Genomic DNA, 44,823 nt, shown 5'->3' with positions numbered 1-44,823 from the left:
TCGTAGCGGGGACAGGATTTGAACCTGTGACCTCTGGGTTATGAGCCCAGCGAGCTACCGAGCTGCTCCACCCCGCGTCGGTGGGACCAGTTTACAGACCGGCGACCGGAGAGCCAAATCGGGTCCCTTCGAGACTCGTAGCACACTCCTCGCACCTCAGCGAACGCGCTACTGCGCCTGCGCTTCCTGGGCCGAGGCGATCGCCTCGCCCATGAGTTCAACCTGACGCTGATACTCGGCGAGATCGCCCGAAGTGAGCGCATCCTGAGCGGCGTTGTAGGCCACCGCCGCTTCGGCGAGCCACTCTGCGGTCGTCTTCGCCCCGTCGGACCCGCCGGAGTCCTCCTCGGCCGCCGCTCCCCCGTCATCGGCCGGAATCTGCCCCGGTTGCAGACCCAGAGCAACCGCGAGCGCCTCGTCCAAAGTCTGTCCGAAGCCCACGTCACCGCCGAACGACGCCGCCACGAACTGCAACACCGGGAAAGTTCCCTCGCTGGCCGTCCTCTGGATATAGATCGGCTGCACGTACAACAACCCGCCGCCGACCGGAAGCGTCAGCAGGTTCCCGCGCAAGATCTTGGCCTGTTTCGACTGTTCGTATTGCAGCAGCGCCTGAGTCACGCCCCGGTCGGTCTGGAAGTCGTTGGCGATCTGCGACGGGCCAGACACTTGCGTATCGCTCGGCAACTGCAAGATCTGCATCGTGCCGTAGTCCTCACTGGTCGCCTCGGAATTGACCGACACGAACGACGCGAGATTCTGTCTGCTGTTGGGCAGGAAAACACTCGTCAGCGAGAAGTTCCCCTGCTCCTGGCCCGGCCGGCTCATCGTCAAGTAATACGGCGGCTGCAGCACACTCGAATCACTGCCCTGCGTCGGATCGCTCGGCACCCGCCACCGCTCGCCGTCCTCGTAGAACGTCTGCGCATCGGTCACGTGATAGCGCGCCAGCACATCGCGCTGCACCTTGAACAGATCAACCGGATAGCGCAGGTGGCTCATCAGGTCGTCACTGATCTCCGACTTCTTCTCCACCGTGCCGGGGAACACCTTCATCCATGCCTCGAGGATCGGATCCTCGGTGTCCCACTGATACAGCGTCACGGTGCCGTCATAGGCATCGACGACCGCCTTGACCGAATTGCGCATGTAGTTGATCTCGTCGGTCGGCAACGCCGCCTGCGCACTCGTCTGCGTCAGGGTGTCGGCCGTCGCCTCGCGCAGCGACCGATGCTCGGAATACGGATAGGCGTTGCTCGTCGTGTAGCCGTCGACGATCCAGACCATGCGCCCGTCGACCACCGCCGGGTACACATCGCCGTCGACCGTCAGCCACGGCGCGACCTTCTCGACCCGCTGGCGCGGCTCGCGGTCGTACAGGATCTTGGAGTTCTCGTTGACCCGGTCCGACAAGACGATATTCGGCTCACTGAACTTCACCGCATACAGCACCTTGTGGAACAGACTGCCGACCGGCACACCGCCGGAGCCGTCGTAGATGTTCTTCGTGGCATTCTCCGCATCGGCCTCACCACCACCCTGGGGAATATCACTCTCCACTGCGGCAGCGCCCTCGGGACGCCCGACGATGGAATAGTCCGGGGAGTTCTCGCCGAAGTAGATTCGCGGCGGCACCTCGGTCTCGATCTGACCAACCGGCGGGATGTCCTGCACGACCCACACCGGCTCACCGTTGGGGCCACGCTGATTGCCGAACGCGGAAATCACACCGTAGCCGTGGGTGTACACCGTGTGATCGTTCGACCACGTCCGCTGACTCTGCTGTAAGCCGGCGAGATCCACCTCGCGTGCGGCGATGATGACATCCTGCGGCGTCTCACTGCCCTCCAGCACGTAGCGGTCGACATCGAGCGTCTGCGGAACCGTGTAGTAGCCGCGCACCTGCTGCAGCTGCTGGAAGGCGTCGGAGATCAACGTCGGATCGAGCAGCCGGCTGCTCACCCGCGAAGCCGCCGACTGGCCGAGTTCCTCGGGCGTCAACTCGGTCTTAGCTGTGTAATCCTCGACCGTAGCGTCGGCGACATCGTAGGCCTCGCGCGTCGCCTCGATATTGTGCGCGATATACGGCCCCTCCTTGTCCGGCTCCGAAGGGCGCACCTGGAAGGACTGCATCGCATACGGCCAGATGCCGCCGATGACGATAGAGGCCAGCAGCATCCCCGCCACACCGAGTCCGGGCAGCGTCCACGAACGCCAGAACACCGACGCGAAGAACAACAGAGCCACGATGACCGCCACGACCGTCAGCACATCGCGGGCCGGGATGCGCGCCGTCGCGTCGGTGTAGCCGATCCCGTCGAACAGCGCCGAGTTGCCGATGGCGTAACCGAACCTGTCCAGGTGATAGGCGAACGCCCGCACCAGCAGGCCGAGGCCGGCCACGACGGCCAGATGCGACCGCGCGGCCCGCGTGAACCGTACCCCGCCGGAGACACGCACCCCACCGAACACATACATCGTGAACAGCGTGACAAGGAAGGCCACCACGATCATCGTGAAGCCGAAGGTCGACAGGAAACGCAGCCACGGATAGTCGAAGACGTAGAAACCGACATCACGCTTGAAGTGCGGATCCTTCACGCCGAACGAACCACCGGCGCGCCACAGCTGGTAGGTCTGCCACTGTCCCGAGGCGACCGAGCCGGCGAAAGCCGCGAACAGCAGCGTGGCGACGATGGTCACCGGGCGCAGGATCGGCGACAGCGCCATGCGATAGCGCACCGCAGGCTCGTCGCGGCGCATCGGCAGGTTCTCCGGCCGCAGCCGCCAGGCCAGGAAGGCGCTGCCCATGACGACCAGGGCGAAGATCAGCCCGAACACCACGAACAGACCGATCCTGGTCACCAGGACCTTGGTGAACACGTCGGTGTAGCCGACGGACTTGTACCAGAGCCGGTCGGTGTAGACGTTGGTGAACACCGACCCGAGCACGATCAGCACCGCCACCGTCGCCAGCGTCGGTACGAGCACCCTCCGCCGGCGCTCCGGCTCGGGGGGAAGAGGCTGATCGGCGATGCCGAAAATGTCGCTCACGGGGTCACTTCCGTCTCAGAAAAAACGCCACCATACGGAAGCAACCCCGCGAAAACCCCGCAGATCACTCGCTCACGCTCGCTCACGGGGTCACTTCCATCTCAGAAAAAACGTCGCCATGTGGACTCTCGACTCTACGTGGCGGCTCGGACAGCAGGGTGTGGTTGAGCAGGGCAACCAACCCTGGGACCAGGCCCGGTCCTTCGAGTAAGTCCGAGTCAGCGCCGTCGCCGCGACGGCGCACCGCGCTGTGCGCCGATCCGCCTCGCAACACCGCCGCCACGAGGCGCACCTCCTGACGGTCCGGATGCGCCGCCATGACGGCGGCCGCCTCCTCAGGATCCTCCGGCAACTCGGTCTCGACGCCGGCCGGCAGCATGAACCGCTCGATGACCGCAGCGCAGCCGTCGACGTCACCGGGCCACGACATCTGCGCGAGCGCCTGCTCGAATCCTTCGACCGGCACCCCGTCCTGCTCGATGGGCGTGAAGGAGCCGTCGGACCCATCGCCGACCTGCGCCGCGAGTTCGGGGGCACGGGCGACGAGATCGGCGGTGCGCACCAGCGCGAACAGGCGCGGCGGCTGGTCCCACCCCGCCTCGGCCGCATGCCGCTCGACCTCCAAGGCCGCCTGACGCAGGGGCGAGTCCGGGTGCAGTTCGAGCACCGGAACGTCCGGGTTCGTGGGATCGCTCATGGGCAACTCGGCACCGTCGCGTCGGGGTCCTGCGCCAGCGTCTCCACCGAGGCGACGGCATCGGTGAGCGTCGTGATCTTGACCAGTGTCATCCCGAAGTCCGTGCCGTCGGTGGCCTCGTCACAGTTGTCCGCCGGGACGAGAAACACCTCGACGTCATCGGCGTGCGCGCCGGCCATCTTCTGCCGGATTCCGCCGATGGCACCGACCGTCCCGTCGGCGGCCATCTCCCCGGTGCCCGCGACCCTCAGGTCGCCGGTCAACGGCCCGGGCGTGAGCAGGTCGTAGATCGCCAGCGCGAACATCGTGCCGGCACTCGGACCGCCGACGGAGTCGCCGACATTGTTGACCACGGTGATCGGCGGGTCGAAGTCCTCGCCGAGCGAGACCCCGATCCGCGGCACATCGGCGTCGTCCTCCGCCGCCTGCGTCGTGAGGGTGACGTCGGCGGTGGCGTCATCACGTTCGTAGGTGAGCGTGACCGAATCGCCCGGACGGCGCTGCGAGACCAGATCGACGACCTGCTGCGCCGAGGTGACCGGCTGGCCGTCGACCGCCCGGATCGTGTCCTCGGCTTTCAACTGCCCGGCTGCGGCACCATCCTTCGAGACCTCCGCGACGACGACCCGCTGCGGCACCTCATAGCCCAGCACCCGCAGGGCCGCGACGGTCGAGGAGTCCTGGGACGAGGCCATCTGCGCGGCCGACTCCGCATCGGCTTCCTCGGCCGACTCGTCATCGGGATACAAGACGTCCTTGGGGATCAGTTCGGCCTCGTCGTCGAAATAGGCCCGCACGGCCTCGGCGAAGGTCACCTCGCCGTCGGGCGAGGTGACCGAGACGGTCGTGAAGTCGAGCGTCCCCTCGGACGGGTAGGAGGCGACATCGCCCTCGATGCTCAGCATCGGCTCCCCGTCGAAGTCGCCGAGCGTGTTGAACACCGGCCCCGGCTCCAGCAGCGCATAGGGCACCGGCAGCAGGAAGGCGACCCCGGCAAGGACGATCGTGGTCACCGCCGCGATGACGACGGTGACGTACCGAGGACTGACCTGCGGCTCGAAGCCAATCCACGGGTCGTCGTCTGGCGAAGGCTCGGGCGTCGAGGACACGCGCACCACGATAGAGGCCCGGCTCAACGCCGTTGCGGCGGGCACCAGCCGCGAGCCGCCGGAATCTAGGGCGAGACGGCTATCGTGGCTCCATGTCCGACCACCCCGCGCACGGCCCCGACGACGCCGGAGACGACCGGCCGCCCCACCCCTTCGCAGGCACGCCATTCGAGGCGCTGTTCGCACAGTTCGGCGCGGCAGGCCAGGCACCCGGGGCGGGCCAGATGCCCGACCTGAACGCGCTCATGGGTCAGATGCAGCGCCTGTTCACCCCGCACGAGGGCACCATCAACGCCGAGGTCACCCGCGATGTGGCTCGCCAGACGTGTGCCGCAGCCGGGGCCGACCTTTCGGTCACCGCCGCACAGCAGGCCGCCGTCGCCGACGCGGCACAGTTGGCCGAGATGTGGCTCGACCACGCCACCGACCTCACCCGCAGTGCGACCACAGCCGCCGCGTGGAGCCGGGCCGAGTGGATCGAGCACACCGCCTCGACCTGGCGCTCCCTGGCCGAGCCGGTGGCCGAGCACGTCGTCGCGGCGATGGGCGAGGCGATGCCCCCGGAGGTCAAGGCGATGGCCGGCCCGTTGCTCGGCATGCTCTCGTCGGCCGGCGGCGCGATGTTCTCCCAACAGCTCGGCCGGGGGTTGGGCGAGCTGGCCGGGGAAGTCCTCTGCTCGACCGACATCGGCCTGCCGCTCGGCCCGGCCGGCGTCGCCGCCGTGCTCCCGGAGAACCTCACCGCATTCGGCGAGGGCCTGGAACGGACGCCGACCGACATGCTGCTGTACGTGGTGTTGCGCGAGTGCGCCCATCACCGGCTGTTCGCCGCCGCACCGTGGCTGCGGCCCGCGCTCGTCGGTGCCGTCGAGGAATACGGACGCGGAACCCGCATCGACATGCAGGCCGTCGAGAGCCGGCTGTCCGGCTTTGATCCGTCCGATCCTCAACAGATCGCCACCGCACTGCAGAACGGCCTGTTCGACCCCGAACCGACCGAGCAGCAGCGTCAGGCGCTGGCCCGACTGGAGCATCTGCTGGCACTGGTCGAGGGCTGGGTCGACGAGGTGGTCACGCAGGCGGCCCACGAACGGATGCCGGCGGCCGCAGCGCTCGCCGAGGCCATGCGCCGCCGCCGTGCGACCGGCGGGCCGGCCGAGCAGACCTTCGCCAGCCTGGTCGGACTGCAACTGCGTCCCCGGCGGCTGCGCGACGCCGCGAACCTGTGGGCAGCGGTGCGCGACCGCTGCGGGGCGGCGGCCCGCGACGACCTGTGGCTTCATCCGGACGTACTGCCCACGCCCACCGACCTGGACGATCCCCTGGGCTTCGCCGACCGATCCGAATCCGGCGCGGACGAGGGCAGCGACGATGCCTTCGATGCCGAACTGCGCCGCCTGCTCGACGAGCAGTGAGCACATCGCCGCTGCATGAGGACGCGGTGCGCTGCCTGGAGGCCTGGACCACGCCGGACGACCGGCAAGAAAGCCTGCGTCGGGACTGCCTGGCGCTGCTGGCCGCCGAGCCGCTGGCGACCCGGCGCGAGTGCCGGCCCGATCATCTCACGGCGAGCCTGCTGATCTTCTCCACCGACCTGGCCTCGGTGCTGCTGACCCTGCATGCCAAGGCAGGACTCTGGCTGCAGACCGGCGGCCACTGCGAGCCGGGCGACCGAAGTCTCACTGGGGCCGCGCTGCGCGAGGGTGCCGAGGAGTCGGGGCTGACCGGCCTGGAGATCGACCCGGTTCCGGTCGCGCTGTCGCGCCACGCGGTGCCGTTCTGCGGCCCTCCGGTGAGCGGAGGCGCGACCCGGCACTGGGACGTGCAGTTCGCCGCGGTCGCCGGTGCCGGCACCGACGCGGTGATCTCGGCCGAATCGACCGATCTGCGCTGGTTCGCCGTCGACGGCCTCCCGGCCGGATCCGACGACGCGGTGCGGCACCTCGTCGCCGCCGGGTCGAGCCGCCTGCACGGCTGCCGGTAGGACCGCTGGCTGAGGTGCGCCTGCGGTGGCGGGTCCCTTCGAGGCTCGCAAGCTCGCACCTCAGGGACCGAGGTTCGCATCTCCAGGCAGGTCGGCTCGTCCACGGGGCTGTCCACATGCTCCCCGGCGATTCCCCCAGGATCGTCCCCACCCTTGTCCACAGGACGTGGAAACCCACGCCCCTCCATGCACCCCTCATCCCTGTGGACAACTCAGGTGACGAACCGCCGCCGAAGGTCGACAGTGACCTCCATGGTGTTCCGACCCGCCCTCGCCCCCGGTGCCCACTTGACCCGCCATGACACCACTCACCTGCGCATCGGCGACGGTGACCGCGTCGTCCTGCCCGACTCCGAAGCGCTCCAGGCGCTCGTCACGGCCATCGACGGGGTGCGCGACCGCGACGTCGTCTGCCGCGAGGCCGCCGAGCACAGCGGCGCGCCGCCCGGCGAGGTCGCGGGCCTGCTGGACCTGCTCATCGCCCGCGGTGCTGTCGTCGACGCCGAGCCGTGGCTGCGCCTCCTGGCTCCCCGCAACGAGATCGCCTCGGCCATCCGCAGGGGTGTCGATCCGGAGACGCTGGCCGACCGCGCCCACACCGTGCTGGCCCTTCACGCCGCGCCCAGCTGCGCGGACCTGGCCGACCTCATCGGCGCCGCGGCGCGCATGGGCGGCCTCTCGCAGCGCGCCGACCAGCCGCCGGATCTCCACGTGCTCGCCACCACCGGCGAACCGCCCCGCGACCTGATCGAGTCCCTGGCCGCCACCGGGGCGCATGTGCTGCCGGTGGCGCTGAGCGAGGGCCGCTGCATCGTCGGCCCGTGGACCGACCTCGGCCGCACCCCGTGCCCCCGGTGTGCCGACTTCGCCCAGGCCCTCTGGGGCTGCGGCCCGTGCGGCCTGTGGCCGTCGCTCGACCGCCCCGACCGGCTGCACGGTGTGGGCGTCGAGACCGCCCAGGCCGCAGCCTCGCTCATCGTCGCCGATCTGCTGGCCGCCGCTGACGGACGACGGCCCGCCACCGTCGGCACCCGGTTCGCCATCGGCCCGGACGCCCACCACGCCACCCGCCTCGCGGTCGACTTCGCCGAGGACTGCACCTGCCATCTACTCTCCTCCGTCGGACCAGGCTCCCCCGTACGCTGAACCCGTGAGCGATGACCGCAAGGGCGGGCTGCCGGGCAGCGCCTTCGGGCGCACCGCACGCCTGGCCGCGCTGCCGGTCGGCTACGCGGGGCGCGCCACACTCGGCGTCGGCAGGCGGATCGCCGGGCGGCCCGCCGACGCGGTCCTGGCCGAGGTGCAGCGGCGCACCGCCGACCAGATCTTCTCGGTGCTCGGCCAACTCAAGGGCGGCGCGATGAAGTTCGGCCAGGCCATGAGCATCTTCGAGGCCGCCCTGCCCGAAGAACTCATCGGCCCCTACCGGGAATCCCTGACCAAGCTCCAGGACGCCGCCCCGGCGATGCCCGTGGCCCTGGTCGATCAGGTCATGCGGGGCGAGTTCGGCGACTTCTGGCGCGAGGAGTTCGCCGAGTTCGAGCAGACGCCGGTCGCGGCGGCCTCCATCGGCCAGGTACACCGGGCAGTGTGGAAGGACGGCCGCCCCGTCGCGGTCAAGATCCAGTACCCGGGTGCGGCCAAGGCGCTGCGTGCCGACCTGCGCCAGATCGGACGGCTGTCGCGCCTGTTCGGCGTGCTCGCCCCCGGCCTCGACGTCAAGCCGCTGATCGCCGAGCTGCAGGCGCGCGTCGAAGAAGAACTCGACTACTCCCTCGAAGCGGCCGCGCAGGCGGCCTTCGCCGAGGCCTATGCCGGCGACCCGGACTACGTCGTGCCGCAGGTGGTCGCCCACAGCGAGCGAGCACTCGTGACCGAGTGGATCGACAGCGACGGCTCGCTCGCCGGGGTCATCGCCGACGGCAGCCAAGCCGAGCGCGACCGCCTCGGCAACCTCTACGCACGCTTCCTGCTGGGCAGCCCGCGCCGCGCCGGACTGCTACACGCCGACCCGCACCCGGGCAACTTCCGGCCGCTGGCCGACGGCCGCCTCGGCATCGTCGACTTCGGTGCCGTGGCACGCCTCGACGGAGGCTTCCCGCCGGTGATCGGCGTGCTGCTGCGCCAGGCCGTCGCCGGCGACGCAGAGGCGGTCAGCGCCGGGCTGCGCGCCGAAGGCTTCATCCGGCCCAAGGTGCGGGTCGAGGCCGAGGCCATCTCCGCCTACATCGCTCCGTTCTTCGAGCCGGCGACGCTCGAGTCGTTCACCTTCAGCCGCGCCTGGCTGCGCGACCAGTTGTCGCGGGTCACCTCGCCGGGCGTCGAAGGCATGGGGACGGCGATGAAGGTCAACCTGCCGCCGGAGTACCTGCTGATCCACCGGGTCTGGATGGGTGCCATCGGAGTGCTGAGCCAGTTGGAGGCGACCGCGCCGTTCCGGCGCATCCTCGTCGAGGAGTTACCCGGATTCGCCGACGAGGGCCAGGACTGACTCGCCGAACTCCTCCAGCTTGCGCTGCCCGATACCGCTGATGCGCAGCAGGGCACGGCTGTCGCGCGGCTTGGCCTCGGCGATGAGTTTGAGCGTGTTGTCGTTGAACACCACATAGGCCGGGACCTTGCGCTCGACGGCGACCTCGGTGCGCCACGCGCGCAGGCGCTCGAACAGCTCCTCGTCGTAGGTGACCGGGCAGTCGGCGCACCGGCCGCGCTTGCGGTCGGCGGCCGTGGCGAGCGGCTGCCCGCACACCGGGCACGCGCGAACGCGCCGGTCGCTACTACGGCTCGCGCGGGAGGTGTGGTCGGCGGGCAGCAGCGCGTCGAGGAAGCGGGTGGGATTGCGCTTGGTCCGGGCGGTGGCGGTGCGCGCGGTGGCCCAGGCGAGGTACAGGTGGCGGCGCGCTCGCGTGAGACCCACGTAGAACAGCCGCCGCTCCTCCTCGACGGCCTCCGGAGTCTGCGCGTGGACGATCGGCATCATGCCCTCGTGCAGGCCGGCGCAGAAGACCGCGTCCCACTCCAGGCCCTTGGCCGAGTGGAAGGTCGCCAGCGTGACGCCGTCGGCAGTGGGCGCGTGGGCGGACTCGGCGCGTCGTTCGAGATCGGCGACGAGTGTGGCGAGCGTGGCACCTGGATCGGCCTCGATGAGGTCGGCGGCCATCGAGGTGAGGGCGTGCAGCGACTCCCAGCGGTCGCGGGCGGCCCCGGATCCCTTCGGCGGATCGTCGGGGTGGCCCATGCCCGAGAGCACTGCGCGCACGTCGGCCAGGACGTCTCCGGACTCGCCGGCCGCCGCAGCCCCGCGCAGCAGCGTGACCGCCTGGCGGACCTCGGCGCGCTGGAAGAAGCCCTCGACGCCGCGCAGCACGAACGGGACGGAGCGTGACCCGAGGGCCTCTTCGAAGGCCTCCGACTGGGCGTTGATGCGGAACAGCACCGCGATCTCGCGGTAGGGCACGCCGCGACGATGCAGGGCGACGATCTCCTCGGCGATGGCCTCGGCCATCGCCGGCTCGTCGGCATAGCCGGTGTAGTCCACCGGATCGCCGGGCGGGTTCTGGGCCTGCAGGGTGACGCCGGTGCGCTGGCCGCCGGTGAACACCGCATTGGCCGCCGCCACGATCTGCGGCGTCGAGCGGTAGTTGCGCACGAGTTCGATGCGGGTGGCGTCGTCGAAGCGCTGCGCGAAGCTGCGCAGTGCGGCCGGCGAGGCCCCCGCGAAGGTGTAGATCGTCTGGTAGGGGTCGCCCACGACGCAGACGTCGGACCGGCCCCCGAGCCACAGGTCGAGCACCGTGGACTGCAGGGGGTTGACGTCCTGGAACTCGTCGACCACGAACCAGCGGTACTGACGGCGCACCTGCGCGGCGATGCGCTCGTCGGCGTCGAGCATCGAGGCGGTGAACAGCAGGATGTCCTCGAAGTCGAGCACCCGGCGCTCGCGCTTGAGTTCTTCGTAGCCGGCGTAGACCGCCCCGACGTCGGCGGCGTCGAGGTCGCCGACAGACCGCCCCGCCGCGTGCGCGGTGTAGCGGTCCGGCACGACGTTACTGACCTTGGACCATTCGATCTCCGAGGCCAGGTCGCGGATCAGGGCCTGATCGGTGCGCACCCCGGCCCGGCGGGCGGCCCCGGCGACGAGCGCGAACTTCGAGCCGGTGATCTCGGGGAAGTCGCCGCCGTAGAACTGCGGCCAGAAATAGCGCAGCTGCCGCAAGGCTGCGGAATGGAAGGTACGCGCCTGCACGCCGGGGGCACCGAGCTGGCCGAGCCTGCCGCGCATCTCCCCGGCGGCGCGCGTGGTGAAGGTGACTGCGAGGACCTCCTGCGGCTTGTACAGGCCCGTCTCGACCCCGTAGGCGATGCGGTGAGTGAGGGCGCGGGTCTTGCCGGTCCCGGCACCGGCGATGACCACCACCGGCCCCTTCAGCGCGACCGCAACCTCGCGCTGCTCAGGGTCGAGCGCATCGAGCAGAGGGTGCGACACGGGCTTCCTCAAGATCGTCGAGAAGGGACTGGCCCAGTCTAGAGACGACGGCGCGCTCAGTCAGAGTCCCGCCAGTACCACTCGTGGCACCTGACGCCTTTCTCGCGCAACCAGTCCTTCGTGTCCAAGGATCTACCCCAATGGCTGAAGGTTTCCGCGTGCGCTTTGACCAACTCGACCGGATCGTCGCCAGGACCACCGCCGAGAGCAGCCACGAGCGCGGCCACGTCGGCGCTCCTGATCGTGATGATGTGCTCGCCATGCCACCCCGGACCCGGCAAATAGTCGAGAACGAGGTCTCCATTCGACTTGCGATAGGGCTTCACCGACAACCTCCTTCTACGAGAAATGCAAAAGCCTACTCAACCACCACAGCCAACGCGCTCCACGACGGAAGAACCGGGCCTCGGTCGTGGTTGACTCCTCCTGAAGAAACCGTCACAGGAGACGACATGAGCGACACCTTCACGATGTACACGACCACGTGGTGCGGCTACTGCCACCGCCTGAAGAAGCAGTTGGAGCGCGAGGGCATCGCCTTTGCCGAGGTCGACATCGAGGAGCAGCCGGAGGCCGCGAAAATCGTCGAGGAAGCCAACGGCGGCAATCAGACCGTGCCGACCCTCGTCTTCGCCGACGGCACGGCCCTCACCAACCCCTCCGTCGCCCAGGTCAAGGCCCAACTCGCCTCCTGAGCAAGAGTCCCCAGGCGGCTTCGCGGCACCGAGATCGGCGAGCGCGGCACCGACGGGCCGATGACACAATGGCCTCATGCCCACCTGTCGTCACGAGACGCACGAACTCGCCTGGGCGAGTGAGGGAACCGCGACGCTGAGAATCGACGGCATACCCTGGGTCGTCTCCCCCGAGTCGGCCGTGTGGATTCCCCTGGGCGTACCTCACAAGGTGCCGGTGCTGCGCAAAGCCATCGTCTTCCCGCTGTGGTTCACCGATGACGCCCCCGTGCCCGACTGGACGACCACGACTGCCGTATGGGTCAGCGCCGATTTGCGCTCCCAACTCATGCGCTATATCCAGTCGACCTTCGGGCAGGGCACTTCGGCGTCGATTGAGCGCGACCGGCTGCTGGCGATGTTGCCTGCTCATGCCCAACACGAACCCCAGTTGCCGATGCCGGGCGATCCGCGTGCCAGTTTCGTCGCCGAACGACTGCTGGCCGATCCGGCCGACGGGCGAAGCATCGAGGATTGGGCCCGCGAGATCGGCACGAGCAGCAAGACGCTGCAGCGGGCCTTCGTGTCCACGACCGGCCTGAACTTCGTCGAATGGCGCGTGCGCGCCCGTTTGAATGCGGCACTGCCGATGCTGGCGCAGGGCGTGGCGGTCTCCCGGATCGCCGAGCAGGTCGGCTACTCCAGTGCGACCGGATTCATCGCGGCCTTCCGGCGCCAGTTCGGTCATCCGCCCACCGCGCATGGACACGTGGCGACCGGCAGCGACGCCGTCCCCACCCGGCCGTGACCCGGTGTAGGACGCGCCACAGGAGCCTCAGCTAGAAGTCAGGCGAGGTTACCCTTATCATCAGAATCGGACATGGTGATTCTGATGGAAAGTCAGACGCCAGGTCACCGCAGCCGACGATCCTCGGAGGTCGCGGCCCCACGACAGGAAGACCGCCGATGAGAAACCCGCGCCCGCTCCGCCTCACGCTGGCCGCGACCCTCCTGGGCGCGGCCGTCACCCTGGCCTCGCCGGCCGTCGCCGAAACCGAGACTGAAACTGAAAGTCAGGACCGCGAAGTCGTCGGCACCTTCGACTATGTGTGCGATCTCAACGCTCCGGCTCAGAAGACCTGGACCATCCCGGTCCAGGTGACCTCGACGCTGCCCGAGAGCGTGACGCCCGGATCGAGCGTCAACCTGCCCTTCTTGTTGTCGATGACGATGCCCGGCGAGATGGCGACCATCGCCCGTTCGAACGGCTACGAGTACCTCGTCGCCTACAGCGACAACCTGCAGATCAACGTCGCGCACGACGCCAGCACCGACGCGCTCACCCTGCCCCGAGTGGCAGCCGCCCAGCCGCTGCCCGCCGAGAGCGGGGATTTCGTGGTGCAAGCCAAGGAGGTCAACACCCTGCTGGACATCGGCGAGGACTCCGAGGGCACCTACACGATCAGCCTCCCGACGAGCGACCAGATCGCGCACCCTCGCTCCGATATCGGCGGGCGCATCTCGTTCACCTTCGCTATCCAGATGTACGAGGACGAGGCCGCCTACACCTCCGGCGCACAGCCGGAGCGCGCCATGTTGATCTGCAGCGCCGCGACCACGACCGATCTGACCCTCGGCAGTTTCGAGGTCAGCGAGACCGGCGAGGAACGCGACGACGAGCAGGGCACGAACGAGGAAGTCGTGGTCACCGAAACACCGGAAGTGGTCATCACCGAATCGGAAGTGTTCGCCGATGAGACGCCATTCGCGGACGGCGTCTCCTCGATCGGCTCCGGCGAAGGCGTCGTCACCTCCTCGTTGCTCGGTTCCGGCGAAGGCGTCGCGACCGTTCCGGTCGCCGAGGTGTCGGCCCCCGCAGCAGCTCCGGAGGCGACGGCCGACGCCTCCCGCACCGTGTCCTTCGGCACCGACGCCAGCGCCAGCACGCCACGGGTCGACGACAGCGACGGGCTCGGCGCGGTCTTGCTGGCGATGTCGGTCCTGATGCTCGTCGGCTCGGTCACCATCATCGGCCAGCACCGACGCGCCCTGTCGCGCCTGAAGAACTGAGGCCTCCGATGACCGGACTGCACACCGCTCCCGACTCCGTCGAGTCGCCCCTACAGCAGGCGGGTACACCTGCCCTCGAGGCCATCGGAGTCCACAAGGCGTTCGCCGCTCCCGACGGACAGGCCGTCCGTGCCGTCCAGGGAGTCGACCTGAAGGTGGAACGCGGCTCGATGACCGCGATCATGGGTCCGTCAGGGTCGGGCAAGTCCACTCTGCTGAACCTGCTCGCCGGCCTCGACCGCCCCGACAGCGGCACGATTCGTCTCGGTGACGTCGACATCACCCGGCTGCGCGACCGGGCTCTGACCCGGCTGCGGCGAACGCATGTGGGATTCGTATTCCAGTCGTTCAACCTGCTCCCCCAGTTGACTGCCCGCCAGAACATCGTGCTGCCGTTGCAACTCGCCCGTCTGCCCATCGACCATGACCTGCTCGACGAGTTGACCGGCGCGCTCGGTATCGCCAACCGGCTGGAGCATCGTCCGGGCCAGCTCTCCGGCGGACAGCAGCAGCGCGTCGCGGTCGTCCGGGCGTTGCTTCCGCGCCCGGCGATCGTCGTCGCCGACGAGCCGACCGGAGCGCTGGATTCGGCAAGTGGGTCAGAACTCCTGGGTATGCTCCGGCAGGCGGTCGACACCCATCGCCAGAGTGTGCTGCTGGTGACCCACGATCACGGCATCGCCGCCTGGGCCGACTACCGCCTCACCATGTCCGACGGCCGGCTGACATGATCGCCCTCACATGGCGGACCCTCCTGACCGGCGGCGTCCGCAGCGTCGTCACGATGGTCGTCTTGGCCATCGGTGCCTTCCTTCTGGCCTTCACCGGCATCACCTCGGCGACCATGACAGCCGCGCTCTCGGCCGGAATCGAGGCTCCCTACGCGGGTTCGGACATCGTCATCACGACAACCCCTTCCGACGGAGCCGGGGCAACGCAACAGGGTGCCAATGAGATCAGCGCCGAGGACGCCCAGGTGCTCGGCGAAATCGACGGTGTGCGGCAGGTGACCGGCTTCGTCAGTACTCATGCCATCGTGCGCGCCGGTGATCGCATCCGTGGCCTGACCGTCGAGAGCCTGCCTACGGATCCCTCTGCGGCCTGGCAGAGGCTCAACGCCGGGGCGTGGCCGGCAAGCACCGACGAGATCGCGCTCTCCCGGCACACGCTCGACGAGCTCGGTCTGAGCGTCGGTGACCGGGTGGTCTTCGGCAAGAAGGACATCGGTCCGGGCACCTTCACGATCACCGGCGACATCGACACGCGCGGCGCACTGGATCACCAGAACAACTCCTACGGCGTCGTGACGCCGGAGATTGCCCACGTGCTCGCCGGGGTCACCGGCTACACCGACCTGCACCTCACTCTGGCCCCCGGCACCGATGCCAACGCGGTGCTCAGCGAGGTCAACCGGCTCGTTCCCGAGGTCTGGCCAATCACCACCGACGAACTCGTCGGCGGCACGGAGAGCATCTTCGGCATGGGCGTCAGCCTCCTGCGCAATGTCGTGATCGGCCTCATTGCCGTCTCCCTCATCGTCACCGCGATGGTGCTGGCAACGGTCTACGGTGCCTCGTTGGCCGGCCGCTCACGCCTACTCGCGCTGCAGCGCTGCGTCGGCGCGACCCGTGCTCAGGTCATGGGGTCGGTCGTCTCCGAGGCCGCCCTGCTCGCGGTCGCCGGTGGCCTCATCGGCGTGCTCCTAGCAGTCGGAACCGCCTGGGCCCTACTGCCGCTTCTCGGCGAACTCGTCTCCGAAGCCGCCGTCGACCACTTCACGGTGCCGTGGGAAGCCCTCGTGATGCCCATCGGCGCCGTGGTCGCCCTCGCGGTGCTCGCGAGCCTCCTGCCGGCGTGGCGCGCCTCGCGCGTCTCGCCCACCCGGGCGCTCGGCACATCCGTCGAGACTCCTGCCGCCGCCGGTAGCACCGTCGCCCGCGTGGCCGCAGGCGTCGCCGTGCTGCTCGTCGGTGCGGTGGCACTCGTGACCGGCACGCAGGACGCTGAACCGATCGTCACGACCCTCGGTATCGCGGCCACCGGCCTGAGCCTGGTGTGGCTGTCGCGACCCGCCTACTGCGGCGTCGCCGCAGTGATTGCCGCACTCGCTCGCCGCCTCAAGCACGCACCGACCGAATTGGTCGGCGAGAACATCCGCCGCAACCCCCGCCGCTCCGCAGCCCTCGGCCTGTCGGTCACCGTAGCCGCCGTCGTCACCATGACCGCGTGGACCGCTCTGGACTCGGCCCGCACCACGATCCACGAACGGATCAGCGAGACACCCTCGGTCGACCTCACCGTCGGCGATGTCTCCTCCAGCGAAATCATCGACACCGAGTCGCTGCAAGCCATGACCGACCTCGCCGGTGTCGAGCGCGTCCTAGCCGTGGAAGCCACCGGCGACATCACCATGACCGGCACTGCGGCACCCGCCTCGGGCGACACCGGCGAGATCGTGACCGACGAGGCCACCCCTGGGTCCGACACTCCGACGCAGATCTCCTGGAACGTCGCCGTCGCCCGCGTGACGGCCGACGAACTCGCCGAAATCATGCGGGTTCCCTACGACCTCGCAGCAACCGACGACCAGACCGTGTACCTACCGGCCGGCCGGCACGTGCCCTTCGACGCCGCCCAGCCCGTCACCGTGACCGGCCCGCTCGGCAGTGCCACCGTCGCAGTCACCTACGTCGAGGGCCTCGACCTTCCGGCCTTCGTCTCCCCAGCGTTGTACGACCGGCTCACCGCCACCCGCGAGGTACGCAGTGCATGGATCGCCATCGACCGTGCAACCGACCAGGGGCTACTGATGGATCGAATCCGGGCCGAGGCGGTGCTGGCCGGCGACCAGCGAGTCGGCGGAGCTCTGCCGTCGACCCTGCGGTTGGATGCCGCACTCTCCCTGGTGCGGACCACCGCGATCTCGTTGCTGGCTGCCGCGATGCTCGTGGCGCTGATCGGCCTGGCAGCCACCACCGCGCTCACGATTGCCGAGCGGCGTCACGAGAACGCCGTCGTGCGCGCGCTCGGCCTGGAACGTGAACAGTTGCGTCGTACCCTGTTAGCCGAGTCCATCGCACTCGGCCTCACCGGAACCGTACTGGGGGCCGGACTCGGCGTGGCCTACGGCCTGGCAATAGCGGTGGGCGTCGGCGACGCGCTCGACCTGCGCACGGTCACCTCGGTGCCGGGGATCGCCCTGCTGTTCATCGTCGCCGTCCCGGTGATCGTCTTGTACCTGACTACCGACAGCGTCGCCGAGAAGGCGTCTCGCGTCCAACCCGCCCACGCCCTGATTCCACGGTGACCATGATGACGTCGACTCCCTCCCTTCCTCGCCTACTACGCCTGACGGCCTCACTCGCCGTGATCGCCGGCGCCGTGGCAGTCCTTGCGCCGGCCTCGGCTGCGCAGGCCGCCGAACGACACCGCGTCACTTCGCAGTTGACCTACACCTGCCGGATCGCCGGCGTGGCGGACCCCGCCACGGTCGGGGTGATGTTCACCCTCGACGCGCCGACGAGCGTCAGCCCCGGCGAAGCCCTGAGCATCTCCGGCTCCGTCACGCTGCGGCTGCCCGAGAATGTGCGGGCCGCAGCAACCTACGCGAATATCACCGCAGTCGAAGGCTATTCGGAGACCATGACCGTGCCCGTCACGATCAACGGCCAGACATCCGTCGTGCGTACCGCTCCGCTGGTGGCTCCGCGGGTCTCGATCGGCAATCCGCTAACGGTCCAGGCGAGCCTGAGCGTCAACACCTTCACGGTGCCCGCTAACGCCCAAGGCCAGATCGTGGTGGCAGGTCCGCGCAACGGCACGGTCAGCAGCCCTCGCCAGGACCTCGAACCGAAGATGGTGGCCTTCACCGCGATGACCACCGCATACTCCGACACCGGGACCCAGACGATCGGCCTGTATTGCTACAACACCGGCGGTGCCGATGGCACCCTGCTGACCATCCCCGTCACCTCGACGTCGACCGGAGAGTCCTCGGCCGAAACGCCCACCGCGCCGACGACAGAACCGCCGGCCGTCGCTCCGGCGGCATCCGGTGAGGCCGAGTCGGCGGCGAAGGACAACGCCTCCACCTTCCGCGCAGCGTCCCAGCCGACCTCCGAGTCCTCTCACACGGCCCGCAACCTCGGACTGCTGGTCGGCGTCATGGCGGTGCTGGCGATCTTCTGGGGTGTCCTCGCTCAGAGGCGCATCGCCGCCCTGCGCCGGATGACCGCAGACAGGTGAACGCGCCCGCGACCGTCGGCTCAGCCAGGCGAGTCCGTCGCGCCCAGACGCTCCATGCTGAAGGCGAGCGCCTCGGGCTTGGCCGCCGCCCAGACGTTGTGACCCGTGCGATACAGGTGATGGGTGATCGTCGATCCGGCGGCCCGGCACCGGCGAACGTACCGGTGGGTGCCGAACCAGGGCACGACCGGATCGAAGACTCCCTGATGTACCTGAACGGGTGCAGGATGGGCGAGCGGCGTGAGACTGGAGGTCTCGGCCACGGCCCGCAGAATCTCGGTACCGATCAGCCCCCGCCGCAGCATGCGGCCGACCGACTGGCCTCGGGTGTGTTCGACCATCTGGTGATAGGAGTACCAGGGCGCGGAGTCGACCAGTTGCCGGCCGTGGGCGCTGAGCACCTCGTCGAGCTGCGGACGCAGTTCCGGCCGGGCGGCTTCCAGTCCGTGCAGGATGTAAGCGAGATAGGTCACCAGGTCGGGCACCGGAAGGCGGGGAACCCAGGGTCCGGCACCGCGCAGCAGCATCGTGAGGTCCGTCGGCGGCACCAGGGCCACGACGCCGCGCAGGGCCAGTTCCGGTGCCCGGTCGGCCGCGCGGGAAGACGTCGCCAGCGCGGCGTGACCGCCCTGCGATCCGCCCATCACGACCCAGCGCGGATCGAGGCCGCGTCCGGCGTCGGCGGCGACAACGTGGGCGGCTTTCAGCGCATCGATCGCTTGCCGGGCGGTGCTTTCGGCATGCAGGTAGGCATGCGGGCCGGGACTGCCCAGACCGGCGTAGTCGACCAGCAGCGCGGCCATGCCACGACCGGTCCATGCCGCGAGTTCGGCCCCCATACCGGCCGCGATCCCGAAGGAGACCGGGCAGTGCTCTCCCACCCCGGTGGTGCCGTGGCAGAACACCATGACGGGTGGATCGACCACACCGGCTGGCAGGTGCAGGCTCGCGGTAGCAGTTCGCGGTTCGCCCTGCGCCCCGACGGTCGCGTACGTCAGCGAGAAACCTCGGTCACATCCGGTGATGCACTCGACGGCATCGAGCATGCGCGAATCGACCGGTCGGCCTGCGGTCTCCGTGTCGGTGAATGCCATCTGCCCCCCACTTCCCAATGTCTGACAATGACAATCTATCCGTCCGATTGCATTGACTCTTCACGCGGTGCCGTGGCGTGGTGCCGATGAACCGGCCTCGCAAGTACGCCGCGATGTCGACCCGCGAACTGCTAGTGTGTGCCGCGCTCGGCACGCTCGGAGCCGTCGTCTTGGCTCCCTCGATTTGGGCCTTCGCGGTCCTCGGCGTCGCCGTACCGGTGCTATACCCGTTGCTGGCAGGAGTGTCCACCTGTGCGCCGACGATTACCCAGATGATCCTGCGCCGCCCTGGCGTCGCCCTGGTGACCTGCCTCACGATGGCCTTCGCCACCTTGCCGGTCTCCCCCAACGGCGCGGCCGGCCTTCAGTCACTGGCGATCGTGGGCCTGGCCCTCGAACTGCCCTTCGCCCTGGGCGGCTACCGACGCTGGGGTGCCTGGCGCTGGTATGTGGCCTCAGGCCTGCTGGGACTCTTCACCGTCACCGCCACATGGGTCACCCTCGACCTCGGCAGCCTCCGGCCCGCGCTGGCCTACGCGATCTGCGCCACGACCGTCGGGTCCTACCTGACGTGGACCGCCATCGGCCGCGCATTCGGCCATCGTCTGCAAGCCGCCGGCGTCGGGGTGATCGCCGCATGATCTCCCTCGATAGCGTGACCGTACGACGCGCGGGTGCCTCACGACCGACCCTGACCGACCTCACCGTGCACATCGGCGCGGGCGAATCGGTACTCGTACTGGGTCCGAGCGGGTCGGGCAAATCGACGCTCGCACTGACCATCGCCGGCCTCATGGGCCGGTCGGTACCGGCGAGGGTCACCGGACAGGTCCGCATCGATGGGAACGTCGCCACGGTGTTCCAGGACCCGGCCGCTCAGGTGGTGGGTGCCACCGTCTTCGACGACGCCTGCTTCGGTCCGGAGAACCTCGGCCTGCCTCCGGCCGAGATCGAACGCCGCGCGACCGCAGCCCTCGCCCTGGTGGGATTGAGCGAATATCACGACGCCGACCCCCGCTTTCTCTCCGGCGGCCAGCTTCAACGGCTGGCCATCGCCGGTGCCCTGGCGATGCAGGCCCCCGTCATGGTGCTCGACGAACCCACGGCCAACCTCGACCCCGACGGTGTCGAGCAGGTCTACGCCACGCTCGCCGACGTCGTATCGGCCGGATCGCTCCCGCATCCCGGTCGCACGCTGGTCCTCGTGGAGCACCGGATCGACGAAGCCCTCGATCTCGTGGACCGCATCCTCGTGCTCGACCACGAGGGTCGGCTCGCCCTCGACGGCCCCCCGGATCGGGTGCTGCGCGGTGAGGCGGCCGATCTCGCCGAGCAGTTGGGCGTCTGGCTGCCGACCGGCGTCCGGGTGGCGCGCCGCCTCCGTCGAGCCGGAGTCGATCTCGCGCCCGATCCACTGCGCGTCGAGGACCTTGCCGTCGCCCTGGAGGCCGCCGACCTCCCCGAACCGGTGCCCGTAGCGGCCGCCAACCCGGCCGCTCGCGAGCCGGTGCTGCGGGCTTGCGGCCTGCACGTGTTCCGGGGGCGTGGCAGCGAGCAATTCGCTGCCGTGAGCGGCTGCGACCTCGAGGTGGCTCCCGGTGAGTTCGTCGCGGTGCTCGGCGGCAACGGTGCCGGCAAGAGCACCCTGTTGCACGCGCTCGCCGGACTCGTCCCGGTGGCGGCGGGCACAGTCGAGATCGCCGGACTGGATCCGTCCCGCTGCCGCCCCCGCGAACTGCGCCGGCATCTCGGCGTCGTCTTCCAAAATCCCGAGCACCAGATTGTCACGGCCCGTGTGGCCGACGAACTCGCGCACGGCTTGCGGATCGCCCGCGCCAGGACCGAGGAGATCGCCGAACGAGTCGAGGCGGTGCTGGACGAGACCGGCCTGCGTGAGCGTGCCGAGGACCATCCGCTGACGCTCTCGGGCGGCCAGAAGCGGCGGCTCTCGGTAGCCGCCGAACTCGTGACCGACCCCTCCGTGCTGCTGCTGGACGAGCCGACCTACGGACAGGATCACGACCGCGCCAGCGCGTTGATGGATCGCCTCGCACAGTTGCGCCGAGGCGGCACGGCCATCGTCGTCGTGACCCACGACCTCCAGTTGGTAGCCGATCACGCGACGCGCGTCGTGCTGCTCGACCGGGGCCGGATTACCGCCGACGGCACACCGGCGGCGGTCCTGGCCGATCAGGACCTGCTGCGGGCCTCTGGCCTGCGCCCCCCGGCTCTGGCGTCGGCAACGGCGTCCCTGCAGCGCCAGCCGCAGTGGCGCAGCGTGACCACGCTGGCCCAGATCCCCGGTGGAGACCGACCATGAGCCGCCTCAGTCCACTCGCCGTCATGCTGGCGACGCTGCCCGCCCTCATCGGTGTGCTCCTGACCCGAGATATCGCCCGACCGGCGACCTTTGCCGGCGTCGCGCTGATCGTGCTGGCCCTCAGCCCCGGCCTGTCGCGCGGCGCTAAAGCACGAGGCCTCCTGATCTGTCTCGTGGCGGTGCCCACGATGGCCGGAATCCTCATCCTCGTTACCGACCCCGGTCGGCTCCCCGAGGGAGTCGGGGTGCCCACCCACGCGATCGCGACCGCACTGCGCATCACGGCGCTCACCTCGCTGTCTGCCGTGACCGGCCTCGGCGTCGGAGTCGATCGGCTCAGCCGTGCTCTCGTCCAGCAGGCTCGCCTACCGGCTCGGCACGGCTACGTCCTGCGGCTCTCGGCGCGCATGCTGCCACGGCTGAGACACGAACTGGCGACGATCCGGATGACCCGGCGAGTCCGCGGCACCACCCCGGGTCGCTGGCGTTCCTCCGCTGCGATGCTGGTACCCCTGGCAGCCAGCCACGTGCGTCATGCCGAACGTGTCGCGCTGGCGATGGACGCCCGTAGGTTCGCCGAAGCCCACCAGCGCACCGAACGGGTGCAGGAGCGCTGGCGTGTCCACGACACGGTCCTGGTTCTCCTCGCCTGGGCCGCCACGTTGGCCGTACTAACGCTGCTGCCCCGCTGAAGACGCTCAGGGAAGGTGTTCGCGGAGCCAGCTCGCGAGCACCCGTGCACTGGCATCGACAACAGTCGGCCAATCCAGGGCACTCTCGTCGGCCTGATCGCTGACGTGCTTGACCAGGCGCACCGGCACGCCCGCGCGCTGGGCCACCCGTGCGACGGCGAAGCCCTCCATGTCGACCAGACCCGCCCGCCGCGCGAGCACATCGCGCACCGCCGGGTCGGTCACGAACACGTCGCCGGTGGCCAGCACCGAACCGTCGCCTCCGGGTACCTCGATCTCGTCGACCGCATCGGCCCCGAGGTTGCGAATCAGCGCCGCACTGAAATCGTGGTTGACCACACGCGACGGCACGAACAGTCCGGTCGCGCCGCCGAGCGAGCCGGCGGTACCCACGTTGACGATCAGCGACGGCCGCTCCTGCGCGACGGCCTCAGCGACCGCTGCGGCAGCCTCGACCTTGCCGATGCCACATACCAGCAACCGATGCGATGCCGGCACATGCGCGGCTTCGGCCCGCGTGGCCGAGACGATCAGCGGACGGGTCACCGGCCGGCCAGGTCGACATCGCCGCTGCGGGTCTCCAGCACGATCAGGCCCTCGGCGTCTTCGCCCGCCGAAGCCGTATCGCCGCTGACGTCACCAGACTCGCTCTCGGTGACGACGTCGTAGGCCACCTCGCCGGAGGGCAGCTCGACGGTCAGATCACCGGACTCGCTGGTCGCCTTGACAACGAACGGCTGCGCGGCGAACGCCAGGTGCACATCGCCCGAGCCGGTGGTCACCCCCACCTCGACGACGCTCAGATCGTCGGCGTGGACGTCACCGGAGGACGTGTGGACCGTGGCAACGCCGTCGATACCGGCCAGGTCGACATCGCCGTCATCGGCGCTCAACTCGAACTGCGCACCCACAGGCATCCCGATCTTCACCGAGCCGCCGCAGCCCGGGATCAGCCAGGCCTGACACGACGCGGCCAGCCGGATCTCACCGCGCTCCTGCGCCGTGGTGAACCCGGTGTCCAGCCAGCCTCCGACGAGGCTCGCCTCCACCGTGATGTCGGGTCCGTCCGCCGGAACCACCGAGACGTCCAGCCCCTCGACCACAAGGATCAGCGGCACGGCCGGATCAACTGAGAACGACACCGGGTCGGTGGTCGACTCCGACCGGGTCAGCCGCCCCACCCCGAGCACGAGCACCGCGATCACGCCGACCGCGACAATGGTCGCCGCGACCTGGATCAGCGTCCGTGCCAGCGGCGACCGTTCGTCGTCCTCATCGAACTCGTCGTCGAAGTCCTCACCGGCCGGATCGGTCACGACGCGGGGGCCTTCTTCTTCACCTGCTGCACCGGCACGACGTCGGGCGCGCCCTTGCGCGCGGCGTCTGCGGTCTCGTCGTCGGGCATCGACTGGCTCTCCCGCTCGGCCTCGACCCGCTTGAGGTAGTGCTCCACTTCGCGCGCGCGCTGCGACTTCGTCCAGCCAAGCGTCCCGCCCATCAGCTCGGCGACCTCCTCGGCGACTTCGGTGCCGCGGTCGAAGGTCTCGATGGAAATGCGCGTACGCCGCGAGATGACGTCCTCCAGGTGGCGGGCACCCTCGTGCGTCGTGCCGTAGACGACCTCGGCGCGCAGATAATCGTCGGCACCGGTCAGCGGACGCGCAAGGCTCTCGTCGGCGGCGATGAGGTCGAGCACCTCCAGCGCCAGGGAGCCGTAACGGTTGAGTAGATGCTCGATACGACCGACCCGCAAGCCGGAGGACTCCGCGAGGTGGTGGCGCTTGTTCCACAGCGCGTCGTAGCCGTCGGCACCGAGCAACGGGACGTCCTCGGTGCACGACGGCGGGACCAGCCGGTCAAGGTCGGCGCTCATGGCATGCACCGCCGCGTCGATGGCGTCCTTGGCCATGACCCGGTAGGTCGTGTACTTGCCGCCGGCGATGACGACCAGGCCCTTGGTACTGGTCGAGACCGCATGCTCGCGGGAGAGTTGGCTCGTCGCGTCCGACTCACCGGCGAGCAGCGGGCGCAGACCGGCGAACACGCCTTCGACGTCCTCGTGGGTGAGCGGCTCCACCAGCACCTCGTTGACGTGATCGAGCAGGTAGTCGATGTCGCTGCGGCTCGCGGCCGGGTGGTCCTTGCTGAGCGACCAGTCGGTGTCGGTCGTGCCGATGATCCAGTGGCGGCCCCACGGAATAACGAACAGGACGGACTTCTCGGTGCGCAGGATCAATCCGGACTCGCCGCGGATGCGATCGCGCGGGACGACCAGGTGTATGCCCTTGGAGGCGCGCACATGGAACTGGCCGCGCTCACCGGCGAAAGACTGGGTCTCGTCGGTCCAGACGCCGGTGGAGTTGACCACCTGACGGGCGCGGACCTCGAACTCTTCGCCGGTCTCCAGGTCGGCGACCTTGGCACCGACGACGCGGCCGCCGTCGCGCAGCAGGTCGACCACACGCGCCCGGCTGGCGACGTGCGCGCCATAGGCCGCAGCCGTGCGGGCGATCATCATCGTGTGGCGGGCGTCGTCGACCTGGCCGTCGTAGTAGTGCAGGGCACCGATGAGGGCGTCCTTGCGCAGGGCGGGCATGATCCGGCGGGCACCGCGGCGGGTCAGGTGCCGGTGGCTCGGCACGCCGCGCGAACGGCCGGAAAGACGGGCCAGCGAGTCGTACAGCAGCACGCCGGAGCCGGCGTAGAAACGCTCCCACACGCGGTGCTTGAGCGGGTACAGGAAGGGCACCGGCTTGACCAGGTGCGGGGCGAGCTTCTCGATGAGCAGGCTGCGCTCAGCCAGGGCCTCGGCGACGAGCCGGAAGTCGAGCATCTCCAGGTAGCGCAGGCCGCCGTGGATGAGTTTGCTGGAACGGCTGGAAGTACCGGAGGCGTAGTCGCGGGCCTCGACAAGGCCGACCGACAGGCCGCGAGTGGCGGCATCGAGCGCGGCACCGGCACCGACGACACCACCGCCGATCACGAGGATGTCGAGGTGCTGGGCGGACATGGCCTCGAGGGAAGCCTGACGCTGTGACGGTGAAAGGGCTACCGAACGCATGAACATAGTCAACCAGCCCCCGCCGACACCCGGTGGACAGGCTCGCGCGTAGGCGGCCCCGGTCCCCGAGGTGCGAGGAGCGGACCCTGAGGTGTGAGGCCGCTCGCGGCCGAGCCTCGAAGGGCGAAGCCTGCCGTGGTAGGTCCCTTCGAGGCTCGTTCCTCGCACCTCAGGGACCCGGCACCCCCCCCGGAGGTGCGCGCGAGGAACGAGGAGCCTCGAAGAGACCGGGTTCACACCCAGTCGTGGGTGCGGGTCAGGGCTTTGGTCCAACGCGCGTGCGCGGCAGTGCGCTGGGCGGCATCCCACTGCGGGTGCCACTGCTTGCTCTCGGCCCAGTTCGCCACCAACTCGTCGGTGCCGCTCCAGAAGCCGACCGCCAGGCCCGCAGCATAGGCCGCCCCCAGCGCCGTGGTCTCGGTGACGACCGGGCGGCTGACCGTCACACCGAGTACGTCGGCCTGGATCTGCATGCACAGATCATTGGCCGTCACGCCGCCGTCGACCCGCAGGATCGACAGATCGAGGCCGGCATCGACGACCATCGCGTCGACAACATCCTTGCTCTGGAAGCAGATCGCCTCCAAGGCGGCACGGGCGATATGGGCCTTGGTGTTGAAACGCGACAGGCCGACGATCACCCCGCGCGCGTCGGCCCGCCAGTGCGGCGCGAACAGGCCGGAGAAGGCCGGCACGAAGGCGACGCCGCCGGTGTCGGCCACACTCGCGGCCAACTCCTCGGTCTCGGCAGCCTCGCGGATCAGCCCCAACTGGTCGCGCAGCCACTGGATCGCCGACCCGGTGACCGCGATGGACCCCTCCAGCGCGTAGACCGCCGGAGCGTCGCCGAACTGGTAGCCGAGGGTCGTCAGCAGCCCGTGCGAGGACCGCACGATCTCAGATCCGGTGTTGAGCACGAGGAAGTTGCCCGTGCCGTAGGTGTTCTTGAGCTGTCCCGGCTCGAAGCACGCCTGGCCGACGAGCGCCGCATGCTGATCGCCCAGGTCCCCGGCCAGCGGCACCTCGCCGCCGAACGGACCGTCGGCGCAAGTGTGTCCGTAGACCTCCGAAGAGGAGCGGATCTCCGGCAGCATCGCGCGCGGCACGCCGAAGACCGCCAGCAGCTCGTCGTCCCAGTCGAGCGTCTCCAGGTCCATGAGCATGGTGCGGCTGGCGTTGGTGACATCGGTGAGATGACGCCCGCCGTCGGGACCGCCGGTGAGCCACCACAGCAGCCAGGTGTCGGTCGTGCCGAAGATCGCCTCCCCGGCCCCGGCGGCCTCGCGCACCCCGTCGATGTTCCGCAGGATCCAGGCGATCTTGCCGCCGGAGAAATAGGCTGCGGGCGGCAGCCCGGCGCGGTGCCGGATGAGGTCGCCGTGCGAGGCGTCGGCCGCGGCGGCGATGTCGGCCGAGCGCGTGTCCTGCCAGACGATCGCGTTGGTGTACGGCTCGCCCGTGCGGCGGTTCCACACGACGGTCGTCTCACGCTGATTCGTCACACCGACCGCCGCCAGATCGGCGTGGGTCAGGCCGGCCGAGGCGAGGGCCTCGCGAATGCACAGTCCGGTGTTGCGCCAGATCTCGTCCGGATCGTGCTCGACCCAGCCTGCCTGCGGAAGGATCTGCTCGTGCTCGACCTGATGCCGCGCCACCTCGGCACCGGCGTGGTCAAAGACCATGAAACGAGTGCTCGTGGTGCCTTGGTCGATCGCACCGACATACCGGGCGTCGACGGCGGGGGCCTGCGTCATGGGATCCAGACTAGTGATTGGCGTCACGGCCCCTGCGATAGCACCCGACACCCCCACCACTTACGATGACAGCGCCAATGGCACATTGGCACTGTTGATGTACCTGAAGGAGAGTCACGTGTTCGCCACCCCGATCACCGAGACCGTCACTCCACCGGCCGGCGGCGCCGCAACAGGCGAGATCGCCATCGCCGCCCTCCTCGTCGTGGCGGCGACCTGCCCGCTCCTGTGGGTCATCTGGCGCGAGCGCGTCCAGGGACGCGGCGGCGAACACGGCATCGGCACCGCCATGTCGCGCTGGCTCGGGCTGCCCCGCTGGGCGGCCTGGCCCATCGTGCTCACCGTCGCCAGCCTGCTCACCGCCGGCTTCGGCGTCTGGTGGGACGTGCCGATCCACCTGCAGGACGGCCGCGACGAAGGCCCCCTGGCCAATCCGTCGCACTACTTCATCCTGTTCGGCATCCTCGGCTTCTTCTCTGCGGGCGTCCTGAGCCTGACCTACCGCGACGACCTGCTCCCCCGCCGCACCTTGCGCATCTCGCCGCGTTGGCACGCGCCCCTCGGCGGGGCGGTCGTCACCGCCTGCGGCCTGATGTCGCTGGTCGGTTTCCCGCTCGACGACCTGTGGCACCGCCTCTACGGCCAGGACGTGACCGAATGGGGGCCGACGCACGTCCTGATGATCGGCGGTGCCGTCACCTGCTGCCTCGGCATCACCCTGCTCTACGGCGAATCGCGCCAGCTCGGCGCGCGCGGTGCCAGCGGTGAACGCGGTCGCTGGATCACCACCATCTTCCTTGGTCTGTGCAGCATCCCGTTCGCATTCCTCATGGAGTTCGACATGGGCGTGCCGCAGTTCCCGGCGGTCACGCAGTTCATCATCGCCGGACTGCTGTGCGGCTGGATCTACGTCGCCTGCCGGCTCTGGTTCGGACCGGGCGGTGCCCTGCTCGGGTGGGCCGTGTACCTCGTCGCACACGGCTTCTTGGTGGTGTCGAACCTGCCGATGGGTCACGTCCTGATCGGTCGCTTCCTGCTCTTCCTCCCCGCAGCGGTCATCGTCGAGGCAGTGGCACTGACGCTCGGCACAGCCCGTGTCCGCCGATTCGCCACGGTCTCGGCCCTGCTCATCGGCACGGTGGGGCTGTACGCCGAATGGCTCTGGTCGAAGGTCTTCATGCCGCTGCCGCAGCCGTTCCCGGCCGACTCGCTGCCCTTCCTCCTCTCGGTCGGTCTCATGGCGACGCTCGCCGGCTCCTTCATCGGCACCTGGCACGTGGAACAGTTGCAACGCACCAGCGGCGACGACGCACCCCTCGGCGAGCGGCCGGCCACCTGGCTGCGCCGCCACGGCCTCGCGGCCGCCGGCGCGCTGACCTTCCTGGCGCTCATGGGCGTGTACGCACCCCCGAGCGCCGACGCGGATCTGCAGGCGCGGATCGACCTCAGCCGGCCCTGCGACGGCACGGACGCCTGCTCGGCCTACGTCACGGCAACCTTCACTGATCCGCAGGCCGTCGAGGACGCCGTCTGGATCTACGCGCTGCACTGGCAGGGGCGGCACACCACCGACGGCCCCGTGCCGCTCGACCCGGCCACGAAGACCCCCGGCATCATGCGCGTGGCTATGGAGCCGACCGGCACGCCCGGTCAGTTCCGCTCCGCCCAGGAGCTGCCCTTCTACGGCAACGGCAAGACGGTATTGCGAGTGCACCTACCGCCGACCGACATGGTCGCCATCATGCTGTGGGCGCCCGACGATCCGGCCATCGAGGGTCCGGGCGGTCGACAGGTGCTGGTGACGTCCGGACAGATCGCCGACCTGACATACGAGCCGCAGATCCTGCAGCGCGAGCGCAAGCCGGAGGTGCCGACCTGGCTGTGGGCCACCGGTTACGCCGTCGTGCTGTCGATCTGGGTGAGCCTGTTCGCCTTCTACGGCTGGTGCTACGCCGCCGCGACCCGGCCGCGCGAGGTCGCCGAGGAATTGGCCTCGACACGCGGCTCCTGAGGAGGCAGGCACCTTCGAATCCCGTCACTGCGGTCCGGGGCGAAGGGTGGCGATGGCGGCGAAGGGCGTCCACATCGCAGTGGCGTCCAGGCCGCCGAGGCGCACGGCGTCGGCGGCCACCGCCTCGATCTGCCCACTCACCACGGAACCGTCCGTGCGGCGCACGACCACCGCGACATCGTCGTCGCGCAGGGCGCGAAGCAGCTGCGTCCATCCCAGTCGCGCCGTCACGGGACCCTGCTGCGGCGCGCGCCCGGCGCCGCCGCGCCAGCCGAGGATCGCCGAGCGGGCCACCACCGTCTCCCCGCCCGCAGCAGCCTCCACGACGACGAAATCGCGCGACGCCCGCTGAACGCGGCCCTCGATCCATCCCGCACCCTGGGCTTCGACGGCAACCCCGCCCCAGATCAGGTCGCACGAGGAGGCCTGCGCCCATTCCTCGTCGACGAGGTCGTGGACGAGGGCTTCGCGCTCCAGGGCCTCCTCGTCGGCCACCGACGCTTCCAGCTCGTCGAACAACCGCTGCCATCGCATAGCACCACCCTAAGCGGATGCGCGGATAGGCGGAACCGGTCATTGAGGTGCGAGCTTGCGAGCCTCGAAATGACCCGCCCAGCGCAGGCTTCGAGGCTCGGCCGCAAGCGGCCTACGCACCTCAGCCAGCGGGACCACCGGCGCGCGTCTCAGCGGAGGCGCGGACTCGACCGCCCGGCTCAGGCCGGGGCTTTCCCCAGGACCCCGGAAACACCCCTTGACACGGGATACCGAAAGCTAGTAATCGTCATTACACGTCTTCAAACGTTATCAAACGGGGGTTTTCATGCGAGATATCAGTCTTCGACGAATCGGAGCGTCCGCGCTCCTCGCAAGCCTCGGCCTCGCGGCATCCGTGCCCGGCCTTCCCGAAGCCCCGAACCGCCTCGGCGGCACCGACTTCGACCAGGCCCTGACCGCGCTCGCCACTGCGGTCCTGGCGGGGCTGTCGCTGTGGCTCCTGGTCGCCACACTCGCGGTGGGCCTCGGAATGCACCGGCACCGGCTCACCCGGTGCCTGATCCCGGCGTGGCTGGTGGGAGTGCTCACCGGCGGCGCACTCCTCACGCTCGGCACGAGTACCGCTCAGGCCGCGCCCCACGACCTCGACGGCCTCCCGCTCCCCGACCGCGCGGTGACCTCCGTGGCCCCCGAGCAGCCGCCGACGCCACCGGAGAGCGTCGTCGTCACTTCCGGCGACTGCCTGTGGACCATCGCGCGCGAGCATCTCGACCCCGCCGCGAGCCAGGCCGACATCGCCGCCGCCACCGCAGCGTGGCACGAGGCCAACCGCGCCGCGATCGGTGCCGACCCGAACCTCATCCATCCCGGCCAGGTGCTCCTCGCCCCGGCCGCTTCGGGTCAGGACGCGCGATGAGGTCCGCGACCACACTGGCTGTCGTCGTGCCACTCGGCCTCGACCTGACACCGGCAGAGCAGATCCCGCTGCCGATCCCGGCCGAGCGTCCGGTGCTGCCCGCCCCCATTGAGCGCGGGCCGCGCCCCAGTGTGCCGTTGAAGGAACGGTCCTCGCGCTTCCTGCAGGCCATCGTCGAAGTCCTCGCCGGCGACCGGCCCGCCCGTCAACTCGCCGGATGGCTGGCACCCGACGTCTACCGGGCGTTGGAGCGACGCACCACGCTCGGAGCCCGTCCGCCGCGACGCCGCCCCGGCAACGCCCGTGTGGTGTCGGTCCACGTCTCGGTCATCGAGCCGGACATCGCCGAGATCGCAGGCCGTTTCGTCCATCGCGGGCGCTCCCGTGCGCTGGCCGTCCGCCTCGAGGTCGTCCACGATCACCGGTGCCAGCCCCTGTGGCGCTGCACCGCCCTCGAATGGGCCTGAGCGGTTCCGCCAGCTGAGGCACGAGCGAGCCGGGTCCTGAGGTGCCCCGACGAAGGAGTCCCCCCGAGAACTCCGCTGCGCCCCGTTCAGGGAGTCGCCCCCAGCCTCGAAGGGCGAAACCTCCGATGGCAGGTCCCTTCGAGGCTCCTCGTTCCTCGTCGCACCTCAGGGACCGGTGACGAACGAGCCGCGCGCCCTAACGGTTGGACTTGCGGCTCTTGCGCTGCTGCTTGGCCTTCTGCCGCGCCTTCGCCTTGGCCTTGTCCTGCTGGCGCTTGGCGTTGGCCTGCGGCGACACCGACTCGGTGTGCACTTCAGCCTCACCGGTCTCGGTGGGTGCCGAGTAGGCGAGCTTCTGCTCGGGCTGGCGCACCACGCCCTTGGCGCTCACCTCGGGCTTGGCAGCCTCCCCGGCCTCCTCGCCGTCGACAGCGGCCGGCTGGCCCACGTTGATCTTGACGTTGAACAGGTAGCCGACGGCCTCCTCCTGCACCGCCTCCATCATCGCGGTGAACAGGTCGAAGCCCTCGCGCTGGTACTCCACGAGCGGATCGCGCTGGCTGTAGGCGCGCAGGCCGATGCCCTCGCGCAGGTAGTCCATCTCGTACAGGTGCTCGCGCCACTGCCGGTCGAGCACGCTCAGCACGATCAGCCGCTCAGCATCGCGCGCCACCTGCGGCGTCAACTCCTCCTCGCGGCGCTCGTAGGCCGCCAGGCAGTCCGCGACGAGCGTCTCAGTGAGTTTGTCGCGCTGCAACCGCTCCCGGCCGCCGGCCTGCTCAACGACGTCCTCGATGGTCAGCTCGATCGGGTACAGCGTGCCGACGGCCGTCCAGAGCGCCTCGAGATCCCACTCCTCGGCGAAGCCCTCGGTGGCACCGGCGACGTAGGCGGTGATGACCTGCTCGATCATCGAGCGCACCCAGTCACGCAGGTCCTCGCCCTCCAGGACCTTGCGGCGCTCGGCGTAGACGACCTCGCGCTGACGGCTCATCACGTCGTCGTACTTGAGGATGTTCTTGCGCGTCTCGAAGTTCTGCGATTCGACCTGCGCCTGAGCCGACGCGATGGCACCGGTGACCCGCTTGTTCTCGATCGGCACATCGTCGGGGATATTCATGCGCTGCAGCACCCAGTCGACCCAGTCCGCCTTGAATAGGCGCATCAGATCGTCCTGGAGCGACAGGTAGAACTGCGACGAGCCGGGGTCGCCCTGACGGCCCGAGCGGCCGCGCAACTGGTTGTCGATGCGGCGCGACTCGTGGCGCTCCGTGCCGATGACGGCCAAGCCGCCGAGTTCGACAACCTCGTCGTGCTCGGCCTTGACCTGCGCCTCGGCCTTCGCCACGGCGGCAGCCCAGGCTGCCTCGTAGCCGCTCTCGGGGTCGGCCGGATCCATGCCCTGCTTGCGCAGCGCCTGATCGGCCAGGAACTCCACGTTGCCGCCGAGCATGATGTCAGTGCCACGTCCGGCCATGTTGGTGGCCACGGTGACCGCGCCCTTGTGACCGGCGAGCGCGACAATGGCGGCCTCGCGCTCATGCTGCTTGGCGTTGAGCACCTCGTGGACGACACCGCGCTTGCGCAGCATCTTCGACAACCGCTCGCTCTTTTCGACGCTGGTGGTGCCGACAAGAATCGGCTGGCCCGCCTGGTGCCGCTCGACAATGTCCTCGACGACCGCAGCGAACTTGGCGTCCTCGGTGCGGTACACCAGATCCGGCAGGTCCTCGCGGGCCACCGCCTTGTTGGTGCGGATCGGCACCACGCCGAGGCCGTAGATCTTGTCGAACTCGCTGGCCTCGGTCATCGCCGTGCCGGTCATGCCCGACAACTTCTCGTAGAGGCGGAAGTAGTTCTGCAGCGTGATCGTGGCGAGGGTCTGGTACTCCTCACGGATGCGCACACCCTCCTTGGCCTCGATGGCCTGATGCAGGCCCTCGTTGTAGCGGCGTCCGTCGAGGATGCGGCCGGTGTGCTCGTCGACGATGAGGACGTTGCCGTCCATGACGACGTAGTCCTTGTCGCGCTTGAACAGCTCGCGCGCCTTGACGGCGTTGTTGAGGAAGCTGATGAGCGGGGTGTTGACCGAGTCGTAGAGATTGTCGATGCCGAGCGCGTTCTCGACCGCGTCGATGCCCGCATCGGTGACGCTGATGGTGCGCTTCTTCTCGTCGACCTCGTAGTGGACCTCGGGGGTCATCGTGCCGACGATCTTGGCGAACTCGCCGTACCACTGGACCTGCTCCTGTGTCGGGCCGGAGATGATGAGCGGCGTGCGCGCCTCGTCGATGAGGATGGAGTCAACCTCGTCGACCACGGCGAAGAAATGGCCCCGCTGCACGCAGGCGGCCAGCTCGGTCGCCATGTTGTCGCGCAGGTAGTCGAAACCCATCTCGTTGTTGGTGCCGTAGGTGATGTCGCAGGCGTACGCCTCGCGGCGCTCGGCGGCGTTCATGCCCGGCAAAATGGTGCCCACGCTCAGGCCGAGGAAGCGGTGAACGCGGCCCATCCAGTCGGCGTGGTACTTGGCCAGGTAGTCGTTGACCGTCACCACGTGGACGCCCTTGCCGGCCAGCGCATTGAGGTAGGCCGGCAGCGTCGAGACGAGGGTCTTGCCCTCACCGGTCTTCATCTCGGCGATATTGCCCAGGTGCAGCGCCGCGCCGCCGAGGATCTGCACGTCGAAGTGCCGCTGGCCGAGCACCCGGTCGGCGGCCTCGCGCACAACGGCGAAGGCTTCGGGCATGAGGTCGTCCAGGTTCGCGCCGTCGGCCAGCCGCTCACGGAACTCCGTGGTCATGCCGCGCAGCTCCTCGTCGCTCATGTCGGCGAACTCGTCGGCGAGATCGTTGACCTGGGCGGCGACCGCCTCCAACTGACGAAGGATCTTGCCTTCGCCCGCGCGGAGGATCTTGTCGATGATTTTGGGCATACCGAATGGACTTCCTGGCGAAGGGCCGTGAACTTCAGCGAGTCTAGGCGGTCAGCCCAGCGCCCCGGCCACGGCCCGCGCCAACAGAGCGGCCAGATCGCCCCGGTCGGCGACCACCACCTCCTGTGCGCCGATCCAGCGGGCCATCGTCGCCAGTTCGGCGGCCAGTTCGGCGGCGGTGTGCGCGGGTGCCTGCGGCTCGGCGTGGGCGGCCTGCACCACGAGGTGCCCGGCGGCCCGGTCGTGCTTGAGATCGACCCGCGCGACGAGGTCGTCGCCGAGCAGGAACGGCAGCACGTAGTAGCCGTAGACCCGCTTCGGTGCCGGCACGTAGATCTCGATGCGGTAGTCCATGCCGAACAGCGCCTTGAGCCGTGTCCGCTCGAAGATCAGCGGATCGAAGGGGCTGACGAGCGCGCGGGCGTGTACGGCGCGAGGCACGGTGGCGTCGCGGTGCCGCCAGGCGGGCCGGTCCCACCCGCTGACCCGCGTGGGCACGAGTTCTCCGGCGTCGGCGAGGTCGGCGACGGCCCGGCGGACCGGCTCTGCGGCCAGCCGGAAGTAGTCGCGCAGGCACGGTGCCGTGGCGATGCCGAGGGCGCGGGCCGCGTGGCCGACCAACACGCGATGGGCCTCGTCTGCGGGCAGGTCCGGCCGCTCGGCCACGTCGGCCGGCAGCACCCGCTCGGGCAGGTCGTAGATCCGCTCGAACTGGGCGTTGCGGCCCGCCGCCATGACCTCACCCCGATAGAACAGGTATTCCAGCGCTTTCTTGCCCTCTGACCAGTTCCAGCCCCAGCGGCTCCGCTCGCGCGGGATGTCGGCCTCGATCTGGCGGGCGGTGAGCGGCCCGCGCTCGCCCACCTCGGCCAGAACCCAGTCGACGAACCGGGCATTCTCACGGGCCACCTGGCGCGGCCCGTTCCACATGCCCGACTCGTCGGCGCGGCGAAAACCCAGGGCCGGCCACAGCCGGACGTCGAGATAGGCCGCCTCGTGCGCCCAATACTCGACCAGCCGGCGCGGTGCCCGGCCGGCGGCCCGGTGCAGCAGGTCGACGTCATAGGGACCGAGCCGCGAGTACAGCGGCAGATAGTGCGCCCGCTGAAGCACGTTGACCGAATCGATCTGGAACAGGCCGAGCCGGTCGAGCACGGCCCGCAGATGCCTCGGGCCGACGGTCGCGGCGGGACGGCCTCGCGCGAAGCCGAGCGCGCCCAGGGCGATCCGCCGGGCCTGCGCGGGGCTGTAGCGTCGAGGCGTCGAGGCCGGACTCACGCAGGCGTCTCACACATCGTCGACGAGTTTGCTGCGCATGGCGTACAGGGCCGCCTCCATGCGCGACTTCATCTGCAGTTTCTCCAGCAGGTTGCGGACGTGGTTCTTGACGGTGTTCTCGCTGATGTACAACTCGACGGCGATCTCTTTGTTCGACAGGCCGCGGGCCACGAGCCGCAGCACCTGCAGTTCACGCGAGGTGAGGTTGCCCGGCTGCGAGGACGATGCCTGCGACATCTGGACGAACTCCTCCAGCAGCTTGGTCGCCATCGCCGGGCTGATGAGCGACTGCCCGGAGGCGACCAGCCGCACGGCCCGGCCGACCTCCTCGTAGGTCGATCCGTCCTTGAGCAGGTAGCCCGAGGCACCGCTCTTGATCGAGTCGTACAGGTCGCTCTCGTCGTCACTGGCGGTCAGCATGACGATGCCGGTGCTGGGCGAGGTCTCCTTGATCGCGGCACAGATCTCGACGCCGCTGCGACCGGGCATGCGGACATCGAGCAGCACCACGTCCGGCGGGTTATCGGCGACCTGGGCAAGGGCCTCCTCGCCACCGGTGACCTCAACGAGATCAAGTCCCGGATCGGACCCGAGCACCATGCTCACACCCTTACGGAACAGTTCCTGGTCGTCAACGAGCAGGACTCGAATGCGCTCACTGACCTCGCTCACGCCCCGCATCATCCCATATCAGACCCACAGGAACCACTCTCCCAGCCGTGGAGGACGTACCGCGCCGGGCCGCCACCGGGACTCGGCGACGGCCCGGCGCACGGTCAGCCGAGATCGGGATCGAGGTGGATCACGCCGTAGTCGTAGCCCCGGCGGCGGTACACGACGCTCGGCTGCATCGAGTCCTTCTCGACGAACAGGTAGAAGTCGTGGCCGACGAGTTCCATCTCGTACAGCGCCTGGTCGAGCGTCATGGCAGGTGCCTTGTGCGTCTTCTCGCGCACCACCATCGGCCCGTCTCCCTCGATCTGCACCGGCGAGGCACTCGCGGCGGCGGGGTCCGGCTCCGCTTCTACGGCGGGCAGCAGGTCTTCGGGCGCGTCAGCGGTGGCCTGGGCGAGCGAGATCGGCGCGTGCTGGCCGCGATGGATGCGGCGGCGGTCCACAACGCGGCGCAGGCGAGCCTCGAGCTTGTCGACGGCAGCGTCGAGCGCGGAAGCCTGATCGGTGGCGCACGCCTCGGCCCGGACCACCGGGCCGCGCGACCGCATGGTCAACTCGACGCGGGCGGCGCGGTCGTGCTGGCGGGGGTTCTTCTCGTGCGTCACCTCGACGTCGATGCGGCTGATGCGCTGGCGGCTGTCGAACTTGTCGATGCGGTGCAGCTTCTCGTGCACCCGTTCGCGGAACCTCTCCGAGATCTCGCTGTTGCGACCGGTGACGACGATTTCCATGAGATACCTCCCGCGTGATGAAACGAGCGTGCTTCATGCCATAGCGCGACCGTAGACCGCTTGGGCCGCCAGGGGAAGGGGCGCACGCGAACTTCCGCCGAGTTCTCAGCGGGCGTTGGGGAAGCCGGAAGCCCTCGGGGTGGACGCCACCACCGCGATCCCGGCGACATGCCCGTGCGCGGCGGCCAAGGCGCGGGCCGCCTCGGCCGCAGAGGCACCGGTCGTCACGATGTCGTCGACGACGAGGAGGGTCGATTCGCCCCGCGCTCGCCACCGCTGGAGCGCCCGGCTGTCCGCCGCGAAGGCACCATCGACGTTGGCCCGTCGCTGCCGGGCACTCAGACCCGCCTGGTCTCGTGTGGCGCGAGTGCGGCGGAGTACCGCCAGCGCCTCGGCCTCGACACCGACCGCCATCAGCCGGCGAGCCGCGTGGACCGCCAGGTCGGCGGCCACGTCCGCACCGCGCCGCCGGACCTGGCGGCGGTCGGCGGGCATCGGGACCAGGCCGACCGGCCCCGGACCGTCGCAGAACGGGACGCAGCTGCACGCCAGCAGGTGTGCGAGCGGCCCCGTGAGCCGGTGGCGTCCGCGGTCCTTCCACGCCACGATGGCGCGCGCCATCGGGCCGGTGTTGGCGACGGCGGCGACGACCGGTACGGCGGCGCTGCTGCGGATCACTTCGACCAGGTGCGGTCGGGGCCGGCACGCCTCGGCGCAGGCGGCACACCAGAGGGGGCCGGGGGCCGAGCAACCCGCACAGGCGGCCCCGACCACCAGGTCGGCGGCCGCGTCACGCCATCGGTCCCAGGCTCGCACCCGGCCACGGTGCCCCGGAGGTCGCCAGGAGTCCAGCAGGCGCAGCGCACCCTGTGGATAAAACGTGGCGGCGCAGAGGCCCGAACCCGGTCATTGAGGTGCGGTGTGAGTCCCTTCGAGGCTCGTCGCAAGCTCCTCGCACCTCAGGGACCGGTCTGTGGCGCGCGAGACGCCCGAAGGCGGTCACTGCGGGGTGATCGCCTGGTAGCCGACCCCGCGCACAGTCCGGATGATGCTGGGATTCTCTGCATCGTCTTCGATCTTGGAGCGCAGCCGGGTCATATGGACGTTGACGAGTTTGGTGTCACCGGGATGGTGGTAGCCCCAGACCCTCTGCAGCAACACCTCACGGGTGAAGACCTGCTCGGGCGTACCCAGCAGGCAGGCCAGAAGGTCGAACTCCAGCGGGGTCAGATCCAACGGCTGCCCGGCGCGGGTCACCGTGTGGCCGACCGGGTCGAGCACGATGTCGCCGAAGACCAGCGGTTCGAGCAGTTGATCGGTGCGCCGCAGCCGGGCGCGGATGCGTGCGATCAACTCGGAGTTGGCGAACGGCTTAACAACGTAGTCGTCGGCACCGGCCTCCAGGCCCGCCACGACATCGCTGGTCTCCGAGCGGGCCGTCACCATGATGATCGGCACCGTCGAGGTCGCCCGGATCTGACGGCAGACCTCCATGCCGTCCTTGCCGGGCAGCATGAGGTCGAGCAGCACCACATCGGGCCGGAACGCCTGCAGCGCCTGGGCCACCTTGTCACCGGACCGGCACACCGCCGTCGTCAGACCCTCCCCGTCGAGCATGATCGACAGCATCTCCGCGAGCGAAGCGTCGTCATCGACAATGAGGACGCGGTCGTGGTGGGAGCGCCTGCGGGTCATGTCGGCACCGCCAGAGACGGCATCGCCAGAGAAACGGCAACGATAGGCAGCGCCGACATGACACCACAACCCGCTCGCTGACGCTCGCTCATGTCGTCACCGCCCGAAGTCAGTAGCGGTAGTGGTCCGGCTTATACGGCCCGGCGACATCGACGCCGAGGTACGCGGCCTGCTCCTTGGTCAGCTCGGTCAGCTCAACTCCGAGGGCGTCGAGGTGCAACCGGGCGACCTCCTCGTCGAGGTGCTTGGGCAGCACGTGGACGCCGATCTCGTAGGAATCGGACTTCGCGAACAGCTCGATCTGCGCGAGCACCTGGTTGGTGAAGGAGTTGCTCATGACGAACGACGGGTGGCCCGTGGCGTTACCGAGGTTGAGCAGACGGCCCTCCGACAGCACGATGATCTTCTTGCCGTCGGGGAAGATCCACTGATGGACCTGCGGCTTGATCTCGTCCTTGACGATGCCGGGGATCTTGGCCAGACCCACCATGTCGATCTCGTTGTCGAAGTGGCCGATGTTGCCGACGATGGCCTGGTTCTTCATCTTCTCGAAGTGCTCGGCGCGGATGATGTCGAAGTTGCCGGTGGTGGTGACGAAGATGTCGGCGAACTCCACGACCGACTCCAGTCGGCGGACCTCATAGCCGTCCATCGCGGCCTGCAGCGCGCAGATCGGGTCGATCTCGGTGACGATGACACGGGCACCCTGGCCGCGCAGCGACTCCGCGCAGCCCTTGCCGACGTCGCCGTAGCCGCAGACGACGGCGATCTTGCCGCCGATCATCACGTCGGTCGCGCGATTGATACCGTCGATCAGCGAGTGACGGCAGCCGTACTTGTTGTCGAACTTGCTCTTGGTGACCGAGTCGTTGACGTTGATCGCCGGGAAGAGGAGCGACCCCTCCTTGAAACGCTCGTAGAGGCGCAGCACACCGGTCGTGGTCTCCTCCGAGACGCCCTTGATACCGGCAGCGATCCGTGTCCAGCGCTGCGGATCGGCCTTCAGCGAACGGTCGAGAACGCGCAGCACCTCCTTGAACTCCTCGTTGTCGGTGGAGTCCTGCGGCGGCACGACACCGGCCGACTCGTACTCGACCCCCTTGTGCAGCAGCAGCGTGATGTCGCCGCCGTCGTCGAGGAGCATGTTCGGGCCGACGGGCAAACCGTTCTCGTCGGTGAAGGCGAAGACCTTCTCGGCCTCGTCCCAGTACTCGGCGAGCGTCTCGCCCTTCCACGCGAAGACCGGCGTACCCTGCGGATCCTCGGGGGTGCCATCGATGCCGACGACGACCGCAGCGGCGGCGTGGTCCTGGGTGGAGAAAATATTGCAGGTGGCCCAGCGGACGTCGGCACCGAGCGCGGTGAGTGTCTCGATCAGCACAGCGGTCTGGATCGTCATATGCAGGGATCCGGCGATCCGGGCACCCTGAAGCGGCTGGGACGGCCCGAACCTCTCGCGCATGGCCATGAGGCCCGGCATCTCGTGCTCCGCGAGGGAGATCTCCTTGCGTCCGAATTCAGCCAGCGAGAGGTCTGCGACGTTGAAATCCACGGGCCTATCGTACCGGGCGCGATCGGGGCCTCAGAGGGCGCGAGCTTCGCGCGCCAGCATGACCGGAATCTCCTCGACGACCGGATAGGCGAGCTGGCAGTTCTGGCACACCAACTCGTAGGCGTCGACGTCCACGAACGGTCGATCTCGGCACTGCGGGCAGACGAGGGTCTCCACCAGGATCGGATCAATGACCATGCCTTCACCCTAGCGCCCGGAGCCGCTCAGAAGATGCCAATAGGCGCGAACCCGGTCATTGAGGTGCGGAGCGAGGAACGAGCGGAGCCTCGAAATGACCCGCCCACGGCAGGCCTCGCCCTTCGAGGCCCCTCCTTCGTCGGGGCACCTCAGGACCCGGCTCGCTCGTTCCTCACGGTCCCTGAGGTGCGTAGGCCGTCCGCAGCCGGAGCCTCGGAGAGCGCACCTCAGCCAGCGGGTCCAGCCTCAAGCCCCGGAGAGCGCTCAGCTGAGCGCGCAGAACGCTTCGACCTTCGGTGTCGGCCCGGAGACGATCAACTCATCGCCGGTCGCCACGTAGGTGTCGGGCTGGGCGTAGGTGAAGTCCTCGCCGCGAGTCTTGACCCCGACGATGGTCACGCCGAAGCGCTGGCGCAGGTTCGCCTCGGCCAGCGTGCGGCGTTCGGCGCATTCCGGTGCCCGCGTCCGGGCGATAGCGAAGCCGTCGTCGAACTCGATGAAGTCGGTCATCGTGCCGGTCACCAGGTGGGCCACCCGCTTGCCCATCTGCGACTCGGGGCGAATCACGTGGGTCGCGCCCATCCGTTCGAGGATCGCGGCGTGCTTGCCGCTGATCGCCTTGGCCCACACCTCGGGGATGCCGAGGTCGAGCAGGCCCAGCACCGTCAGCACGCTGGCCTCGATGTCGGTGCCGATGCCGACGACCGCCACCTCGAACTGCTCCGCGCCGATCTGGCGCAGTGCCTCGGTGTCGGTGGTGTCGGCGGCGATGACGTGGGTGAAGTCGCTGGCGTGCTTCTGCACGATCTCGGGCCGCACGTCGACGGCCAGCACGTCGTGCCCGAGCTGCACCAGCGAACGCGCGGTGGCCAGCCCGAAGCGCCCCAGGCCCAGCACGATCACCGGGGCTGTGGGTGATGTCGCCTTGCTCCTCGCCATGCGAACTCCTCGTCTATCCGATAATCGGCTGCTCTTCGGGCAGCGTGTAGCGCGGTGCCCGGCGGCGCAGGACCAGGGCCGAGGCGGCGGTGATGGTGCCGACCCGGCCGATGAACATCAAGAGGATCAGCACCAACTGCGACGCCACCGACAGGTGCACCGTCAGCCCGGTGCTGAGGCCGACCGTGGCGAAGGCGGAGGTGACCTCGAACAGCGCATGGTCGAACGGGATGTCCGATAGCAGCATGAGGACCCAGGTGGACCCGGTGACGAGCATGACCGAGAGCAAGGCGATCGTCAGCGCGGTGCGGATGACCCTCGGCCCGATGGAGCGCGAGCCGATGGTCACCTGCGGGTCACCGCGCAGTTCGGCCAGGACGACGTAGGCGAGCAGCAGGAAAGTGGTCACCTTGATGCCGCCGGCGGTGCTCGCGCTGCCGCCGCCGATGAACATCAGCACAGTGGCGAAGCTCAGCGTCTCAGGGCGCACCTGGCCCCAGTCGAAGCTGTTGAAGCCGCCCGAGCGCGGCATGATCCCGCCCTCCAGACCGGAGACGAGCTTGTCGTGCCAGCTCAGCGGTCCGAGCGATCCGGGATTGCTCCATTCGAGCAGCAGGAAGCCCGCAGCGCCCACCACGAGCAGGCCGAGCGACCCCCACACCGTCAGCCGGGTGTGGATCGTCCAGCGGCCCGGACGGCGCCAGCCGCTGAACAGCTCGGCCAGCACCGGGAAACCCACGGCCCCGAAGAACACTCCGACGCAGATCGGGATGATGATGAGTCCGTCTCCGGCGTACCGGGTGAGGCTGTCGGCATTGAGCGAGAAGCCCGCGTTGTTGAACGCCATGATCGCGTCGAAGACGCCGTGCCATAGGGCGGTGGCCCACGAGTCGAAGTACTCGGCGCGATAGCGCAGCGTGAGGATGGCGGCGATGACCACCTGGAAGCTCATCATCACGACGGCGACGCGCTGGAACAGCGGACGCACCTCACCGAGGCTGACCACGTGCATGTCGGCCTGGGCCACCAGGCGCGTGCGCAAACCGAGGCGGCCGCCGATGAACAGACCGAGCACGGTCGCCAGCGCAACGATCCCGAGGCCGCCGATCTCGACCAGCACGAGGATGATCGCCTGACCGGCCGGCGACCAGTAGGTCGAGGTGTCGACCGAGGCCAGGCCTGTCACGGTGACCGCCGAGGCCGAGGTGAAGAACGCCGGCATGAAGTCCGGGGCGTGCTGCCCGGCGCGTGCGACGGGCAGCAGCAGTGCCAGCGTCCCGACGAGGATCAACGCCAGGAAGCTCAGCGGCAGGAGCCGGACCGGATGCGCGATGGCAGCCGGGATGACCGGACGAAACACACCGCGACGCTACACCCGCACCGGACCCCGCACCGGCCAAGGCCAGGCTCAGTCAGCGTCGGACCACGGTCCCTTCGAGGCTCCGGCCGCAAGCGGCCTTCGCGCCTCAGGGACCTGGCGCACCCACCGGCACGCGCCTCATCAGTCAGCGGCGAGCGGCGGCGAGATAGTGGGGGTGGCGGGTGAAGTCGCCGCGCCAGCCGTCGAAGGCCGCGCGCAGCCCCAGGAGCGCTCCGTGCAGATCGCGGCGGGTGAACAGCGTGAACCACAGCAGGCGTCCCATGAACCCCAGGACGAACAGCACCCCGCGATAGCGGCGCAGGGTGGCCACATTGTTGCGGGCACCGCAGTAGTTCTTCAGGTCGGCCAGCGCGCCGCTGGCCCACACGAAGGTCATACGCCCGAAGAACATCGGGTGATTCGACATCGCATCGCTGGGGTGAGAGAAACGGGCCGCAGGGACGGTGGCGATGCGGGCACCGGCGGCCTCGGCACGCATCTTGTACTCGGTCTCGTCACCCCAGATGAAGTATTCGACGCGCGGCAGCCCGAGCCGCGCCACGAGGTCACTGGAAATGAGCACGCCGTTGAACGCCGCGATGACGCCGTCGGCCAGGCCGCCCTTCGCCTCGGCGACCAGCTCGTCGTAGGTCTTCAGCAGCCGCGTCGAGCCGGGCAGCCGCAGCGTGAAGCACAGCAGGGCCGCATCGGACTCGGCGACGACGGCCGGGCCGATGAACCGGTCCGGCTCGGCGAAGGCGAGCAGCTGCTCCAGGCAGGCCGGGTCCGGTGCGCCGTCGTCGTCCATGAGCCAGACGTAGTCGGCACCGGCGCGCACGGCCGCGTCGAGTCCCGCAGCGAAGCCGCCGGCACCCCCGAGGTTCTCCGGCAGCCGTTCGATCTGGAGCGACAACGGGCTGTCGAAGGAGGCCAGGAAGGCCTGGGTGTCATCGGTGCTGGCGTTGTCGACCACGACCACGCCGTCGGGGAGCCGGGTCGACGCGGCGAGCGCGGTGAGGATGCGCTCCAGCAACCGTCGGCGGTTGTAGGTGACGACCACAGCGATGACTTGAGGCTGGCCCACCCGCTGATTCTCCCATGCGACCTCTGGTGCCCGGTGAGGTTGGTCTGCCCCGGCCTCCGGGCTAGAATCGCGCAGGTCGTTCCAGGCGGGACGCCAGGACTGTGGAAGGTGGCACGCGGACGTGGCCCACGCTGACCCCGCAGCCGGACTGCCGGCCGTGCCGCCTGCGGACCGAGTCGCGCTGGTGATCGTCACCTACAACCGCTCGGACATGCTGGGCCGCCTCCTCGACAGCATCGACGCGATGGACCCGGCTCCGTGGGCGATCATCCTCATCGACAACGCCAGCACCGACGACACCGGCGAGGTGGTCGCCGCCTGGCGCGCGCGAACGCCGCATCAGCGGGTCGAGCACCGCCGGATGGCCGAAAACATCGGCGGCTCGGGCGGCTTCAACGCCGGGGTCGAGGTCGCCGTCGGGCTGGGCGCGTCGTGGTCGTGGCTCATGGACGACGACGTACTGGTCATCGGCGACGCACTAGCCCTGCTGCGCCCGTGGATGGAGCGTTTCTCGGTGTTGCACGGCCGCCGCTACGACGCCAGTGGCGAACCGTTCTACTGGCAAGCGCGCTTCAACCGCTTCCTCGGCGTGCCACTGCCGTATTCGGGCAAACATCTGCGCGAGCACGGCTATGCGGTGACCAACTCCGGCACCTTCGAGGGCATGGTCGTCCACAGCGACATCGTGCGCCTGATCGGCCTGCCCGATCCGCGGTTCTTCATCACCTGGGACGACGCGGTCTACGCCTGGCTGGCGTCGCGGCACACCGAGGTCGCCTACGTCGACGCCTTCGTGCTGCACCGCCAGCGCGAACAGCGCCAGGTCAACCTGGGCGTGCGGCATCTCAACGACGGCAGTCCGCTGTTCCGCTTCCACATGATGCGCAACCGCGCCTATGTGGCGAAGTACTTTGCCGCGCACGGACAGCTGAACCGCTTCGGCTTCGGCATCGGCACGGCGCTGACCTTCGCCAAGGAGGTCTTCCGGCTCGTCGTCGTGCAGCGCACGCTGACGGGCTTCGGCGACCTGGTGCGCGGCTTCCGGGAGAACCGCCGCCTGCGGAAGGACGACTCCTGGCATCCGATGGACCCCGCCGACGTCCCCCCTCCCCCGCACTAGCCACACGCGGTTCTCCGGGTATCCCTTCGAGACTCCTCGTTCCTCGTCGCACCTCAGGGACCTGTAAGTGTGGGTGGTGGCTGGTCTGGGACTGGCTGGCCGGGGCATGATGCCGGTGTTTCCGTCT

At 69.1% G+C, this 44,823-nt stretch carries 39 protein-coding genes and 1 tRNA gene; 17 read left to right on the top strand and 23 right to left on the bottom strand.

Annotated features, from left to right (window positions below; genetic code table 11):
* Positions 1-3: 3 nt before the first annotated feature.
* The 4 genes from QM597_RS04320 to QM597_RS04305 form a co-directional block, all read right to left on the bottom strand.
* Positions 4-77, bottom strand: a tRNA-Met gene (locus QM597_RS04320).
* 91 nt (positions 78-168) lie between these two features.
* Entirely contained in the window at positions 169-3,054 is a 2,886-nt protein-coding gene (locus tag QM597_RS04315) for a UPF0182 family protein (RefSeq protein ID WP_415003642.1), read from the bottom strand.
* Positions 3,055-3,136: 82 nt separating this feature from the next.
* Positions 3,137-3,751 (bottom strand): PPA1309 family protein, encoded by a 615-nt coding sequence (locus tag QM597_RS04310; RefSeq protein ID WP_415003641.1) that lies wholly within the window; start codon positions 3,749-3,751, stop codon positions 3,137-3,139.
* Positions 3,748-4,860, bottom strand: a complete 1,113-nt coding sequence (locus tag QM597_RS04305; protein ID WP_415003640.1) for a PDZ domain-containing protein — start codon at positions 4,858-4,860, stop codon at positions 3,748-3,750. The genes QM597_RS04310 and QM597_RS04305 overlap by 4 nt, the downstream gene beginning before the upstream one ends.
* Before the next feature lie 92 nt (positions 4,861-4,952).
* Between QM597_RS04305 and QM597_RS04300 the strand changes: the two genes are divergently transcribed.
* The 4 genes from QM597_RS04300 to QM597_RS04285 all read left to right on the top strand — a co-directional run bounded on the left by QM597_RS04300 (position 4,953) and on the right by QM597_RS04285 (position 9,335).
* A complete protein-coding gene (locus QM597_RS04300) occupies positions 4,953-6,275 on the top strand; it encodes a zinc-dependent metalloprotease (protein WP_415003639.1) in 1,323 nt (440 codons plus the stop codon).
* Positions 6,272-6,844 (top strand): NUDIX hydrolase, encoded by a 573-nt coding sequence (locus tag QM597_RS04295; RefSeq protein WP_415003638.1) that lies wholly within the window; start codon positions 6,272-6,274, stop codon positions 6,842-6,844. The genes QM597_RS04300 and QM597_RS04295 overlap by 4 nt, the downstream gene beginning before the upstream one ends.
* Positions 6,845-7,096: 252 nt before the next feature.
* Positions 7,097-7,990, top strand: a complete 894-nt coding sequence (locus QM597_RS04290) for a hypothetical protein (RefSeq protein ID WP_415003637.1) — start codon at positions 7,097-7,099, stop codon at positions 7,988-7,990.
* Positions 7,991-7,994: 4 nt separating this feature from the next.
* Entirely contained in the window at positions 7,995-9,335 is a 1,341-nt protein-coding gene (locus QM597_RS04285) for an ABC1 kinase family protein (protein ID WP_415003636.1), read from the top strand.
* Here the strand turns inward: QM597_RS04285 and QM597_RS04280 are convergent.
* Both QM597_RS04280 and QM597_RS04275 read right to left on the bottom strand, forming a co-directional pair.
* Complete coding sequence (locus QM597_RS04280) at positions 9,303-11,330, bottom strand: ATP-dependent DNA helicase UvrD2 (protein WP_415003635.1); 2,028 nt, start codon at positions 11,328-11,330, stop codon at positions 9,303-9,305. The two genes, QM597_RS04285 and QM597_RS04280, sit on opposite strands and share 33 nt — an antisense overlap.
* 56 nt (positions 11,331-11,386) lie before the next feature.
* A complete protein-coding gene (locus QM597_RS04275) occupies positions 11,387-11,656 on the bottom strand; it encodes a hypothetical protein (protein WP_415003634.1) in 270 nt (89 codons plus the stop codon).
* 126 nt (positions 11,657-11,782) lie between these two features.
* On the opposite strand from QM597_RS04275, the gene QM597_RS04270 reads away from it, so the two are divergent.
* The 6 genes from QM597_RS04270 (at position 11,783) to QM597_RS04245 (ending at position 18,319) form a co-directional block, all read left to right on the top strand.
* Positions 11,783-12,025 carry a mycoredoxin gene (locus QM597_RS04270; protein WP_415003633.1) on the top strand — a complete coding sequence of 81 codons (243 nt, stop codon included), beginning with the start codon at positions 11,783-11,785 and terminating at the stop codon, positions 12,023-12,025.
* A gap of 76 nt (positions 12,026-12,101) precedes the next feature.
* Positions 12,102-12,812: a helix-turn-helix domain-containing protein gene (locus QM597_RS04265; protein WP_415003632.1), complete on the top strand. Its 711-nt coding sequence runs from the start codon at positions 12,102-12,104 to the stop codon at positions 12,810-12,812.
* 158 nt (positions 12,813-12,970) lie between these two features.
* Positions 12,971-14,074: a DUF6801 domain-containing protein gene (locus QM597_RS04260; protein ID WP_415003631.1), complete on the top strand. Its 1,104-nt coding sequence runs from the start codon at positions 12,971-12,973 to the stop codon at positions 14,072-14,074.
* 8 nt (positions 14,075-14,082) lie between these two features.
* On the top strand, positions 14,083-14,805 hold the full coding sequence (locus QM597_RS04255; protein ID WP_415003630.1) for an ABC transporter ATP-binding protein: 723 nt from the start codon (positions 14,083-14,085) through the stop codon (positions 14,803-14,805).
* On the top strand, positions 14,802-17,381 hold the full coding sequence (locus QM597_RS04250) for an FtsX-like permease family protein (protein ID WP_415003629.1): 2,580 nt from the start codon (positions 14,802-14,804) through the stop codon (positions 17,379-17,381). The genes QM597_RS04255 and QM597_RS04250 overlap by 4 nt, the downstream gene beginning before the upstream one ends.
* A gap of 74 nt (positions 17,382-17,455) precedes the next feature.
* The gene (locus QM597_RS04245; RefSeq protein ID WP_415003628.1) at positions 17,456-18,319 is read left to right on the top strand and encodes a DUF6801 domain-containing protein; all 864 of its coding nucleotides are present in this window, start codon (positions 17,456-17,458) and stop codon (positions 18,317-18,319) included.
* 20 nt (positions 18,320-18,339) lie between these two features.
* On the opposite strand, the gene QM597_RS04240 is transcribed toward QM597_RS04245, so the two are convergent.
* Positions 18,340-19,413 (bottom strand): alpha/beta hydrolase, encoded by a 1,074-nt coding sequence (locus QM597_RS04240; RefSeq protein ID WP_415003627.1) that lies wholly within the window; start codon positions 19,411-19,413, stop codon positions 18,340-18,342.
* Between the two features lie 86 nt (positions 19,414-19,499).
* Between QM597_RS04240 and QM597_RS04235 the strand changes: the two genes are divergently transcribed.
* The 3 genes from QM597_RS04235 to QM597_RS04225 are packed head-to-tail and all read left to right on the top strand — an operon-like array spanning position 19,500 to position 22,425.
* On the top strand, positions 19,500-20,054 hold the full coding sequence (locus QM597_RS04235; protein ID WP_415003626.1) for an ECF transporter S component: 555 nt from the start codon (positions 19,500-19,502) through the stop codon (positions 20,052-20,054).
* A gap of 14 nt (positions 20,055-20,068) precedes the next feature.
* Positions 20,069-21,733: an ABC transporter ATP-binding protein gene (locus QM597_RS04230; protein WP_415003625.1), complete on the top strand. Its 1,665-nt coding sequence runs from the start codon at positions 20,069-20,071 to the stop codon at positions 21,731-21,733.
* Positions 21,730-22,425: an energy-coupling factor transporter transmembrane component T family protein gene (locus QM597_RS04225; RefSeq protein ID WP_415003624.1), complete on the top strand. Its 696-nt coding sequence runs from the start codon at positions 21,730-21,732 to the stop codon at positions 22,423-22,425. Before QM597_RS04230 ends, QM597_RS04225 begins: the two co-directional genes overlap by 4 nt.
* A 6-nt stretch (positions 22,426-22,431) precedes the next feature.
* On the opposite strand, the gene QM597_RS04220 is transcribed toward QM597_RS04225, so the two are convergent.
* The 4 genes from QM597_RS04220 to glpK all read right to left on the bottom strand — a co-directional run bounded on the left by QM597_RS04220 (position 22,432) and on the right by glpK (position 27,240).
* On the bottom strand, positions 22,432-22,971 hold the full coding sequence (locus QM597_RS04220; RefSeq protein ID WP_415003623.1) for a nucleosidase: 540 nt from the start codon (positions 22,969-22,971) through the stop codon (positions 22,432-22,434).
* Complete coding sequence (locus QM597_RS04215; RefSeq protein ID WP_415003622.1) at positions 22,968-23,741, bottom strand: DUF4097 family beta strand repeat-containing protein; 774 nt, start codon at positions 23,739-23,741, stop codon at positions 22,968-22,970. The genes QM597_RS04220 and QM597_RS04215 overlap by 4 nt, the downstream gene beginning before the upstream one ends.
* A complete protein-coding gene (locus QM597_RS04210) occupies positions 23,738-25,486 on the bottom strand; it encodes a glycerol-3-phosphate dehydrogenase/oxidase (protein ID WP_415003621.1) in 1,749 nt (582 codons plus the stop codon). The genes QM597_RS04215 and QM597_RS04210 overlap by 4 nt, the downstream gene beginning before the upstream one ends.
* Before the next feature lie 233 nt (positions 25,487-25,719).
* On the bottom strand, positions 25,720-27,240 hold the full coding sequence (gene glpK / locus QM597_RS04205) for a glycerol kinase GlpK (protein ID WP_415003620.1): 1,521 nt from the start codon (positions 27,238-27,240) through the stop codon (positions 25,720-25,722).
* A gap of 118 nt (positions 27,241-27,358) precedes the next feature.
* On the opposite strand from glpK, the gene QM597_RS04200 reads away from it, so the two are divergent.
* Positions 27,359-29,251: a hypothetical protein gene (locus tag QM597_RS04200; RefSeq protein WP_415003619.1), complete on the top strand. Its 1,893-nt coding sequence runs from the start codon at positions 27,359-27,361 to the stop codon at positions 29,249-29,251.
* Positions 29,252-29,275: 24 nt separating this feature from the next.
* On the opposite strand, the gene QM597_RS04195 is transcribed toward QM597_RS04200, so the two are convergent.
* Positions 29,276-29,785: a hypothetical protein gene (locus tag QM597_RS04195; RefSeq protein WP_415003618.1), complete on the bottom strand. Its 510-nt coding sequence runs from the start codon at positions 29,783-29,785 to the stop codon at positions 29,276-29,278.
* A gap of 355 nt (positions 29,786-30,140) precedes the next feature.
* On the opposite strand from QM597_RS04195, the gene QM597_RS04190 reads away from it, so the two are divergent.
* A complete protein-coding gene (locus tag QM597_RS04190) occupies positions 30,141-30,662 on the top strand; it encodes a LysM peptidoglycan-binding domain-containing protein (protein WP_415003617.1) in 522 nt (173 codons plus the stop codon).
* Positions 30,659-31,129, top strand: coding sequence for an Rv3235 family protein (locus tag QM597_RS04185; RefSeq protein ID WP_415003616.1), 471 nt, complete (start codon positions 30,659-30,661; stop codon positions 31,127-31,129). Before QM597_RS04190 ends, QM597_RS04185 begins: the two co-directional genes overlap by 4 nt.
* A 196-nt stretch (positions 31,130-31,325) precedes the next feature.
* Here QM597_RS04185 and secA read toward each other — a convergent pair whose 3' ends face one another.
* The 11 genes from secA to QM597_RS04130 all read right to left on the bottom strand — a co-directional run bounded on the left by secA (position 31,326) and on the right by QM597_RS04130 (position 43,576).
* Positions 31,326-34,052, bottom strand: a complete 2,727-nt coding sequence (gene secA / locus QM597_RS04180; protein WP_415003643.1) for a preprotein translocase subunit SecA — start codon at positions 34,050-34,052, stop codon at positions 31,326-31,328.
* A gap of 63 nt (positions 34,053-34,115) precedes the next feature.
* Positions 34,116-35,342 (bottom strand): winged helix-turn-helix domain-containing protein, encoded by a 1,227-nt coding sequence (locus QM597_RS04175; protein ID WP_415003615.1) that lies wholly within the window; start codon positions 35,340-35,342, stop codon positions 34,116-34,118.
* Positions 35,343-35,351: 9 nt separating this feature from the next.
* Positions 35,352-36,014, bottom strand: coding sequence for a response regulator (locus tag QM597_RS04170; protein WP_415003614.1), 663 nt, complete (start codon positions 36,012-36,014; stop codon positions 35,352-35,354).
* A gap of 104 nt (positions 36,015-36,118) precedes the next feature.
* Positions 36,119-36,748, bottom strand: coding sequence for a ribosome hibernation-promoting factor, HPF/YfiA family (gene hpf / locus QM597_RS04165; RefSeq protein WP_415003613.1), 630 nt, complete (start codon positions 36,746-36,748; stop codon positions 36,119-36,121).
* A gap of 105 nt (positions 36,749-36,853) precedes the next feature.
* On the bottom strand, positions 36,854-37,564 hold the full coding sequence (locus QM597_RS04160) for a ComF family protein (protein ID WP_415003612.1): 711 nt from the start codon (positions 37,562-37,564) through the stop codon (positions 36,854-36,856).
* A 183-nt stretch (positions 37,565-37,747) separates the two neighbouring features.
* A complete protein-coding gene (mtrA, locus tag QM597_RS04155) occupies positions 37,748-38,443 on the bottom strand; it encodes an MtrAB system response regulator MtrA (protein WP_415003611.1) in 696 nt (231 codons plus the stop codon).
* 109 nt (positions 38,444-38,552) lie between these two features.
* Positions 38,553-39,995: an adenosylhomocysteinase gene (gene ahcY, locus QM597_RS04150; protein ID WP_415003610.1), complete on the bottom strand. Its 1,443-nt coding sequence runs from the start codon at positions 39,993-39,995 to the stop codon at positions 38,553-38,555.
* Between the two features lie 30 nt (positions 39,996-40,025).
* Complete coding sequence (locus QM597_RS04145; RefSeq protein WP_415003609.1) at positions 40,026-40,193, bottom strand: Trm112 family protein; 168 nt, start codon at positions 40,191-40,193, stop codon at positions 40,026-40,028.
* A gap of 264 nt (positions 40,194-40,457) precedes the next feature.
* The gene (locus QM597_RS04140) at positions 40,458-41,132 is read right to left on the bottom strand and encodes a potassium channel family protein (RefSeq protein WP_415003608.1); all 675 of its coding nucleotides are present in this window, start codon (positions 41,130-41,132) and stop codon (positions 40,458-40,460) included.
* A gap of 13 nt (positions 41,133-41,145) precedes the next feature.
* Positions 41,146-42,492 (bottom strand): TrkH family potassium uptake protein, encoded by a 1,347-nt coding sequence (locus QM597_RS04135; protein ID WP_415003607.1) that lies wholly within the window; start codon positions 42,490-42,492, stop codon positions 41,146-41,148.
* A 145-nt stretch (positions 42,493-42,637) separates the two neighbouring features.
* Complete coding sequence (locus tag QM597_RS04130) at positions 42,638-43,576, bottom strand: glycosyltransferase (protein ID WP_415003606.1); 939 nt, start codon at positions 43,574-43,576, stop codon at positions 42,638-42,640.
* 121 nt (positions 43,577-43,697) lie between these two features.
* Here QM597_RS04130 and QM597_RS04125 point away from each other — a divergent pair, with 121 nt between their 5' ends.
* Positions 43,698-44,696 (top strand): glycosyltransferase, encoded by a 999-nt coding sequence (locus QM597_RS04125; RefSeq protein WP_415003605.1) that lies wholly within the window; start codon positions 43,698-43,700, stop codon positions 44,694-44,696.
* Positions 44,697-44,823: the final 127 nt, after the last annotated feature.

It is taken from the genome of Aeromicrobium sp., from assembly GCF_047607065.1.
GTDB lineage: Bacteria > Actinomycetota > Actinomycetes > Propionibacteriales > Nocardioidaceae > Aeromicrobium.
This window is presented reverse-complemented; position numbering and strand designations above follow the sequence as displayed.

Excerpts from the sequence above, each read along its gene's own strand:
- QM597_RS04310 (WP_415003641.1), bottom strand. The coding sequence starts at position 3,751 with ATGAGCGATCCCACGAACCCGGACGTTCCGGTGCTCGAACTGCACCCG.
- QM597_RS04300 (WP_415003639.1), top strand. The coding sequence starts at position 4,953 with ATGTCCGACCACCCCGCGCACGGCCCCGACGACGCCGGAGACGACCGG.
- QM597_RS04290 (WP_415003637.1), top strand. The coding sequence starts at position 7,097 with ATGGTGTTCCGACCCGCCCTCGCCCCCGGTGCCCACTTGACCCGCCAT.
- QM597_RS04270 (WP_415003633.1), top strand. The coding sequence starts at position 11,783 with ATGAGCGACACCTTCACGATGTACACGACCACGTGGTGCGGCTACTGC.
- QM597_RS04265 (WP_415003632.1), top strand. The coding sequence starts at position 12,102 with ATGCCCACCTGTCGTCACGAGACGCACGAACTCGCCTGGGCGAGTGAG.
- QM597_RS04260 (WP_415003631.1), top strand. The coding sequence starts at position 12,971 with ATGAGAAACCCGCGCCCGCTCCGCCTCACGCTGGCCGCGACCCTCCTG.
- QM597_RS04255 (WP_415003630.1), top strand. The coding sequence starts at position 14,083 with ATGACCGGACTGCACACCGCTCCCGACTCCGTCGAGTCGCCCCTACAG.
- QM597_RS04250 (WP_415003629.1), top strand. The coding sequence starts at position 14,802 with ATGATCGCCCTCACATGGCGGACCCTCCTGACCGGCGGCGTCCGCAGC.
- QM597_RS04240 (WP_415003627.1), bottom strand. The coding sequence starts at position 19,413 with ATGGCATTCACCGACACGGAGACCGCAGGCCGACCGGTCGATTCGCGC.
- QM597_RS04235 (WP_415003626.1), top strand. The coding sequence starts at position 19,500 with ATGAACCGGCCTCGCAAGTACGCCGCGATGTCGACCCGCGAACTGCTA.
- QM597_RS04225 (WP_415003624.1), top strand. The coding sequence starts at position 21,730 with ATGAGCCGCCTCAGTCCACTCGCCGTCATGCTGGCGACGCTGCCCGCC.
- QM597_RS04210 (WP_415003621.1), bottom strand. The coding sequence starts at position 25,486 with ATGCGTTCGGTAGCCCTTTCACCGTCACAGCGTCAGGCTTCCCTCGAG.
- glpK (WP_415003620.1), bottom strand. The coding sequence starts at position 27,240 with ATGACGCAGGCCCCCGCCGTCGACGCCCGGTATGTCGGTGCGATCGAC.
- QM597_RS04195 (WP_415003618.1), bottom strand. The coding sequence starts at position 29,785 with ATGCGATGGCAGCGGTTGTTCGACGAGCTGGAAGCGTCGGTGGCCGAC.
- QM597_RS04185 (WP_415003616.1), top strand. The coding sequence starts at position 30,659 with ATGAGGTCCGCGACCACACTGGCTGTCGTCGTGCCACTCGGCCTCGAC.
- hpf (WP_415003613.1), bottom strand. The coding sequence starts at position 36,748 with ATGGAAATCGTCGTCACCGGTCGCAACAGCGAGATCTCGGAGAGGTTC.
- mtrA (WP_415003611.1), bottom strand. The coding sequence starts at position 38,443 with ATGACCCGCAGGCGCTCCCACCACGACCGCGTCCTCATTGTCGATGAC.
- QM597_RS04145 (WP_415003609.1), bottom strand. The coding sequence starts at position 40,193 with ATGGTCATTGATCCGATCCTGGTGGAGACCCTCGTCTGCCCGCAGTGC.
- QM597_RS04140 (WP_415003608.1), bottom strand. The coding sequence starts at position 41,132 with ATGGCGAGGAGCAAGGCGACATCACCCACAGCCCCGGTGATCGTGCTG.